34 protein-coding genes, 2 pseudogenes and 1 riboswitch (1 of these 37 cut by a window edge) are annotated in these 44361 nt (G+C 41.5%); of the genes and pseudogenes, 5 read left to right on the top strand and 31 right to left on the bottom strand.

Going from position 1 to position 44361, the window contains the following annotated elements; genetic code table 11:
• The 3 genes and pseudogenes from QZ995_RS17205 to QZ995_RS17195 all read right to left on the bottom strand — a co-directional run.
• Positions 1–3268: pseudogene (locus QZ995_RS17205) on the bottom strand (wall-associated protein); the annotation flags it as partial.
• A gap of 23 nt (positions 3269–3291) precedes the next feature.
• Positions 3292–4911: a fibronectin type III domain-containing protein gene (locus QZ995_RS17200; protein WP_301809205.1), complete on the bottom strand. Its 1620-nt coding sequence runs from the start codon at positions 4909–4911 to the stop codon at positions 3292–3294.
• 17 nt (positions 4912–4928) lie between these two features.
• Positions 4929–5360: a hypothetical protein gene (locus QZ995_RS17195; protein ID WP_301809204.1), complete on the bottom strand. Its 432-nt coding sequence runs from the start codon at positions 5358–5360 to the stop codon at positions 4929–4931.
• Positions 5361–5842: 482 nt separating this feature from the next.
• Here QZ995_RS17195 and QZ995_RS17190 point away from each other — a divergent pair, with 482 nt between their 5' ends.
• A complete protein-coding gene (locus QZ995_RS17190) occupies positions 5843–7291 on the top strand; it encodes a 4-hydroxyphenylacetate 3-hydroxylase family protein (protein ID WP_301809203.1) in 1449 nt (482 codons plus the stop codon).
• A 419-nt stretch (positions 7292–7710) separates the two neighbouring features.
• On the opposite strand, the gene QZ995_RS17185 is transcribed toward QZ995_RS17190, so the two are convergent.
• From QZ995_RS17185 to QZ995_RS17120, 14 genes are all read right to left on the bottom strand, one after another.
• A complete protein-coding gene (locus QZ995_RS17185; RefSeq protein WP_301809199.1) occupies positions 7711–8565 on the bottom strand; it encodes an ergot alkaloid biosynthesis protein in 855 nt (284 codons plus the stop codon).
• A gap of 72 nt (positions 8566–8637) precedes the next feature.
• On the bottom strand, positions 8638–9225 hold the full coding sequence (locus QZ995_RS17180; protein WP_301809197.1) for a TetR/AcrR family transcriptional regulator: 588 nt from the start codon (positions 9223–9225) through the stop codon (positions 8638–8640).
• A gap of 170 nt (positions 9226–9395) precedes the next feature.
• Positions 9396–10319, bottom strand: coding sequence for a hypothetical protein (locus QZ995_RS17175; protein WP_301809194.1), 924 nt, complete (start codon positions 10317–10319; stop codon positions 9396–9398).
• A gap of 751 nt (positions 10320–11070) precedes the next feature.
• Positions 11071–12054, bottom strand: a complete 984-nt coding sequence (locus QZ995_RS17170) for a glycerophosphodiester phosphodiesterase family protein (RefSeq protein ID WP_301809193.1) — start codon at positions 12052–12054, stop codon at positions 11071–11073.
• A gap of 242 nt (positions 12055–12296) precedes the next feature.
• Positions 12297–13256, bottom strand: a complete 960-nt coding sequence (gene arcC / locus QZ995_RS17165) for a carbamate kinase (protein ID WP_301809192.1) — start codon at positions 13254–13256, stop codon at positions 12297–12299.
• Positions 13238–14152 (bottom strand): DUF2877 domain-containing protein, encoded by a 915-nt coding sequence (locus QZ995_RS17160; RefSeq protein WP_301809191.1) that lies wholly within the window; start codon positions 14150–14152, stop codon positions 13238–13240. Before QZ995_RS17160 ends, arcC begins: the two co-directional genes overlap by 19 nt.
• Before the next feature lie 27 nt (positions 14153–14179).
• Positions 14180–15445: a DUF1116 domain-containing protein gene (locus QZ995_RS17155; protein ID WP_301809188.1), complete on the bottom strand. Its 1266-nt coding sequence runs from the start codon at positions 15443–15445 to the stop codon at positions 14180–14182.
• Between the two features lie 102 nt (positions 15446–15547).
• On the bottom strand, positions 15548–17290 hold the full coding sequence (gene fdrA, locus QZ995_RS17150) for an acyl-CoA synthetase FdrA (RefSeq protein ID WP_301809185.1): 1743 nt from the start codon (positions 17288–17290) through the stop codon (positions 15548–15550).
• Positions 17291–17411: 121 nt separating this feature from the next.
• A complete protein-coding gene (gene allD / locus QZ995_RS17145) occupies positions 17412–18461 on the bottom strand; it encodes an ureidoglycolate dehydrogenase (protein ID WP_301809183.1) in 1050 nt (349 codons plus the stop codon).
• Between the two features lie 38 nt (positions 18462–18499).
• Positions 18500–19549, bottom strand: coding sequence for an ureidoglycolate dehydrogenase (allD, locus tag QZ995_RS17140; protein ID WP_301809215.1), 1050 nt, complete (start codon positions 19547–19549; stop codon positions 18500–18502).
• Positions 19550–19669: 120 nt separating this feature from the next.
• Positions 19670–20434, bottom strand: a complete 765-nt coding sequence (gene allE / locus QZ995_RS17135; RefSeq protein WP_301809182.1) for a (S)-ureidoglycine aminohydrolase — start codon at positions 20432–20434, stop codon at positions 19670–19672.
• 62 nt (positions 20435–20496) lie between these two features.
• Entirely contained in the window at positions 20497–21780 is a 1284-nt protein-coding gene (locus QZ995_RS17130) for an MFS transporter (protein WP_301809178.1), read from the bottom strand.
• A gap of 55 nt (positions 21781–21835) precedes the next feature.
• Complete coding sequence (gene allC / locus QZ995_RS17125; RefSeq protein WP_301809175.1) at positions 21836–23068, bottom strand: allantoate deiminase; 1233 nt, start codon at positions 23066–23068, stop codon at positions 21836–21838.
• A 181-nt stretch (positions 23069–23249) separates the two neighbouring features.
• Positions 23250–24932, bottom strand: coding sequence for a PucR family transcriptional regulator (locus tag QZ995_RS17120; protein WP_301809172.1), 1683 nt, complete (start codon positions 24930–24932; stop codon positions 23250–23252).
• A 202-nt stretch (positions 24933–25134) separates the two neighbouring features.
• On the opposite strand from QZ995_RS17120, the gene QZ995_RS17115 reads away from it, so the two are divergent.
• The gene (locus QZ995_RS17115; RefSeq protein WP_301809170.1) at positions 25135–26001 is read left to right on the top strand and encodes an alpha/beta hydrolase; all 867 of its coding nucleotides are present in this window, start codon (positions 25135–25137) and stop codon (positions 25999–26001) included.
• Between the two features lie 558 nt (positions 26002–26559).
• Here QZ995_RS17115 and QZ995_RS17110 read toward each other — a convergent pair.
• The 5 genes and pseudogenes from QZ995_RS17110 to QZ995_RS17090 all read right to left on the bottom strand — a co-directional run bounded on the left by QZ995_RS17110 (position 26560) and on the right by QZ995_RS17090 (position 32729).
• A complete protein-coding gene (locus QZ995_RS17110) occupies positions 26560–27552 on the bottom strand; it encodes an ABC transporter substrate-binding protein (protein WP_301809168.1) in 993 nt (330 codons plus the stop codon).
• 95 nt (positions 27553–27647) lie between these two features.
• Positions 27648–28175, bottom strand: a pseudogene (locus tag QZ995_RS17105) (LLM class flavin-dependent oxidoreductase); the annotation flags it as partial.
• Positions 28176–28360: 185 nt separating this feature from the next.
• Complete coding sequence (locus QZ995_RS17100) at positions 28361–29182, bottom strand: AraC family transcriptional regulator (protein ID WP_301809166.1); 822 nt, start codon at positions 29180–29182, stop codon at positions 28361–28363.
• 648 nt (positions 29183–29830) lie between these two features.
• On the bottom strand, positions 29831–31594 hold the full coding sequence (gene dhaK / locus QZ995_RS17095; protein ID WP_301809163.1) for a dihydroxyacetone kinase subunit DhaK: 1764 nt from the start codon (positions 31592–31594) through the stop codon (positions 29831–29833).
• 1 nt (position 31595) lies between these two features.
• Positions 31596–32729 (bottom strand): glycerol dehydrogenase, encoded by a 1134-nt coding sequence (locus tag QZ995_RS17090; protein WP_301809160.1) that lies wholly within the window; start codon positions 32727–32729, stop codon positions 31596–31598.
• A gap of 197 nt (positions 32730–32926) precedes the next feature.
• On the opposite strand from QZ995_RS17090, the gene QZ995_RS17085 reads away from it, so the two are divergent.
• Together QZ995_RS17085 and QZ995_RS17080 are read left to right on the top strand one after the other, a co-directional pair.
• Positions 32927–33955, top strand: coding sequence for a PocR ligand-binding domain-containing protein (locus QZ995_RS17085; RefSeq protein WP_301809157.1), 1029 nt, complete (start codon positions 32927–32929; stop codon positions 33953–33955).
• Between the two features lie 196 nt (positions 33956–34151).
• Positions 34152–34922 carry an ANT(4')-I family aminoglycoside nucleotidyltransferase gene (locus QZ995_RS17080; RefSeq protein WP_301809154.1) on the top strand — a complete coding sequence of 257 codons (771 nt, stop codon included), beginning with the start codon at positions 34152–34154 and terminating at the stop codon, positions 34920–34922.
• Positions 34923–35178: 256 nt separating this feature from the next.
• Here the strand turns inward: QZ995_RS17080 and QZ995_RS17075 are convergent, their stop codons facing one another.
• The 4 genes from QZ995_RS17075 to QZ995_RS17060 form a co-directional block, all read right to left on the bottom strand.
• The gene (locus QZ995_RS17075; RefSeq protein WP_301809151.1) at positions 35179–36192 is read right to left on the bottom strand and encodes a hypothetical protein; all 1014 of its coding nucleotides are present in this window, start codon (positions 36190–36192) and stop codon (positions 35179–35181) included.
• Between the two features lie 419 nt (positions 36193–36611).
• Positions 36612–37862 (bottom strand): acyltransferase domain-containing protein, encoded by a 1251-nt coding sequence (locus tag QZ995_RS17070; protein ID WP_301809148.1) that lies wholly within the window; start codon positions 37860–37862, stop codon positions 36612–36614.
• Between the two features lie 33 nt (positions 37863–37895).
• Positions 37896–38561 carry an MBL fold metallo-hydrolase gene (locus tag QZ995_RS17065; RefSeq protein WP_301809144.1) on the bottom strand — a complete coding sequence of 222 codons (666 nt, stop codon included), beginning with the start codon at positions 38559–38561 and terminating at the stop codon, positions 37896–37898.
• A gap of 429 nt (positions 38562–38990) precedes the next feature.
• Positions 38991–39434 carry a transcription termination/antitermination NusG family protein gene (locus QZ995_RS17060; RefSeq protein WP_301809103.1) on the bottom strand — a complete coding sequence of 148 codons (444 nt, stop codon included), beginning with the start codon at positions 39432–39434 and terminating at the stop codon, positions 38991–38993.
• Between the two features lie 114 nt (positions 39435–39548).
• Between QZ995_RS17060 and QZ995_RS17055 the strand changes: the two genes are divergently transcribed.
• On the top strand, positions 39549–39686 hold the full coding sequence (locus QZ995_RS17055) for a hypothetical protein (RefSeq protein WP_301809100.1): 138 nt from the start codon (positions 39549–39551) through the stop codon (positions 39684–39686).
• Positions 39687–39994: 308 nt separating this feature from the next.
• Here QZ995_RS17055 and ribH read toward each other — a convergent pair whose 3' ends face one another.
• The 5 genes from ribH to QZ995_RS17030 form a co-directional block, all read right to left on the bottom strand.
• On the bottom strand, positions 39995–40468 hold the full coding sequence (ribH, locus tag QZ995_RS17050; RefSeq protein ID WP_301809097.1) for a 6,7-dimethyl-8-ribityllumazine synthase: 474 nt from the start codon (positions 40466–40468) through the stop codon (positions 39995–39997).
• Positions 40469–40487: 19 nt separating this feature from the next.
• Positions 40488–41684: a bifunctional 3,4-dihydroxy-2-butanone-4-phosphate synthase/GTP cyclohydrolase II gene (locus QZ995_RS17045; RefSeq protein WP_301809095.1), complete on the bottom strand. Its 1197-nt coding sequence runs from the start codon at positions 41682–41684 to the stop codon at positions 40488–40490.
• A 25-nt stretch (positions 41685–41709) separates the two neighbouring features.
• Complete coding sequence (locus QZ995_RS17040; RefSeq protein WP_301809094.1) at positions 41710–42384, bottom strand: riboflavin synthase; 675 nt, start codon at positions 42382–42384, stop codon at positions 41710–41712.
• Positions 42385–42399: 15 nt separating this feature from the next.
• The gene (gene ribD / locus QZ995_RS17035; RefSeq protein ID WP_301809091.1) at positions 42400–43554 is read right to left on the bottom strand and encodes a bifunctional diaminohydroxyphosphoribosylaminopyrimidine deaminase/5-amino-6-(5-phosphoribosylamino)uracil reductase RibD; all 1155 of its coding nucleotides are present in this window, start codon (positions 43552–43554) and stop codon (positions 42400–42402) included.
• 317 nt (positions 43555–43871) lie between these two features.
• A riboswitch (FMN riboswitch) is annotated at positions 43872–44012 on the bottom strand.
• A gap of 294 nt (positions 44013–44306) precedes the next feature.
• On the bottom strand, positions 44307–44361 hold the 3' portion of the coding sequence (locus QZ995_RS17030) for a VOC family protein (RefSeq protein WP_301809089.1). Its footprint extends 329 nt past the window's final position; 55 of the gene's 384 nt are visible here — the last part of the coding sequence; the start codon falls outside the window, past its right edge; it ends in the stop codon at positions 44307–44309.

The raw sequence follows: 44361 nt of genomic DNA, 5'->3' as shown, positions 1-44361 counted from the left end.
CATAGATAGGTTCTCCTCGCAGATCATATTTGTAGTCCCAGCTGCGTTTTTCTCCCTCTTCGTTTGTGATCTGCTTATGCGTTGGATTGCCAAAGCGGTCATACTGCATTTGAGTTTCCGTTGATAATGTGCCGTCTGCCGTATGAACCATACTGGTAATCATTTGTCCATAACGATCATAAAGCTCTGTGGTTTCTAATCCATTGGGAGCAATCGTTTTTTCTACTGGAGTTATCAAACTGCTATCCTGAGCCTGATTGGCGTATTGCATGGTGGTCGTGCGTTTCAGCGCGTCTGTGACAGTCTTTAGGGTTCCATCACTGTGATAGCTGTATGTGGTTCCTTTTTCCTTTTTCCCATACGGATATGTTGCTACTAATCGTTTTCCATCCTCTGCATAGCTATTTTCTACGAGAGTACGTCGATTGCCCTGACTATCCACCTCTACGGAGAACACGACTTCCCCAGCAGGTGTATATGAAGTGATCAGACCTGTTTTGTTGGGCAACGATTTCATCACTGTACGATCCCTGTTTGTATACGAATATTTTGTTTCCCGATTATCTCCATCTGAGGAAATAAACATTTCCTTTTGAATCCTTCCAAGTTCATCGTAGAAATACCCTACTATGCTCTCATCAGGAAATTGTTTGGTTGCTAAGAAATCTAAATCGTCATACCTATAAGTAAAGGAATACGTTCCTAAGGAGTTTTCCCCGTTATAGACGGTAATTTGTTCCGTAGAGACATGCAGATCATTCTGGTCATAGGTAAAGGACTTCGAGAAATGCGAGAATTCGTCACTTGCCCCAAATTGAACCTTTGTTAAGGAAATAGGCAGCTTTTTGTCCCCATACTTGTACGTACGAAGTAGCTTATCCTCATATTCCTGCCCTGGATATTTGGCTGTAAGGGTCTCTGTTTCCAGTAGATTGTCCCGATTGTAACCATACTCTTGCTTTTTGGAATGTCCGTCTCCAGCAACTTGTTCCACGAGAACAGGCAGTCGTAAGGTCCCTACTTCTTTGTAGCTGTAATGGGTTGTTAAACCATTCGGGTCCTTTTGCTCTGTTACATCTCCATTTTGGTCATACTCATAGATTGTCTCATTTGCTAAGGAGGAGAGGTTTTTGATCTTGTCGCGCTTATCAATCTGAGGTGCCAGTAAATACTGCTTAGCCTCTCCCTCTGGCAGGTTATCTACAAAATGATAGACATACGCTGGTTTTGTTTTAATCCCTTCGTAGGCGTAGCTGGTATAGCTCACCGGATTATATCGATAGTTTTTCCCCTCTGCTACTATCTGCTCGGATTGCTCTTTAGGACTTATCTTCTTCTCAAGAACCAGATTAAAATGTTCGTTCTCATTAACCCGATAGGTTCTTTCCGTCGATTGCGAGGAAAAACTATTAGTTTCTTCAATGGTCACAATGTCTCCCTGACGAAGAGGATGGTTACTCAAACGCGTAATGCCAGACTTAGGTGTCTTCCAAATCTCTTTTGTCGGTTTTCCTTGATTGGTGAATTTGTAGTAATAGATAAAGCTTTTTCTTTCGGAATTCCCAAACAAGGAAGAGGTTTGATCATAGCTAAATCGAACCGAAGTGACCGGATGATACGTATAGTAGGATATGGCTTGGTTATCCTGATAAAGCCTTATGACCCCGCGTTCAAACGGATTGGCAGGCTCGGGATTATAGGTGCTGTAGGTATAATCTACTGTTAATCCCTGTGTAGGATACTCTACTTTTTGCAGCAATAAGTATTCAATAAACTGCCGTTTTTGCTTGTCTTTTGCTAGATAGGCTTCCGATTCAAGCTGATCCGGCTTCACGGCAGCGTTATTTTCTTTTGGCAATTCGTATGACTTGATGTAATTGTATTCCGCAGTCGCTGTTTTATAGCTGTATCTAGCAATTGTAGTAGATTTTCCATCCTTTACTTCTTCTACACTCTCCAGCCGCTGTGTATTGTTCGGATCTCTATAATGGTATCTAAGCTCTTTGATCAGGTTATTTTTTTGGTTATACACCTTAAGGGAATCGATCATTCCTTCCTTCCCATACCCAATCTCCACTCTTCTTCCAACGGTATCCATAATTTCAATCGTACTTTTATAATCTGGAATCTTGTACGTAATTTTATCTCCATAGATATTTTGCTTTTCAACAATGTACGTACTTCCCTTTTCCCTATATTCAATGGAATATGAATAGCCATCTTTTGCAAAACCTAACTCTCTGTTTGTCATAAGAGAAGGCAATTTAATATTCTGATAGGGAAGCTTTTTACTGCTATCAATCGTACTCCAATCATCACCGGACATAATAAACTGAGAAACAGGGTGTTTCGTATTTTTCGCTTCATAAAACTGTTGATTACTATAATCATGAACGTTAATCCCTAATTCCTTTGTTATCTCATCAAAGGTTGGAAGATTAAAGCTCCAGCCCGTTCCAACCGTATGCGGCAAGGTACCGGATTCTTCTCTTACGATCGAGGTTCTATTCTCTTTTGCCGTTTCACTATATTCGAACCCCGGAGCCGTAATTTTACTAGATAGCGAGTTATATCGGCGCTGGATAACCAAATCCATTCCATGCTTTCCTTCAAGGGTCAAATCTGTTTCCAGCATGTTCGAGGTTAGATAGATATCATCTACGGGATTTTCCACATGATTGGTAAAATGACGAATAGGCTGTTCCTTTTCTGTAAAGTGCATGCTTGGACTTGGTGCAGGAGCCGATGCCATGCGCTTTACTCTAGCTTTTGGTTTGTCCTTGTCTCTCCAAACCTGTAAAGCCTGACTGACACTAGGGGCGTTTTGCTCTAACAGCTTTACTTTTTCCGCTGATAAGCTGGCAATCTGGCCCATGACCTGTTCGTCATTCCATGTGTACAAATGATTGATCTCTTCTTCTGTCAAAAGCTGATGCACATCGGTATAAAAATAAGCAACGATTTGTAAAAGTGCGCGATCCCCTTGCTCAAAAAGCTTTTGAACGGACGAAAGAGGAAGCTGTTCCCACTTCATTTGGGCTATTTGTTCTTTTGTTACATTCTCTTTCGTAGATGTAGGTTCTTTTTCCTGATGCTCTGCTTTTTTCTGTTCCTCTATGATCCAATCTTTCGTATCCTTTTCATTTGTCTTTCTTATTTCCTCGTTTTTCTCTGGCGCATCCGTTGCTCCCACAACATTTACGTTTGTAAACAACCCTGTCCAAAGAATGGCTACACATAAGAAAGAGGAAACCCATTTTCTAGACATAAATTCCTCCCAAACCCTTTCCTTTATTCCTTTACGGTTTTTTTCGTTAGTAGATTTCCATTTTCATCGTATAGATAACGAAGGATAACCGTTCCGTCCTTTTTTATAGCGATTAAATGATTCTGTTCATTGTATTCGTACTCATACAAGGCTGCGATATTGTTCTCTCGAAAAGCAATCGAGAAGGTATCGCTTTTTGCCTCAGCAGTTGCACCAACAATACAATTCTTCTCTATTTTCACCATCAGGTTGTCCACTGGCTTATCATGAATCTTGGCTTTTCCATTCAATTGAATGGTTATCTGATTGTCTGAATCACGTTTTGTCGATACGGTTAAACCTTCTGGCAAATTTTCAATCGTGATCCCGTTAGACAGATCCTTCTCAAAAACTCCCTGCTTGAGATAAACGCTTAAAGGCGCAGCTATGCTGCCATCGTTTTGACTTGACTCCTGAAGTACATTCGTAGATAGGATTAGCTGCGGATTCGTCACGGTACCTGGTATCTGGACCTTCAACTCATCGCTGAGTAGCGAGACGGTTAAGGACTCAAAAATAACGATGACCTGATAATGATATTGCATACCTGGCTGAACATTCTTATCGATATACTTATTCTGGCTTACATTTTTGGGATTCTCCCCATTCCGGATCACGGTATATGATAGAATCGGATCGTTTGGTTTTACGACAGGGTCCCATGTTAAGGTAACCTCGTTTTCGCTAACAGATGAGGCTATGAGATTAACCGGCTTCGTGGAAAGTTCATGTAAGCTTCGATAAACCTCACCCTTGAAAATCACATCGATATCAGCATACTTATCCTCATTTTTTCCGCCACAACCGATGAGAATATAACTGTCCTTCTTTACATACCCACTGTAATTATCCTTATCCTGATAGGTAATTCGGCTAGGTGCCTCTCTGAAAGCCGACTCCTGTCTAGTTAAACAGGAGGAATCATCATAAAACCGTTCTTTTTTATAGATTTGGACCGATTTTTTATAGGGAATGGGAACCGCGACATTACTTGGCTCGGAACGTCTACCTGCTATATCGATCGCTCGTACCACATAGCTGTAAACCAAGGGGTCTTGATCACTATCCGTAAACGTAGTCGTTTTTGTCATAGCAATGCGCTTTCCATTTCGATAGATTTCATAACCTGCTAAAGCAACATTGCTTTTCGAACCAGTCCAGTTGATGACCATTTTTTGATCATTCGTTTCAAACGCTTTCAAAAGACCGGGTCTTGTTGGCGGCTCTTCCTCTTCTAAAATCGATCTTTTCTTGCGAAGCGAGACCTTAGGTTGCTTGGTAGGTTGCTCGACTGCTAGTTCAAAATGCTCAAGGGTAAGCGGGGAACGCTCAATGTTCCCACTGTATTCAATGCTGAGAATCACTGTTTTTTGATCTTTTTGATCTTCTTTATCTAGTATAGTAGCGAAGTATTTTCCTTTAACCAGCTGACCCCTATATTGGTTGTCGTTATAAGTAATCTCTGGGGCAGCAGATTCATACATCGATTTCTCTGTTTCGATAAGTTTACTTGGATCAAGCTCTTCTTGTGGTAATGTTCGTTCAGATGTAAGAGAAATGGTAACAGCTTGTTTTGTCTCTTGTTCTTGCAGAATTTTTTCCACGGCCTCTTTTTCAAGCGTTACCTCATTTTCTTGAATAAGCTGAGAGGAAACGGAAGATTCATCTCCCGGTATAGAAATGAGTTCGGAGTTGTTTGAGGCTCTTGGGTCTGTTGTTTTTGCTGGTTGCTCTGATTTTCTTGTTTTTCTTGATCAGGTTCTATCCCAGATTCCTTCTCAGATTTTTGTTCAACGGTTGAATCCTTGTTTTCTGAGGGCTCTGTCGTTTCTGGCGTAGCTAGAGAGGAAGAATCAGAGCTGGGCGTTTTTTCCTTCCCAGGTTGTAAAATCCCCTCTGTTTCCCTCTGTTCCAGCCTCTGGCTTGTCGTTTGTTCTGACGGTATTGCTTGATCTGTTTGTTCTAATGCAATGACTTCACCTCTTGGCAAGATGCTGATACACAGCGTGATAATCAATATCCCTGCTGTCCACTTTCTAATCGTGTTGTACATACGAGATAGTTACCTCCTATTTCCAAATTGGCAAAACACAGCTATCTTATAATGAAAGCTGAATACTTACAAGGGTATTCTTTTAGTTAATTTATTCCATTATAAAACATTTTAACGACGTTCCCCTCCACCTCCCTTTAAAGCAATATTTTACCATGCTGTTCTACGATTTCCGTTTAATAGCTTTATTCGCAACGGCCATAAATTTTTCGACAAAAATAAACTGTTTTTGCCAATAAAAAAGAACGCTAAATCAGTAGCGTTCTGCAACGTGAAGATAAAAGAACAGGAGGTATGGGAGTCTGCAGGCTAAAACCTTATAACATAATAAATTCGACTTTTAATTCATATTGTGCAAGAGCTCCTGTTGATCATCACCTTTCATCCACGGTTGTATGAAGGCGTAAAAATCCATTCTTCTTAATAAGATATAATGTATGGTTGGCTATGCTTCTCATTTGTTCATTTTGAAAGGGGCTATTATGAATCAGTTTGAAAATCATTTCATACAAAGTTTACAAGATGGACGAAGTGTTTGGTTAAAAGGAAAACAAATTGATGTCACAAAAGATGACAGCTTTCAAGGTACGTTAGCCACTATTTCTAATTTATACGACTTGTTCAATGACCCTGCACATCAGCAATTGGTTGGCTACCTAAGTCCTAAAACCAATACATGGGTTCATACTGCTTTTTTAGTACCCAAGTCTTACGATGATATCTTGCAAAGAAGAACTGCTTTTGAAACATGGAGCCGCATTACAGATGGGATGATGAGCCGCTTGTCTGATTATGCTCGATCCCGATTAACAGGGTGGTATTCAGCATGTGAATCATATAAAATGTTTGATCCTCAATTTCCCTCTAAAATAACAAGTTACTATGAAGAAGCCAGAGATCAACACCGTTTCATAAGTGTTATTCAACGCGACCCGCAAATTAATCGATCCAGCCAGCATTCAGTAGATATAAATGAATTAGGGTTATTAAGAGTTACAAAAAAAACGGCTGATGGGATATTTTTAAGTGGTGCCAAGATGATCGGGACCGCATCACCCTACTCGCATGATCTACTGATTTATCCGTTGACAAGGCTAAAAAGCGAATTGAGTTCTTTAGCTCACTTTCTCGTAGTCGCAGCAAATTCTCCTGGTTTGCATATGATTTGCCGTGAGTCGTTTGCAACTGATCTCTCACAACAAGGTAATGCCCCAATTAGCTCAAAATACGACGAAATGGATGCACTATTAATTTTTGATGATGTATTTGTGCCTTGGGAACGTGTATTGCTTTATGACAATCCAGAGGCTCTATGGAAGTTAAAATCAGATGCAGCATCCAACAGCTTAGCTTATCATCAAGCAATTGTTCGATTATTGATAAAGTTGGAATTTATCACAGCGATTGCTTGTGAAATAGCTGAATCGATTGGTGCCGAATCCTATTTACATGTCCAAGAAAAGCTTGGAGAACTCATTATGCAGGTCCAAACCATCAGAGCTCTCCTAGTAGCTTCCGAAAGAGAAGGTGATTCTGATGAACATAAAACATATCTGCCTAATTTTAAATATATTGAAACAGCAAGAAATCTAGGAGCTAAGTATTACCCCCGCGCAATCGAAATCTTACAGCTCATTGGGGCCGGCGGATTCATACAAATTCCTTCCCGTATAGATGATCTTAAAAGTCCGATATCTAATTTGTTAAAAAAATATTTTAAAGGTACTAATATTACGGCTGAACAAAAAACAAAACTCTTTAAGTTGGCATGGGATATCATCGGGAGTCCGCTAGGGTCCCGGCATGAATTATATGAGCGTTTCTACGCTGGAGATCCGATACGGAATATAGCCAACCAATATATCAGCTATGACAAATGTAAGTTTAAAAACATGCTAAAAAAGTTTCTGAATGATGAAAATCAAAGCTAGATTAAAGTTGGAAATTTTACCAATGACACTCATCCAATCCATCTTTATTTCGTTCCTTTCCTACTTGTTAACCGCCACAAGCTCCGATCTGACGATTATTTAGCAGACTGGAAGAAACGAAATGAAGCGACACTGCAGCGAAGCCACCTTCTTATGTGAATGCTAAGGAACTGCCGATAAAACCCCATTTGCAAGATCTGCCTATTGACCCCTGCAGGCAAGAGAAAGGCTAGTAGGATGCCATACACATGAATTCTGGAGCAGTAACGCAATAAGGACTCGGTTTGCGTCACAGGATGGCAGTTCCTATCCATTTAATCCCAGCATTGGCCTCCTGCCTTAAGATCATCTGATTTCAGAAATGATGGATAAAAGCATATGATTTTGATTATTCAGCCCAAAGCAGTTAAAAAATATGCTTACTCTTGTATCCAATAACGGGTGTGTGCCGAGATAAAATCGGACATGGAACGTGGTTTTCTCCCTGTAACACGTTCGACAGTATCGGTTACAAGTTTTTCGGCACCATTGCCGATATTTTCATCTAAATCTGCCATGAAACGAGCATAATCCATTGATAATCCAGCTTTGGCCAACTTCTCCTGTAATGTGGACTTGTGAATATTTACATGCTTGATCGTGCGACCGATTACAGAACCGATCATAGCAGCTACCTCTGAATAACTTAGCGCCTGAGGCCCAGTAATAACATGGCTAGTGTTATGTGGAATTTCGTCAATTAGGGCACGTACTCCAACTTCTGCGATATCCTCTGCATCTATGAATCCTATCTTTCCATTTCCTGTGGCAGTTATAATCCTACTTTCATTTTTGATTGTAAGACCATGTTGAAGATTAATAAAATTTTGCATAAAATAAGAAGGTTTCAGTACTGCCCACTCCGGAGCTTGTTTGATTACTGCTTCATGCAACTTTCCAAACACGGGTCCATCATCGGGAATAATCAAAGCGCTGAGCATGACAATACGTTGCACTCCAGCTTTTAACGCCATATCTAGAAATGGCAATACGATAGGAGCTGGATCAAACACACCTGCTGGTGCCACGAGGTATAGCTTTTTCACATTTTCTAATGAACGTTCGTACGTTGCGCCATCATGCCAATCAAAATGTACGCGCTCGGTTCCAGCGATTTGTGATTTTGCTCGACTCGCTATACGGACATTGTGCCCTAATTCTGTAAGTTTTTTGGCAATACGGCTGCCCGTTGTACCAGTTCCACCTGTTATCAATATTTTATCCTTTTTTTCCATAAATACTGCTCCTTTCTGGATCGAACGGTCTAATATATACAAAAATATAATGAAGCGTCCAAAATCGCTCCATTATACATCAAGCGTTGATAATATGACGGCTGTAATATCGTCTAAAACCTCCGGATTCGAGCTTAATTTAGCAGTTTGTGTTAATGAGTATCGCGCGTGATTCAAATATCGTGCAAGGGATAGCAGGTTTTCTGGACAATTATCTAGTTCACCTTGTTCTTTGGCACGAACTAACGCTTGATAGAAAGCTTGTTCTAAACGTTCCATATCGCGTTTAAAAAAATCTGCAATTTCTGTATCATGAGGTACTTGATCAATGGCACTTAGCATAATGAAACATTCCTTGCGGCGCTTTTCATCCTTCAGAACAGCTACAATCTCATGAAAGATTTCCGCAATGATTTTCTTCACCGGACCTGAACGTTCCAAATAGGAAATGACGGTTGTAGTTTTTTCATTCGTGTAATGTTTCACTGCTGAAATAAAGAGATCTCTTTTTGTTCCATAGGTATCATACAGGCTTTGACGGGCTATTCCTAATCTATCCAGTAAATTTTGGAGGGAAGTGCCTTCATAACCATAGTGACCAAATACTTCCATCGCTTTATGTAATACAAGTGTTGTATCGAATTCCTTACTTCTTCCCATGCATAATACTCCCTTCTGAAGTTTATATTACCTATTCCGGACTGTTTGGTCAAATAAACGTTTCCCTTTTAACATAAAAAAGCCCCTGCCATTCTCATATCACGAGAGCAAGGGGAAGCTGGTCATTTGATAGTATGTAACTTTTCTTTCTTAGCTATTAGTTGATGAAACTAACAGCTAACTCTAATCGTATTTTGAAGCTTAGGATAGAAGGTTCGCAGAAAAGTAACACCATCTTCTGTTTTTATAGCTGTAATTAGTTTATATGTTTCATCATTAATAGTGATCAGTTGCTCTTCTTCTCCATTTATATAGCCTACAGTACCCATCGCTAATAATCCTTCTGGGCTCAATCCTACAAAGAATCCCCCTGTTCTTTTGAATAAAACTCGTCCATCCCTTTCAGGAGTATCTTCCACATATTTATAAGTAATAGTAATAACCTCTCCCAGACTACTTCTTTCTGATCGCTGCAACTCAAAATGTTTAAGGAAGTAAATGACATCTTCCTGGTGCGTGATTTCATAGGGACCATCTTTTAGATAGTAATGATACCAGAAATGATGACCGTCTAAGATTATTTCCCCATTCTTTAATCCTTCCTCGCCAAGAAAAATATGCTCAAAAGCAGAGGTAGTGCCTCTTCGCCGGGGCTCAAACCATATATCATACAATAATTTTATCCATTCAGCATCAGATGAAATAGTATGATTGCCGTTATGATTCATCACATACTCTCTTGCTATTTTCATAGGTTCTGTGCTGATCACGTATCGTAAAAATGTGTTGATTTCATCAAGTTCAATGGGATCGAATTGCTCTTCTTCCCCAAGCTTCATATTATAATTATCAGTCAGCTTTTCATATAATTCATAGGATTTCTTTTTATGGGGAGGAATAACAACATTAGTAAGAACATTAACTTCTCGATTCTCACTAGGCTCGTGATTAGGGTTATCGCATCCTAAACGGGGGTTTACATCTATAATCACGTATCCTTTAGAATCATCCTTTTGATCCTCACTTACATTTTTGATTAACGGTAATATGCCATTGTTAGCCATATCAGCTTGCCAGATATTATTCCACGGCATTCTATCGCCCCCTCCTTACCAGCTCATTTTTTTCATCAATAGATTCTCCTTCTTACTTTCTACTTATTCTTTTCTTTTTTTGAATAAACTCCCCTATTTATTTTAGAGACAAAGAATAGCGATTTATAAAGGGCTTAAGTAGGTGGATTATTGTTATTTTAGGTGACACAATTGTACCAGCATTATGGCAAATGACATAATTATACTGCCATAATGTACTTGTTTGAAGATGATAAAAGACCATACAACAAGTACCATTTATTGAAAGAGAAGTACCCTGCGCGGATCCTTAAAAATAAGATTCTATATGATTGAATAAAAAAATCCTAAGCCAAAATAATAAATGAAGTAAAAAAATATCATTAAAAAGAAACATATCATCAGATTCATTAATTATGTAAAGCCTTAATATGAAATAAAACAGATAAAGACTAAGATAAATGAGCTTCTATCTTTAGTCCTTATCTGTTTATAAAACGCTTTTTTCTTTTTTTCGTAAGTTGATAAATTTGTGTTCTGAAACATGTATAGTTTTTTTATGTCGTAAGCGTTGTAGTTTTATATCCCTGAACCCTACCAGATTGGATGCTAACCTAATAAAAAAGGAGTCATTTTGTTAACATAACAAACATTATGTGTATTAACTTCTATCGATTCATTCCTAATTTAATTGTAAGTCTTCTCTTATTACCTTTCTGCTCATTCTTTAGAAAAAGTCAGCATAAAAATTCATTTTCCCTAAAATGATTGTTTACTGTTTATATAAAGGAGCTATTTTATCAATCCGATTTGTCCATATCCCGCCGCTATAATTGTTTGGCAGGCGTTTTATATCCTCAGGAGAGTCAAATCCACTTGAAAATCCTTCTCCATCTCCACCTACAATAATGACTCGTGTGTCCATTTCATCCATCCGATTCAGAAAACGATTCGGCCATCCCCAAAGCCAAGGAGCAAGCTGATCAGGTATATGTAACTGGGCATGCTTTAGACTAGCGGGTACGTAGCCGGTCCACCCTATTGCCATATAAGAAAGAAGATCATTTTTCAATGAAGCCTTTGACATGGTTCTCAGGCTAGGAATTCGCTCCTTTATCTCAGCTACCGGTTTATCCCCGCCATACACAGTTAATTGGTCCAGACGGCTAGCTGGTAGTTTTTGCAGATAAGCCGCCATTTGAATTCCTTCATTGGGATCATTACTTTTGATATGAATCAGAAAGGAGCGATCAGGAAAATGGTTCAGCACCTCATCCAGAGTCGGCATTAGATTTATTCCTTTCCCTCGGAATGGAAAGGTTTTACCGCCATCTGCCGTATAGCCGTATCCAATATCAAGTGCTTGCAGCTCTTTGGTTGTATAATCTCTTGTAACACCCTTTCCATTTGTACGACACTCAAGAGTCCAATCATGGAAAACAACAAAATTGTTGTCTTTTGTCCATTGAACATCGAATTCTACTATATCCGCACCAGCTTTAAAAGCGGCATCCATGGAAGGGATGGTATTTTCTAAATAAGGATGCTCCGGCGTCATTATTCGCTCGGCTGTACAGGTATCATTCGTGATATTTTCCATGCTAAAGGTCTGAGCAAGTCCTCGATGAGCAAGCAATAGAGGGGATCCATCGGGTCGATTGGCAAACAAAGAACTGTTGTTACCATAGATAAATACAAAAAGAACAAGACATATCCAGACGATTTTTCGTTTTAATAGTTTCTTTATCATATTCATTGGTTTCTCCTGTTTCATCTCTTGTTGGTAATCCTTACGTTATGTTACATTCATACTTTTACCTACTATAACCGATCTGATTGATTTTACAATGATGCTGAGATGACATTTTACTCATATACAAATAACAAGGCGTAGTTGATTGTTGGTTAGAATGGTTTTCTTTACCATAAAACAGAATAGAGCAGTCCTATTGCCATTTACATGACGATAAAACTGCTCCTTCGAAATAAGCTCTTCTATTATTTATGATGCGCTGTTATAGATTGAGTGATCCGGGTACCTGCTTTCCCTGCCAAAGCTAAATCCGCCTGATCCAAGGAACAAATGATAGAAGCCCCACCTTTTTCAGCAAAGCCTATGGCTGATTCCATTTTAGGTCCCATGCTTCCGGCACTGAACTGTCCTTCATCAGCATACTGCTTGGCTTCTTCCAGCGATATTGTCTCTAGTGATTTTTGATTTGGTTTGCCATAGTTGACATACACATTCTCAACATCTGTCAAGATCATAAATATATCGGCATTCACATCTTGAGCAAGCTGGTAACCACTTCGATCCTTATCAATAACAGCTTCCACACCTATAAGAGTTCCGTCCGATTGGCGAGATACAGGTATACCTCCCCCACCCGCAGCAATTACAATGGTTCCTTGATCTGTCAAGGATTTGATTAAGTCAGCTCCGATAATAGCTTTTGGCATTGGAGATGGAACTACCCGACGCCAGCCTCTGCCTGCGTCCTCCTTAACAATCCAACCTTTTTCCTCTGCAAAACGCTTGGCTTCTTCTTCACTGTAGAAAACGCCTATCGGTTTTGTCGGATTTTGGAATGCTGGATCATCCTTTGATACTTCCGTCTGTGTCAGCATGCTTATTACTGAATTATTTAGTCCGAGCTTTTGCAGCTCATTTAGCAGGCATTGATTCATCATATACCCGATAAAGCCTTGGGATTCCGCACTGCACACATGAAGAGGGAACGGCGGAACAACTTCTTTTGCTTCGTCCTGTTGACGCAATATATTTCCGACCTGCGGACCGTTCCCATGTGTGATAATTACCTCATAGCCCTGCTTCACAATACGTGCGATTACCTCGCAGCTTTTCTGAATATTTTCCAGTTGATTTTCATAGGTAGCCTGCTGTTTGGATTGTAAAATAGCGTTGCCCCCAAGAGCAATTACAACTTTTTGTGACAATTTGAATTCCTCCTTATTATCAGCATACCGATCAATATGCCAAATGCTGTATCCAGACCTGAGCTATGACCTACGTGTAGTAAATCTCTAATCCTCTCATTCAAGCTGTCTGTATCCTTTTGTAGTAGAGAATGTAAAACATCTGTCACCACCGAGCTAAAGTCCCGCTTCAGTGCATACTTCAGGTATTCACGGCTGATATCTGTTGTCAGTGCTTCGTTCTCCACTAGCCTGGTTACGTGTAAGCGGAAGGAGTCCGTCAGCACTTCCGTTACTGCATCCACTGCAAGCAGTCCCACGAGCATGTCGTCTCCAGAAGGTGTGAGGCCTTTTCCGCGACCAATCCAGTACCTGAGAATTTCATCGATCTGTGACTGACTCTCCGCTGAAGCAGCATCCATCAGTTGTAATACCTTCCGTTCGCTTTCCGAACAAAACACAAAGGATTCCTTCATGAAGCAGTGGATAAAATTCTCTACGGAAATATCAGCTCCTGTAGGTCGATTATCCGCTGCTAGCTCAACTGCAAACGCCTTCAAATGCCGAAGCAATGATTCAGGCTGCTCCGTTATCGGTTCTACAAAGAGATGATAAGCATGCTTAGGGTTCAATTTTATATAAAACGTGGAAAAGAGAAGAGCCGACATGCCGCTGTCATAGCGAACGATTTCCCCTTGCTTGATTAAAGAAACCAGCTTTTGGGCCAGACTATCCTCCACATGGATGCCAAAAGGAAGCAGTCCGTTCTTTGTTCCCCCGATAAAAATAAGCCCATCTTCCATTCCGATATTAAATCCATTCTGAAAAACACTATGGATATAGCCGGGGTTGCCGGTGTGAAGGAGAGGGTGCACAGACTGGCTGTACATCCCGTTTATCCGGAGTAGCTCTTTCATGTCGCTCTCCCCCTTTTCTGCGTTTTGTTAAATTAATCCCAATTTTTGTGCATAAGCTTCTAGAGCTTTTTCAAAGCAAGCGAGAGGTGCACGAACCGTACCTGCGCCAATTTGACCTACACCAGGCTCCTTGTGGGCAATTCCAGTATTAATTACCGGTGTGATGCCTGTTTCTACTACTTTTCGTGCATCGATTCCAAGGCAGATACCCTGAAAGTTCCATGTTGGAATCGTGAAATTAGGGTTATGATCAATGCAAATTTCTGTCATCTCTTTGCTGGTTGCCAGCGCATCTTCAAATCCGCCCGCCCCTACGAAACGAGTAACACCTGGAGCTGCAACCATAGCCATACCGCCAACACCAAATGCTTCTGTAATAGCGCTATCACCGATGTCAGGATTCGCCATCTCCTGAGAATAGCCTGTAAAGAATAATCCCTGAGGCGTATTAACTGGGGCTGTAAACCATTCGTCTCCCATACCGCTGATACGTATTCCGAAGTTTTTTCCATTTCTGGACATAGCTGTTACCACTGTGCCGTGCTGAATTGTTCTTGCAGCATCTAACACCGCTTTCGAGGTTGCCATCGCAACGTTCAGGAAAAACTGGTCAGTATCTGCTAGGAATTTCACTACATCGAATTTGTCTTTTTCAGATGCATCGGTTTGCAGGATATAAGGACTGATTTCTTTTAAAAATACAAGAGAAGCTGCGATATTGCGTTGATGGAACTCGTCCCCCATCGTAATTGCCTTTGCCATCATGACGTTAATATTTAAGCCGTTCTCTGTTTGATACAAAGCCTTAGAGAGAGTAGGCCCCAAAACATCTCTCATCCATCTTAGACGCTGGATAACCTCCTCAGAATAGGCTCCGAATCGTAGTACTTTTCCGATTCCTTCATTCATCGTACAATAGGCACGATTTCCATCCGTCTGATTTTCCACAACCAATAGAGGCATGTTGGCTGATGTAATACCGCCCATAGGGCCTACAGCTTTGACATGATGGCAAGGAATGAATGTGATGTCCCCTTGTTTTAGCATGGTCATCGCTTCTTCTTCATTCGCCGCCCACCCTTCGAATAAGCATGCTCCGACGCAAGCCCCTTGCATTGGTCCTGTCATGTCGTCAAATTGAATAGGTGGACCTGCGTGGAGAAGCACCCGACCGTTTAATTCCTCTACTACGGATTTGGCAGGAACTACATCTACTAGAAAAGGAGCACCAGCTACAATTTTTTGAATAACTGCCTGATTTGCTTCATCGATTGTTTGATAAGGTCCGTACATGCTACATCCTCCTAATCGGATATTAGTTTATTTGTATGTTCTTATATATATGCTTTGTAAGCGTTTTAATAATAACGAATTGTTTAAGATCCAAATGACAGCTTACTTCAATAAGCTCAAAATCTTACGCATTCTTTCATTTCCTCCAGCTACCGGGCGCCAATCAAAATGTACAGCACTACCACCGTAGCTAGTGACTGCGTTTACAAATTTCTTGAGTCCCACATTAATCACTACCGGTTTTCCACTCAAAAGCTTACCAATGGATTCTGAAACCTTGCTGTCCTCTTGTTCATACTGCTTGCCGGCAATGAATGATTTTTCCTTGTCCTTAAGCTGGATTCCCAACATAATGAGAGCTGTCCGAACAGCCTGATTGTTGCTCTCTTTTACGATAACGCCAGCTTCCTCCAGCTTTTGCTTTTGCGCGTGGTAATCTTGAGGGTCTTTTTCAGTTCCGCACAACGTTGCTACGAAATACAAATTCTTGCCTTTTTCTCTGGCACTACGTTGAGCTTTCTCTATGACAGGCAACAATGCACCAGCCATATCATCATGAGCACCGTAACCTAAAACAACATCTAGTAAAATGATCGCTGTGGATTCATCCAAGGCTGCCTGCTCGATGTAATGGATTCTTGTCTCTGGATCAATCATCGGGTGAGGCTTGCCTTGTGTGTACTTGTCATCCCCTAAGTCGATTACCTCATGACCTTTTGCTTTTAGCATATAGCCCTCTTCGTGAATGAGTTGTCCCAATTCAAGACCTTTCGACATCAGGATAGCGGTTTCATAAGCAAGCGTACCACCCGAGTACAGACCTTTAATGGCTGTTTGCTCTGGTTTCAGCTCAACTTTCGGAGCTTCTGTACTCAGCTTATTGTAGTTCACTTTGATTTCTCTTCCTTTAGACAGATCCACGGCAATCATGGCAGTCTCTTCCAATGTATGGGCATAATGTACGCTACCTTCATGTGCTTGAGGGTCTTCACCTACAAAAATAGCAACTACTGGTTTTGATATGCGGTGTAAAAGCTGAACCACCTGGTTACGAACTTCTTTTGCAGGAGGTTTTGAAATAACAACGATTACCTCGGTAGCTTGATGTTTCTCAAGTCCAGAAATAGCATCTAACATTGTAATTGCTCCGATAGTTTCAGAAAGGTCGCGACCACCTGTTCCGATTGCATGGCTTACACCTCCACCCAAACGGTCAATAAGAGTGGTAACCTCCTGAATACCAGTACCTGAAGCTCCCACGACACCAATGTTGCCTTCTTTTACCACGTTAGCGAAAGCTACCGGAATGCCGGATAAAATCCCAGTTCCGCAGTCAGGCCCCATGAGCAGTAACCCTTTTTCATGGGCTTTTTGTTTTAGCCGTAGTTCATCCTCAATTGTAACGTTATCACTAAAAATAAAGGCATGTAGCCCGCGATCAAGTGCTTTTTCTGCTTCTTCGGCTGCATATTGACCAGGTACAGAGATCAGAGCAAGATTGGCATTAGGCAGAACCTGCATCGCTTTATCCCAAGTTCGGACGGATTCGAATTCTTGTTTGCTACTGCTGATAGCTTGGTTTTTCAGCTCCTCTTCAATGGTGGTCAGCACCTGAGCTACCTTGTCTTCATCGTCTGTATCAATCACGATGCACATATCGTTAGGCCCTGCTTTTTCTAGCTCATCGGTAAACATACCCGTATTTTGGAAAATCTCTTTATTCGCAGGTGTTCCCATCATTATGGAGGCTTGTTTGACTCCATCCATCGTGGAAATCTTGTTTGTCAGGAGCATGAGATTAACCGAATCTTGATAGGAATTTTCTTTAATGATGGAATATAGCATTAGTACGCGCACCTCTTCCGTCAGATAAGTTAATTTATTCATTAAAGCATTACAGCGTCAATTTGGTAAAGAACAAGGATGCTGCTATAGAAGGAATTCTCTTTATAGGCTAGCTATGAATTTACTTTGCAAAAGGATCTTTCTTGTCGTATTGGTTTTTATGAACATCGTCCGACACTAAATAGTCATACACATCATCCACGATTTCGATCCCGTTGCTCTCGCTGTCTTCCTCGCGAATTTTGCTACGCTGTCCCGGATAAGATACTTCTTTAAAACCGGGAGCTGGTTTAATCTGATTCAAATCCTGCATTGTATTCGTAATGTTTTGTAAAAATCCAGACAGGCTTGTAAAATAAGCTGGATTAATTACGATATGAAGCTGTCCCAGATTCCGATATTCTGTCAGGTCATGGTACATCGATGACACTTTATTTCCAAACGGCAGTCCGAGTAAAATACCGGAAAGTACATCTACCATCATCATTAATCCGTATCCTTTAGGTCCAGCGATTGGTACCAAAGCGTTTACTTGGAATGGATCTGTGGTCGGATGACCCTCTTTGTCTACCGCCCATGTATCTGGAATTGTTTCATTTTTTGATCTCGCATGTAAGATTTTTCCCCAAGCCTGTACGGTTGTCGCCATATCGAATGTAATCATGTCGTCACCTTGCCCAGGAGCAGCAAAGGCGATTGGATTTGTTCCATAATACGGCTCTGAGCCGCCAAATGGTACGACCATCGGATCAGATTGGCACACAGAGATTCCAATCATATTCTCTTTTGCTGCCTGCTGAACAAAGTAAGAGAGAGCTCCACTATGGCCAATTCTGCGAACACCTACAACTGCAAGGCCGGTCTCTTTGGCCATTGCGATAGCTTCATCCATTGCTACCTTAGCCGCTACATGCCCTGCCCCATTGTCCCCATCAAAAATAGCAGTGCAAGGCCCCGTCTTTTCGAATGTAAACGTAGGATACGCATTGGTACCACCCTTAGCAATTCGTTCGGCGTAGTATTCTACACGCATAGCACCATGAGAATGAACACCCCTTGCATCCGCATGGACCAGAACGTCAGCCACTCCTTCTGCATGCTCCTCTGTCAATCCGGCTATATGGAGTTTGCGAGTGATTAACTCCTTTAGCTCTTGTTTGCTTACTCTCATTTTTATGCCACCTTCCTTTCACACCACAACCGCCTATTTTATTTAGCAAAGGGGTCTTTATGATCATAGGCATTCCGATGAACGATATCCGAAACCAGATATTCATAGACATCATCCACAATTTCAATGCCATTTTTTTCGTATTCTTCCTGAATCATGTCGTTGTTTTGACCTGGGAAAAGCACCTGTTTAAAACCGGGCGCCGGCTTAATTTGATTCAGGTCGTCCATCGTAGCAGAAATATGCTGTTTAAACATATCTGCATCAGTAAAGAAAGCTGGATTAATAACAAGATGAAGCTGACCAAGATTCCTATATTCAGTCAAATCATGGTACATGGAGGAAACTTTATTCCCAAATGGAAGATTTAGCAGAATACCTGAAAGCACGTCCACCATCATCATCAAGCCATAGCCCTTTGGACCCGCGATCGGAAGCAGAGCATTTACCTTGAAAGGATCTGTTGTTGGATGACCTTCTTTATCCACTGCCCAAGTATCCGGGATGGATTCCTGTTTAGATCTAGCATGAAGAATTTTTCCCCAAGCCTGTACGGTTGTCGCCATGTCCAGCGTCATGATGCGCTTGTCATTGCTAGGGGCAGCAAAAGCAATTGGATTGGTACCGTAGTACGGCTCAGAACCCCCGAACGGAACGACCATTGGATCAGATTGACACATAGAAATACCAATCATCCCTGATTTTGCAGCCTGACGTACAAAATAAGAAAGAGCTCCACTATGTCCAATTCTTCTGACGCCAACAACAGCTACCCCGTTTTCCTTGGCCATCTTGATAGCTTCGTCCATCGCCTGCTTAGCGGCTACATGACCTACTCCATTGTCCCCGTCAAATACCGCTGTGCAAGGGCCAGTTTTTTCAAATGTAAAGGCAGGATCAGTATGTAAACCGCCTTTTGCAATCCGTTCTGCATAGTATTCTACACGCATGGCCCCATGGGAATGAATGCCTCTAATGTCGGCATGGACCAGAACCTCCGCCACACCTTCCGCATGCTCTTGGGTCAAACCAGCTTTGTGCAGTTTATGGGTAATCAGCTCTTTTAACTCTTGTCTGGATACTCTCAATTCCGACACCTCTATTACATTGGATTTCAGCAATACAGTGATTGCTCCTTAGCAATAACAAGGAGAATGGTAAAAAGCAGTCACCTTTTACCATCTTCCTCGTCTGCTGAGGCACTTCTCTTAGAGATCCGCGTCTCGGTTGCAGTCTTTCGAGTAAACATAAGCAAGCTTTTCTCGACCGACAGCGTAGCAAGCCTGTTGCACGTATGGACCCATGAAGATATAATCGCCTTTTTTCACAGGAATCCACTCGTTATCGAGGTTGTACACTCCTTCGCCAGAGAGTAAGTATGCTCCATGCTCCTGAACATGCGTTTCAATAAACGGATGGCATGCACCCGGATCAAAGGTCAAAATGTGGAAATTCATATCAAAAGCTATTTCTTTCGGTAGAAGATCCTGAATTCGCATATCAGTCATGCCATCATAATTTTCTTCAGGGATGTCATTTGAATTACCGGAAACAACCCATGGTTTCAAGTCTTTTAACGGTTTATGTTTCTGCTTGTACAAGAATAGCTTGCTGTCGCCATCCTTGAGATTTTCCAGATACATTGTCGTTCCTGGTGGGCAGTATAGGTATCCGCCGCTTGTCAATGTGTATGCCTGATCACCAGCAGATGCCTTTACTTCACCTTCAAGAACATATACGAAGGTTTCGACAAGGTCTTGTCCACCAAAGCCCTCTGTATTTTTGCCACCCTTATGCATCGTAACCACATAATCGACAAAGCTAGCTCCAAGCTTCGGAGTTGCCAAAATAGAAATCGAGCAGTTTTCAAAACCCGGAACTACGTTATTGACCAAGCCCTCCGGAGCAATCAAAGCATATTTGCCATGTTTGATGATGGAACGGCTGGATAGTAAGTCAGTTGGATAACCCATTGTCATTTCTCTCCCATTCGCTATTTTTTGTGCAAGGATTCCGTCAGGACGAGACTGCGAAATCATTTGCTAAATTTGAATTCTTGTTCATTGGCTTCTACCTTTTTACTGCGTGAGGTACTTTGTAGATTCGCAATGAACAGGAATGCGGTACATACAATAATAATACCGATTGCAAGGTAAAAGCCCAAGATTTTGCTTCCTGTAGCGTCTGAAATTAAACCGGTTACAAACGGAGCAACTACAGATGACATCATTCCAAAAAAGTTAAACACACCAAACGTTGTGCTATATCCTTGTTTCGGAGCAATATCTGCCACGTAAGAGATCATAATCGGATCTACGGCTAGTTTACCGAAGAATCCATACATGATTAGGAACAAAATCAATAAGTCATTGTTTTGCACCGCTACCGTCAGATACAGGGTAACTGCGGCTATAATTTGTAACAAAATAACAACCATTATCTTTTTATGCTTGAACTTATCAGACAAACGGCTGAACAATAGAGCCCCTGGAACAGAAGCAAAGGCAACCAGAGCAGAGGCAAAGCCGATAGCAGCACCTTGAAATCCTCTCTCCATTTGCAGGTAACTAGGAAGCCAGGTTACAATCATGTAATACCCGTAGCACACGGAAAAGTAAATAACATAAGCAGAAATCATGCGAATATCGCCAAAAAGCGTTTTCATTGTTGCTTTATCATTCGGATCTTTTTCCTTTGTTCCTTCAACAGCATTTTCTGCCGGTTTTTCCTTAATTACTTTAGCAAAGGCAATAACGATAATAACTATTAAAGCACCTGTGACATAAATGAGAGGTCTCCAGTCCCAGCCGAGTCCCTTTACCATGTAAGAGGAACCGATGTATCCAAGGGCCATTCCGAGCGCCGAGCCGCTGTTGATAATGGCAGTGGAAAAGCCTCGCTTTTCATTTGGGATTGCGGAGGATGAGATTGAATAAGCTGGTCCATAATAAGTACCTTGTCCAAGTCCTGCCAAGAAGCTTCCCACTAACAGGAAAGCCAAAGACGGTGCAATCCCTACCGTAAAGGCTCCAAAAGCAAAGATCAGGAAGCCCGGGATCAGCATTATTTTTCTTCCAAATTTATCAGCGAGAAAGCCGGATGGAATCTGCATAGAGGTATACGCCAGAAAAAACATACTGGAGATTAGACCCATGCTAGCATCTGATTCAACACCAAGCTGCACTTTAATTTCTGGTAAAATCGGGTTCAGTACAGTTCTGTAAATCCAGATGACAGTCCAACCAAGACAAAACAGAATGACGACCTTTTTCCAATACGCAAGACCACCTTGTTTAGCTGCTGGTGTATGTTCGTTCATCTCTTTTCTGCTCCTTACGATGAGGTTATAGGCAAACGATACGCCAAGATGTCATCTATTCTTTATAGGCTAGCTCATAAAGTGTACCGATCAGAGCTTTCACGCCCTCGGCTAAATCATGAGGCTCAGTATACTCCGCCGGGTTGTGGCTAATTCCCTTTCTACTTGGTACAAAAATCATTGCTGATGGAACAAACGGCGCCAGGATTTGGGCATCATGTCCTGCTCCGCTGTGCATTAGCTTATAATTCAAGCCTTTTTCCATACACTGTTTTTCGATTATTTCGACTACACGTTTATCCATAGGAACTGGGTCAACATCCATCCACATATCGACCTTCAAGCCTACGCCCATTTCTTCTGCAATGGCATTCATAGAAGCCATAATTTCTTCGGTAAATTGAACAAGCGCTTCTTTCTCAGTATGGCGAATGTCCATCGTAAATAGGGTATAGCCGGGAACCACGTTAACCACGTTTGGTTTCACTTCAATTTTGCCTACTGTCGCTACTAATGGATCTCCGTGCTTTTTCGATCTGCTCATCACGTCACAGATCATGGTACTAGCGGCATGAACCGTATCCTTGCGATAACCCATCGGGGTCGTACCAGCATGGTTGGCTTCCCCTGTCACTTCTACGGTAAACCTGCGTTGGCCAACAATACTATGGACTACGCCTACAGATTTTTTCTCGTTTTCCAGAACACTGCCTTGCTCGATATGGATTTCTACAAATGTTTTCAGATCTTTGCGAAGCTCAGTGGATTCTTTGCGAAAATCAAAGCCGCATTCTCTCATCGCATCCACAAAGGCTATTCCATCAAAGTCTGCAATGTTTTCTACTTCTTCGCGCTTTGCTGTGCAGACGATATTTTTAGAACCCCAGAATGCATAAGGGAAACGACTACCTTCTTCCTCAGCCATGGATACCACTTGTAAATTACGCAGCGGATTTCCGTATTTCTCCTTTAGAGATTTAATCGCAAGCAATCCTGCGATAATACCGTATTGACCATCGTACAATCCACCATTGCCTACCGTATCCACATGAGAACCGGTTAAAATAGTTTCACCCTGATACTTTGTTCCACGTAGCCCTCCAAATAAATTACCTACCTCATCAAAATGGAAGTCAAAGCCTTCTTTATTCATCCAATCTTCTAAAGCTTTTTGAGCTTCTAACCACTCTTTCGAGTAGAGAAATCGGGAAATGCCCCCTTCAGGTTCTTTTCCAAAATGACCCAGCCACTCTAAATGCTGTACGATCTCTTTACTTAACTCTCCCATACTCACTGTTCCTTTCTCTGAAGATGAATTGATCGTAAGACGTTTTCCTAACTTGCACTCTCATTGTAAGCGCTTACTATTATAGAGTCATTAACAGGAGTGGATAAAAGTCTTGCTAGGTATTTATCCATCTTGGGTAAAAAAAAGACGGGCACAGGCCCGTCTATCTTCCATTTTCGGTTTATTTTTCAATTTTTACCAGATTTAGAATCTTAAGGCCTACTCGAACTCCTAACATCTCTTCTGAGTCCTCAAAATCCATGCTCGTTATTTCTCTGATCCGTTCAAGTCTGTACATGACCGTTTTGTAATGTACAAATAAATCATGGGCTGCTTTTGCAGCATTTTGGTTATGCTCTAAAAATACCTCCAGTGTATGTAGCAGATCATTTTTAATAGCACTTTTACTTTCCACCAATCTACTTAAAGAAGGAGGGATGAAAGAGGTTAGGACAGCAGGGTCTGGAAATTGGCAAAGCAGCCGGAAAAGTCCAAGCTCGGCAAAGGCGGTAATCGATTCTTTCCCATAGAGCTTCTCTCCTAAATCCAATGCATCCTGCGCCTCCTGGTAACTCCTCGAAATATCCATTACCGTTTCTGCTACATTACCGATGCCTACCTGTACAACAATGTCTTTGGCTTTAGCACGAATGTTCTCTTGAATCTCACGTGCTCTCTCCTTGACAGCAGATAGCCAGCTTTTCGCTTTTCCTTCCTGCTCGTTAACTGGTAAAAGCAGGGTAATTGTATCTCCACGTCTTCGCAAAATGCCATTCACAAAATGAGAGCGTACAGCTTCATGTAAATCGCTGAAGGTTTTTGTTTGCAAGCTCCGTGAACTTCGCAGCTTATCCATTTCATTTTGGCTCAATGTCGTAAACTCTTCTTTTACATGAAATAAAAGCACAGCATATGAACGATCTAAATCCCAACCGATCAAATTAGCTCGATGATAAACTGTCTCCAGCATTTGGCTTTTGCCCGCTAAAAGATCGTCAATAATATCATTTTTAAATTCTCGCTCCACTTCTGCTACGGCAAATTGCTTGACTAGCTCAAGAGAAAGGGCAGTAGCAGCATTTTCAATCGCAATAAAATCTAGCTCTTCCAGCCGCTTATGGGCCTCCGTGATGACCAGATGCACTTTGATATGATTGATCGTCCGAATGGGTACGACTACCTGCTCGACAAATTGAGGCTCCGATTCACCTTCTGAAACCTGCGCCGTCAACCAATAATAAGGGAATTTGGTTTCGACTTCTTTCTCACGTTCCACTACGCTATCCCGCTGTTCTATCGGCATGGTGTATGAGGAAGTAGCCGTCATGCAAACAAAATTCCGGTCATAAATGGCGACAGGGTTTCCAATCAATTCACCTAATGTAGTAATAATGGATTCCAGACCGGCATCCGTTAGGGAAAGCGTTGTGAAGCGATCATGTACCTCGATAAAGTATTTAAGCTTCATCACCTGATTATTAAACAGCTCTTCCATAACTGGATAAAGCACGTCCACATAAGGAATGTCTTGAGGAATCTGGATAATGGGCAAAGCTGCTTGTTCACCCGCCTCCACGATCGCATCCGGGATTTTTTGGACGAATCGGTGGTTTTTGATCATCAAAGCGCTGACTTTCTTTTCAGCAAGGCGTAAGACAAATTCCCGCTGTTCGGCTTCTGTATAATTACGGATCGGATATAAGCTAGTCAGTAGCATCTCTCCACCCTTCAGCCAATCTGCAATATCGGGAGCTTCCATGATGGTGATCCCTTTAATCACATTGGAAAGCCCCTTCTTTCCACCCAATACCTCCGCATCCTGTAATCTCTGCATTCTCAGTATATGCTCTACCCTAAACTCCATATCCTTCACTCCAACCCCTTCATTCGAAATAATCTTAGCTGTCTTTTATATAGAGAAAAGGCTCCATTTTTCTTATGTGTTCCCATACCGCTATTGAGTCTTGTGACAGAAGACAGTACTATAAGCATACCAATACTATCACTAGAAGTCTTCGTTAAGATACATCGTAACAGAAAAACCAGACTCAAAAAGGAGAAATAAAGTGAGAACAATTTGTTATAAAACGGTTAACGGGGTTAATCTGCTCGGAGATTTTTACAGCACTGGCAAAATAAATGCCCCTATTATTGTCTATATCCATGGGGGCGGATTTATTTTTGGATCGAGAAAAGATATTTTGCCACAGCATATCACTCAATATAATCAGGCTGGATTTCATGTTTTCTCTATCGATTATCGATTGGCTCCCGAAACCAAGCTGCCTGCTATAGCAGAAGATGTGCAAGATGCTCTGCGATGGGTCCGCGACCAAGCCCCGGCCATGCTTGGCATCGAGCCATCAGCGATTGCTGTAATAGGCTCTTCTGCAGGCGGTTATCTGGCTTTACTTGCAGGCTCTAAAGAGTCGTATGTAAAAGCAGTCGTCTCCTTTTACGGGTATGGGGATATTCGAGGAAATTGGGCTTCAGAGCCGAGTCCCTTTTACTTACAGAAAACGCTTGTCCCCAAGAAGTTAGCCGATCAATTACTCACGAAAGAAATACTTACTGAAAGCTCCATTCAGCAAAGATTCGGTCTTTATTTATATTATCGTCAGCAAGGTAGCTGGATCTGGAAAACGACGGGACTGGACCCAATACGAAATGAGGAAGAGCTAAGACTACTTTGTCCGATTGAGTATGTGAATCACTCGCTCCCTCCTATTATGCTCTTACATGGGGAAACCGATCATGATGTTCCTTGCGAGGAATCGATATCTATGGCCGAACGGTTAAAAAGCGCTGGAATCGAGCATAGACTCCTTACCCTCCCTGGGGAAGACCACTTGTTTGATCGACAACTGGATAAAGAAAACGTCCAGCGAGCGTTTGCTCAAGTGCTTGACTTTCTGTATTGTTATTTGACTTAAAACTATAAAAAACTTATTTTTTTGTAATGGTAGCCGGTTTCTGACCATTTGTGCTACTAATGAGCATGACTATCTACTTATTAATCTTATTTTTCCAAAATAAATAAAACCAGTAATAAACACAAAATAGAGTGGTTTTATAGTCCTTCAGTACAAATACTATAAACTACATGTAAATCGCATATGTATCAAAATGAAAGAGGCAGTCAAGAACAAAAAAACGCTTTTCTGACTGCCTCTTTTTATTTAACTATCGAACGCGTTAGTTCAACAATTTTTCCGTTACTTGTGATACGGTTCATCGTACTGTATTTAAATGCAGTTTAACCACCACAACATACACATCAGTATCTAAAGACACAATCCCTCTGACAATGAAGTGCTTTCTTTAAATAGAAACACCTCTTTTTTAATCTTTGATGAAGTATGTATACCAGCTATGCCTCTTTGATCGATGTCCACGAGAGACAACAAAAGCAAACACCATCCAACAATCGAAAATGAAATCGTCCATTTCATGAGCATCGGATCCATTTAGTGCAATCTTTCACACTTCCATTATCTATCTAGATGCTTTTGCACACCTTCTAGAAACCTGATTCGACTATAAGCGGGACCTCCTTCCATAAGCGGATCAACCACGTTAACATATACGTGATCTTGTTTAAAGGCATTCAGGTTTTGTATTACGGGATTCTTTTTCAAGTCCTCAAATGCATGCTTCGCTTCTTGCGTTTCACTCGTAGAGAATTGCACAAATAAATAATCCGGATTCATTTCCGCCAGCTGCTCGATAGAGATTGCTTCTTGTGTTTTCGCCATGCTTATCTGTTGCGGAACCTCCAAACCAATTTCGTCGTATAAGACAGGGTTAAAGTAAACATCTCTCGGGTAAACGAAGGCTTGTGACCCACGAATGCGAACAGCGGCTACTTTATTGCCGTGAAGCTTTTCTTTCAACAATGCTTTTACTGCCTGTGTATCTGTTTCATATTGAGCTAGAATCTTGTCTGCCTCTGTTTGCTTGCCTGTTAATTCTGCCATTAGCTTCAAATTAGATTTCCAGTCTGTAGCAATATGCGATACCAAAATAGTGGGAGCGATTTTTTGCAATTTCTCCACTGCTTCTTTTTGAAACTTGGATGAACCTAAAATAACGTCTGGCTTTAATAGCAATATTTTCTCAAAGTTGGGTTCCTGTTTTTCACCAATTGATTCCGACTTGCCCGTTACCGAAGCAAACATTTTTGGAAACTTTACCCCAATCGATATTGCCCCTACTGGATGAACGTCAAGCACGACTGCATCCTCCATCGCTTCCACAGCCCCAGTAATCACCATTTTTTCTACCTTTTGTGGAACGGTATACTTTTCACCGAGATACTCAATCGGTCTTGTTTCGCTCGTTCCTGCATTGTCCACTTCGGCTCGTGCTGTTTCTTTGTTGTTGCTAGAGATTGAACTTGCTTCATTATGTTTTTCTTCTCCACATGCAGCCAAAACCAGCATGAATAATGCTATCAATCCAACCAGCATAAGCTTTTTATTCATTTTTCAGCAGAACCCCTTTTAAAAAAATTTCGAAATAGAAATTTTGATGATCTACGTCTGGTTCCATTCTTGAATTCCTGTCTAAAAGCGACAGCTTATGTAATCCCCAAATGCTTACGCAAGGTGACACCCGTATATTGGCTTCTGAACAAGCCTCGTTCAACCAACTGCGGCATCAGTTTTTCAAAAAATATTTCCATTGATTTTTCTGAACCGCCCGGAAGAGCTATAAATCCGTCAATCGCTCCAGCCTCAAGCCGCTCAATAATATCGCTTACCACGTCATCAACCGTTCCAACGGAAACCCAGTGAGCAGATCCGACAACCTCCGGCCTTGCCAACACCTCTTCGACTGTAGGCTGATGGTTAGTAATATATCGGCGTAACAGCTCAGCATGGGTTCGGCTACGGACTGGCTGATTCGGATCAGGCAACATATCGGCAGTTACGCGCTGATCCAAAGAAAAGCTGCTTAAATCAAGACCGAGCACTGATTTAAGCGATTCATGCCTGCGCTCCAGACTCAAATGTGCATGTGCAGCCTTATGTAATTCATTCGCTTCCTCGCGAGTATCGGCCAAGAAAAAATACAATCCAGGCAAAACTTTGATGGCGTCCGGATTGCAGGATAGGGCAACAAACGATACAGGAAGAAAATACTGAGGTAAACAGGAAGCAGCCTGCCATCCAGATTCATCACCAGCCTTGCAGTGTGATGACACACTCGCTCGTTCGTTCAAGGCTCGCTCGAATACAGCATAGCCAAGATTTGCGCTTGTTTTCTTCAATGGAATCAAGTTTTAAAAACTCAATATATATGATTATCCACTTGATAGGTGTATGCCGAGGGAGACACACCGAATTTCTTTTTGAAGACTCTACTGAAATATAGGGGATTGGCATACCCCACACTGACCGCAATGTCGCGGATGGGAAAATTGCCAACCTTCAGTAATTCAATCGCTCTTTCCATACGATAATAAATGACATAATCGATCGGACGGAACCCAGTATATTTGTGAAAATAGTAGGAGAAGCGTTTGGAACTCATCCCATGCAACTCAGCCAATTCGTCGAGTGTCAGCGGATTCATATAATGTCTGTTTATGTATGCAATGGCTTCCTCTATCACCCTTTTACTCGGAGAACAGCCACTCTCTCGATGCCTGCAACCTGCCAAAACTTGATGCATGATACTTAAGAATAATTCTTTGACACGAAGTTTTCCCATCCCTCCAAGTGTACATGCATTCTGATGCATCATGATCAGCAATTCTAATACTCTCGGATTGGCTCCCGGTTCCAGCTTGAAATGAGAGTCGCATACATGACCGCTATTTTCATCACCTAGCTTGCCCCATCTATAAAAAAGCAAATAGTACTCGTACTCAGTTTGGCCTAAAACCTGCGAGTCAAGTTGCATGCCTGGAGCCGCATATAATACTGTTCCTGGATGTAATTCGTAGGCAGTTCCATTTACGCACAATCTAGCTTCTCCACGAATGGTAAAAAGAAACCCATGCCTTTCGGTCCTAAATTCGCGCAATATACTTTTCGGCTGGATCACTAACCGGTAGGTACCTTCTACATCATAGGTACCACTGGCAAATAACTCGGCTAATTTATACACCTATCATGGTTAATCTCATCTCCTATTTCAATCATGAGCCGACATCTATAGATTTGCTGTTTTCATTAAATAATAAAGCTTCACCTAACCTCGCAGCCCCCGCATTCGTGTAAAGGAGCTTACAATTTACCACTGCATCCACTCTCCACTTTACCACTATTTGTGATAAGGTCTACTGCAAATAATCTTGAACGATCCTGCATGTTGGTAACTATGAAATGTTATTGGAACAAAGAGATCGGAAGCACTCTCCGTCGCATGAAGAGAAACATCAGTCATTGATAATCTCCGCCTGACAGAAAGACAAACAGGGCAATCGAGGAACCACTGAATATTGGCCCAAATTACAAGCAAAAAATTGCGATATATTTAGGGTGAGCCTTATAAATAAATGGAAGATGAATGCTGGTCTTAGTGGGTTGGAATTAGAGGCGGATAAACACGCGGAAGAGTATTTAGGTATTGAATTATTAATTACATTACGTAATGCAATCAGAAGGAATTTGAATGATTCTGTTTCTAAAGAACGAAAAAGGGGAGCCTAAGAGTTACATGAATAAGAATAACAATAATAGGGCTGTCTTTCGTCATCTTTTATGACCTCGAGAACAGCCCCATTTTACATATAGGAAGAATGCTATAATCCGTTTATTCTATAGCTTGGGCTAGCTGTGTGAAAATAACTCCCAATGCAAAAGCTCCTGCGTCCGGATATCCGAGACTTCTTTCACCGACTGTTCCCGCTCGGCCCATTCTAGCAACGATGGACTCGGTTTTCTTAGCCCCTAGTACTGCAGCTTCTGCCGCTTTGGTAGCTGCTGTCTTGATCTCATCGCCCTCTTTGGCGCTTTGCTCCCAGGAATCGGAAAAAGGTGCAAGTGCATCAATCAAAGTCTTATCGCCGACCACTGCTCCTCTTCCAAAGGACCTTTCTCCCGTATCCTGAATGCCTTTGACAACAGCCTTCATCATGCCAGCGAACTCTGAAACGGACAATTCGTTCTTGTCTTTGGCAAATTTACTTGCGGCTCGGAAGGCTGATCCCCAAATTGGACCAGAAGCTCCGCCGCAATGCTCCATAATAACCAAGGAGCAGGCATTTAGAAAATCTCCTATATTTGCTACATGATGTTCAGTAATTTCCTGCCACTCATTTTTCAATTGCTTGAAGCCTTTTGCCACGCTCATGCCGAAGTCACCATCGCCTGCATGAGAATCTAGCTCGCAGAAAGCAACTTCATTTTCGATAATGACCTCACTCATTTTGTCAATCAAATATATCAGGTTGTGTAGCGAGAATACGTTGTTCTCAATCTTTGCATATTGCTTATCCGTCTCGCATTGATAAGAAACGGTTTGATTCACTTGTTGGGATTCCAATACTACTTTGTCTGCACGCAACGGGCTAAACGGTTGGTTAATTTGCAATGCAGGGGTATCGCAACTTGCCTCTAAATAACGCTTAAGTTGATCGTCTAGTGAGATGATCGACACCGAAGCTCCTGCCATATCTATGCTCGTCATGTAGTTGCCAACGAATACCTTATAGATGGATACGTTGCTCTTGTTGATTTCACGAATCACTGCATTCGCCAGCAAATACAATTCCTGTAATGGTGATCCGCCGAATCCATTAATCAATACGCCGATTTCTTGTTGTGAATCGCCTTTGATGTTCATATCGCGGAATAAATCAGCTACCATTTTCTTTGCTAATTCGTTGGCAGATACAAGCTTTTCTCTGCGGATTCCGGGCTCCCCGTGGATTCCTACACCGTATTCGATCTCATCCTCACTTAATTCGAAGGTAGGTGTCCCTTTAGCAGGAACTGTGCAAGATGTAAGTGCAAAGCCAATGCTTCTTGTACGATCAATGGCCTTTTGAGCAATTTCCTTTACTTCACTTAAATCCTTTCCTTTTTCTGCTGCCGCCCCGGCAATTTTATGAACCAATACAGTTCCGGCAACGCCCCTTCTTCCAACAGTGTACAGACTGTCTTCCACGGCGATATCATCATCAACTTTGACATAATCGACAAGCAACCCGTCTTCGCTTGCAAGATGTGCCGCATTTTTAAAATTCATGATATCTCCGCTGTAATTTTTAATGATCAGCAAGGTACCTTTCTTACTGGCAGAGGCTTTGATCGCTTGATAAACCTGAATCTGAGAAGGCGAAGCAAATACATCTCCGCAGACAGCAACATCTAACATTCCGCTCCCAACAAATCCTGCATGTGCAGGCTCGTGCCCGCTGCCTCCACCGCTAATAAGCGAAACCTTATCTGGGTTGATTTCTCTTTTCTTCATTATCTTATATTTGCTTATAAATTCTAAATCCGGATGCGCAAGTACCATTCCACTACACATTTCTCTTACCAGTGTTTCCGGCTTGTTCATGATTTTCTTCACATTACTCACCCTTTTTCTTAAATTCCTGCCCGATTTGATCGGCTACCATAATGGCGGCTACTACATCTTCTTCACTCACAGGAAAAGGCATGGAATGAATAGACTCTTCTAGTATACAAGCTTTCTTTGCGACATTCATCAGCTCGGCTCTGGTGACACTCGTTACACCGATATCAGAAAGACACACCGGAAGTCCTACACTTACGCAGAAATTCAATACCTCGTTTATTTCTTTTCTGTCTGCATTTTCAAGCACCAATTGAACTAGCGTTGAAAATGCGACCTTTTCACCATGAAAATACGAATGGGTTCCTTCCAATGCGGTTAACCCATTATGAATGGCATGCGCCGCTGCCAGACCTCCGCTTTCGAACCCTAGACCCGACAAAAGAATGTTGGTTTCAATAATGTTTTCAAGCGCTGGAGTGACGATATTAGAATCACAGGAGATTTTAGCTTTAAGTCCGTCTTCAAGCAGCGTTTCATAGCAGAGCTTTGCAAGTGCAAGGGCAGCCTTTGTTCCTTTGGCCGGCTTACCCACTCCGGATATTGCTCCACAAGGAATTCCCGCATTCACATTGGAATAAGAGCTAGCAGTTGCTCTAGCTTCAAAATAAGTAGAAAGCGCATCCCCCATGCCAGAGACAAGAAAACGCGTAGGAGCATTGGCAATTACGGTCGTATCTATCAGCACTACACTTGGACTTTGTTTAAAGTAGGCATAGTCATCAAATTCTCCTTCTGGTGTATAAAGAACAGCAGAATGGCTTGTTGGAGCGTCCGTCGCGGCAATGGTCGGCACGATAATTAACGCCTCGCCCTCTGCTACGCATTTCGCGGTATCGATCGCTTTTCCTCCACCCAATCCAATCGTGCAGGAACAAGCGTGTTCCTTCGCAAGTTGTTGTAATCTGTGAACTTCATTTCGAGAACACTCTCCGTTGAAACCGCTCTCAATTATAGTTACGCCAAATTGTGCCATGGTATGTTCAAGCTTATCTTTTACACGATTGATGTCATCCTGATGAGCAATAAGAAGAGCAGAATCACCAAATGTCTTGATGAAATACCCTAGATTGACTAATTCATTTTCACCTTGAACATACTTAGTTGGGCTAATAAATGCTTTTCTCATTTGAATAATCCTCCTCTGTGCGATTGTATCCCCATTATAGAGCCACCTTGTACAAAGATCATTGAACGATTCACTCCAAATAAAGCGCTTTTTCATCGTATTATCTTATCCTGCATGTCCCAAAATGGTATTATCTTGTCCTGCCATCAGACTATTATGCTATAATAATGCGAAGGTACGAAAGGAGAGTACATCTCATGACCTTGCATGTTAAATTGGACAAAATTATAGATCTAAAAAAGTGGCAGAAACTGCAGGACTCACTCTCTCTCGTCACTAAAATGGCGATTATCACAACAGATTATAAGGGTGTACCCGTGACGCAGCACAGCCAATGCCAGAGCTTCTGTCAGGCGATACGAAAAGACACCGTATTGTCCGAATACTGCCAAAAATGCGATGCAAGAGGCGGATTGGAGGCTGTGCGATTGAATCGTCCCTATATCTATCTTTGTCATTTTCACATCATTGATATTGCCATCCCTATTATTGTCAACAATCAGTATATTGGAGCTATTATGGCAGGGCAGGTAAAATTGCGTGATAATCCAATGGAACTGGAACAAATAGTAACCCGTCCAACCAATGCCGACACCCATAAAAAGCTCCTTGGCTTGGAACAAGACTATGCCTCTCTTCCCGTCTTGTCCTATGATGAAATAACAACCATTTCTGAAATGCTGTATCATTTATGCAATTACATTGTGGAAGAAGCGATCACGAAAAATTCAACCATTGATATGTACCGTCATGCGTTAAGAACGGACAAACCTGTTATTGATGCTATTGCCGATCACTCGTACCGTAATATCCAAACCATGAAAAAAGAGCTGGAAAATACGCTTATTGATAGTCAGATCTTAAATATGTCTACCCATAAAAAGATTTCCACCAGCACCATTCTTCAACCGGCCTTTGACTATATTTATACTCATAAAAATGAAAACTTTACATTAGCGGATATGGCTGATATCTGCCATGTTAGCCCAAGCTATTTCAGCCGTTTGTTTACCAAGGAAACCGGGGAGAATTTTTCTGTGTTTATTCCACGCTTGAGGATAGAGTGGGCTAAACAAATTTTAGAGACAACCGATCTCTCCATTTCTCAAATCAGCAATGAATTAGGATTCAGTGAGCCTAGCTATTTTATTAAGACATTCAAGAAGTTCGAGAGGATAACGCCTTCTGTCTATCGTAGTGTATATAGTAATAGAGATGATACCTAGGGATTCATCGAATAAGAAAAAGGTTTTCTTTTTTAATGGTTCCATGTAGGAAAATGAGTCCGATTGGGTATGTTCCCAATAATGTATTGGAGGAGTTCTCATGCATCCAAAAAATGTCCCCCGTTAATCCCGAGGTCCTCCATTCATGTATTCGTACCAACCTTACCCCAAAAATTACAAAGGGAGATGTATGAGAATGAACATGAATGGACCTGTAAAAATTTCTCGAAATGAAAGACTTCAAAACTGCCAAGAAATTGCTGCGAGATTACATGACGTATACAAAGAAACAGTTCTGGCCATAGGAATCTACGGATCTGTTTCCCGAGGTACAGACGGTCCTTTTTCGGATATTGAGATGTTTTGTGTACTTAATGAATCCAGCGAAGACGTAGAATTTAGTTATGAATGGTCTGCGGGACCCTGGAAAGCTGAAGTGAATGTATGCAGTGCAAATGTCCTTCTGAACACAGCTGCTACTGTGGAAGGAGATTGGCCACTTACACACGGTCCCTTCTTTGCCCCGCTTAGTCTGTATGATCCTAAGGGCTTTTTTCCAACGTTAAAAAAAGCGGCAGAATCACCAACAAAGGAAGATTTCACACAGGCAGTCAATGAAGTTCTTGTAGGTGAAATGTATGAATGTATCGGGAAGCTTAGAAATGCAAGTCTAAACGGCCCTCTTAGCTACCTGCCCTATTTGGCCATGCAGTTTGCTCAATACGGTGCCATGGTAATCGGGTTGCACAATCAAAAACTCTACTCGACTGGAGCCATGGTTTTACCCGAATCATTGGAGCTTGCGAATCGTCCGGCAGGGTTTGACGAGGTAGTCAGACTGGTGATGTCTGGAGATTTAGCAGAGCCGTCCAAAATAATTGCCGCCTGCGAAGATTTCTGGAATGGCCTCATAGCTTGGGCAGCGGAACATCATTATGTGATTCATTCAGAACGAATTCCTTTTTAATCCAGGATGAGACGATTCCTTGCAAGAGAAGTCTTAGATTGTTGAGAAAAGCCCCGCCTTTTAGCGGGGCTTTCTTTTTGGCTTTGATTCAGACGTTTCGTTTCCTTTTATAGATAAGCGGTTACGTAATGGAATTATGGTATAGGGATGTCGATCTCCGCCAGACAATTACATGTCGGGCTATATCGGGCTATATACTGAATCCTTTTCTCCAACAGGAATAACCCTGTATGTGAAAAGACAATTTATCATCCATTTAGTTCATCAAACCTTGTTCCGGTTTAATGGAAAAATTCCAGAAGGCTCCTTTCTTATTAATGCTAGCCTTGATTGTTGGCATCCCTTTTTTAGTAAAAGTATACTCATTATAATGAACGGAAACATCATAGCCTTTGAGGTCTAGTTGAAACCACTTTTTTACTATTGGACTGGCAGCGAGTATCGCTTTTTCTTTGGTATAGAAAGGTTTTGCAAATACCTTTTGACGTTCCTCCTCGGAAACATAATCAACCTCTTTGCTTGAGGATACTGACACCAATTTACCTGTTTTAGCACCTACATATACGGAGTAACCGTGCTGTTTGTCCCCAAAAGACCACACTTTATCGATGCTTTCTTTCGGACTTGTATAGATTGTGGCAGTTGGCAGAAGTTGAACCGATTGATTATTGCTCAGCACTTTTATCGCTTTCTCGGCGGTTTTTACTTTACTTGGATCAATTTGTTCAGTCTTATACGAAGCCCCAGCAGAAATTACCTGTTCTGTCAGTGCGTCAAGCAAGACAGAAGCTGAGAGATTATCTGATCGAAACAACCAGACATTCTCCTTCTCCCATCTCGTTCTTTCTACGCTTGTAATCTTAAAAGTTTGTTTTCCATCCAGCCCCTTTAATGTTCTCATAACGGATTCCTGTAAGCTGGGCTTCACTTCTTCAAATGAAAATCTGACATTCACATGCTTTACCTCGCCCGTTTTTTTATCGACAAGGATGTTGCCTCGATTGTTTTTTGCTTTAACGACCCAGGAGCTCGGATTTTGCCCGACGATTTCGTCTAATTCAATTTCAACACCTTCTGCTAAAGATTGCATAGCCTTCTTCATTGTTTCAATCACATTCTTGTCCAGTTCTGTAAGGGATGGCAGTTTCATTTGTGTAGCCGGTAATGCATTCTCAGCTGCATACACGGATGATATCATTCCAGGGAAAGATGGTACGGTCTGTACTAGTAGAGTAAGTGTGCATACTGCTAAAAGCGCTTGTTTTTTCATCACATGGCATCCTTTCTGTTTGTAAAATCACTTATTTGATCCAGCAAAACAGATATCGTTACACCATTGATAAAAAAGATCTCCGTGAAGACGCGATTTTTTTTCGAAAAGAGATGGCGTTCCTCTCCTCCCTCTATGCTAGTCCTCTTCTACTTGTTTGGCATAATAAATCTTGTAAACCCGCCACATAAAATCTGAAAAAAAAAGAGACCCGCCATGAATGGACAGGTCTCTGATACTATATTATAGATGAGACTTTTCAAAATCGAGTGTTTTACGGCTGATTTATTGTAAAAACGATTGTAAACATTAGAATTACTTGTTATCTGTAGTGTACAGCTTTTCACATAAAGCAATTATTGCTTGCAGGGATTGTGGTTCTGCCAAGAGGAACATATGGTTAGGTGAATCCACATCTGCTAGATTGGGTTAGGCAATTGCCCCATCCACCCCTGCCAATATGGTCGATGATCCAATGAAATGGAATCTTCCTCTGTTACAAAATAAGGCTCTAATTCCCCTAAAAACAGTTCACTTTTATTTCGGAAATAATAGCAAGTAACTCCATGTGGATCTAATAACGGAGATACCGCGTAATGTTTTAGATCGAAAGCCTTTTGAATCCTGAGATTTTGCTGAATTTGTGCCTTTAGTTGATCCTTTGGAACGGTAATTCCTCTTTCTTGAGCAAGACCGATAAGCTGATTCAGAAATGTCTCATCATCAGCACGACAATTCAATTCATTCCTGTGAATGAGGGAATGCATCGGATTAGCCTGTTCAGCAGATTTTGCCGCTACCAAAGCAATGTTAATGGTTTGTAGATTCTTCGACTTCGTTGAGATTTCAGCCGATTGTTCCAGATAGACATAATCGCTTTCTTGCTCCATAGCCTGCAAAGCTTCGAAAAAACAGATCGGTTGTCGTACAACATCCCAAAAATAATTACTGTCTATTTCACTTATCAACCTTCCTTTTACCCCTGAAACAAAGGAAATAGTTGGATGCTTTAGTCTTTGCGTTAAGAGAAAGGCTTTGTAATTCCGTTCAGCAGGGTCAATCAGTGACGAATGAAACGCAAAAGAGACTGGAATTTGCTGGGAAATAATATTTTGCTCCCTTAAAAATCTCTCAGCCGCTTGTATCTGAGCCATACCCCCAGATATAACAAAATGGGAATGATAATTCACTCCCACAAGCTCTGTTTCGTTCTTTAGAATACTATTTTCATAAACGGCAGGGTCTGCTAAAACTGCTAGCATACCTCCAGGACCGCAAGTAGATTCAAACACCTCTGCCTGTTTAAGTACGGCCGTAAGAGCTTGCTCTGCATCTAAAATCCCAGCAACAGCGGCGGCGGCAAATTCACCAAGACTGCTCCCAAGCACATAGGCAGGACGAATACCACTTTCGATCAAGGTCTTGGCCAATGCATATTCCAGCATAAAAATGGCCGGGTGTGTATGTTTCGTCTGATTAAATCTATCTCCTTTGGCTTTTGTTGGATCGTATAAAATCTCAAGTACGGACTGCCCTGTAATGGAAGATGAGATCCGATCCAGCTGCAGCATCCATCTTCTGAAGCTCGGATTCTGGTCAAATAATTCTTTTCCCATTTGAAAATACTGTGAGCCTTGTCCTGAAAACATAAACACAATCGGTTTTTCCATCCACGCTCCTCCGTTCTCATACAGCCAGTACCCTTATTTAAAATCAAATACATTTTTCTGATTTTTACGCATCCGAAACTTGATGAATTCCTCTTTATTTTCAATTTGGAAATAAATATTGTTTTTCAAAAGATAGCCCAGAGGATATCCTGGCTCTTTCCCATATGAGTGTCCCGGATATATGCGAACATTTGAATCGACCCTATTTCGAATTTTTTGTACGCTTTCATACATTTGATCTGGACATCCTCCAGGCGTATCGCACATTCCACAGCCTTCCACGAAGATGGTGTCCCCTGTTAACAATGCAGCAGATAAGAGAAAACAGGAACCTCCTGCCGTATGTCCCGGTGTTAGAAGACAAATGATTTTTGTCTCTCCCAGCATAAGCTCATCTTCATCGGCAAAGGAGTGCAAATTAGGAGAATGATACTGATAATAGTCGATTTCTTCGGAAGACATGTATACTTTTGGCTGATACCGATTCACTAATGGTTCTACCAAATGAACATGATCGTAATGTGAATGAGTAAGCAGTATCATCGTTACCTCTGCACCGAGGTCTGTGAGCATGGTTGTAATGCGTTCCAACTCCCATGCAGGGTCCACAATGGCTGCCTTCCCCGTAGCTTGATCCATGATGATATAACTGTAATTGAAACCAACTTTGAGTTTGTATAAACGATACGTATCATTCATATGATCCGCATATCTCCTTTCAAAGTTGTTTATATAAAAACAAAAAAGAGGAATTACCCCCCCCTCTTACATTTTTTATGTATTAACTTGCGCCGATTGCGGTCACATTTTGCAGTTTATGTAAGCTTGCAGACACACCTTCTCCATGTCGTCTACAAGTATGCACACTACTTATCATTTCATGTATGTACCCTAATTTCCCCTAACGTGCCGAAACAACGATTAGTTTCCACTAGAGAATGAATTGCTGCTGCAGTGAAAATGTTTTGCATATACGACCCAAGAAAAATTCTTAATTTTATAATTAGTAGTATTATACAAATAATACTGCGCAATGTCGATAATTGTCAATTTGTTATTTTATGCATTAGAATTGAATAATAATTTATGGTTATTAATTAACAAAAGCTTGAAAAAATTATGGTTGATTTACTTTTCAACTATCCTATAATTATATTTAACATACATAAAAACCCTTACATAACTCCCAGACATTTGACTAATGAAAGAACGTAAAAAAACTTTTTGAAAGGAATAATCAATAGCTGAAAAATTCGTGATTGAAATATCCTTCTTAGCATAATTGCTGCTTGTTAATTTTGAATATATGGGACCTATATTAACAAATTTGTATAAGTTAGGTATTTCTTTGATTTTGTAAAAAATACTTGAAGTCATATCTGTTTTAATTAAAACATAGCCAGGAAATAAAATTTTAATATTGCGAAAAATAACTCCGTTCTTTTTCTCAGGAATTTTTCTCTTAGGTATGAGAGCATACAAAGTTTGTTCATCAAAATGATAGTTCAAATGATCCTTAACTATTTCTTCCCCGCCTGATCTTACGTACAGAGCATACCATTTCAAAGTCATGATGAAGAAATATCCCCACTCTTACGATTATTAGGCAATACAGACATCATTACGTATTCCAAAATTCACTTAGAAAATTCAGAGGTTTATGTCAATTCTGGCCCCTTGAAAGGAATGGAAGGACAGATTAAAAAAGTAGATCGGCACAAAAAACGCGCTAAAGTACTCATAAAATTTATGGGCTCAGAGAAATTGGTCGATCTTGGTGTTGAAATACTTTCCAGCTTAAAAAATCAAAATATTAGCAACTAAAGAACTATTGTTCATTTTTTTGCCATTACCAGATGATGCTTCCACTAATCTGCCTATAACTGTGATCATTCCTTAAAAGTGATACTCATCAAGCATTTTTGGATTGTAAGCTGCTTGGCTTAGTTACTATCTCAATAACATTTATGGATTTCCTTAAGAAAGCCTCAGTCTGCCCGTAAATAGATTTAAAATTATTACTATTTAAAACATCTGTTTGCTTTATTCGTATTCTTTCATTAACAATTTCAATGATCTATTTGCATAAAAGGAGCTACCGAATCTATCGGTAGCTCACATTTTAATAACATTTAGCAAGTTTGTTCAAAGCTACGTGCCAAATTAGCCATTTCAATAGCGGAAGTGGCCGCTTCACATCCTTTATTTCCAGCTTTTGTCCCAGCACGTTCGATAGCTTGTTCAATATTATCAGTCGTCAGGACACCAAAAATAATAGGTACTCCAGTGCTCATAGAAAGAGCTGCTACTCCTTTTGCACATTCATTGCAAACATAATCAAAATGAGGAGTCGATCCGCGAATTACTGCTCCTAATGTAATAACCGCATCAAAACGCGCTGTTTCGGCCATTTTTTTCGCCATAAGCGGAATTTCGAATGCCCCCGGAACCCATGCAATTTCAATTTGGGCTTCTTCCACACCATGACGTTTTAGTGTATCTAAAGCCCCACTTACTAGCTTACTGACAATTAATTCGTTAAAACGACCCGCAACAACTCCTATACGTAATCCTGAACCGACGAGATTGCCTTCCCAGATTTTCATACTCATCCTCATTTCTTCATTATAATATAGTTAGCATATGACCTAGTTTCTGTTGCTTGGTATGCAGGTAATTGTGATTATGCTTATGACTTTTCATTTGAAGCGGTACTCGTTCTGCTACTTTTAGACCATATCCATTGAGCGCCACGATTTTTCTAGGATTATTGGTTAAAAGGCGCAATTTCTTGACCCCCAGATCACGCAATATTTGTGCACCAATTCCATATTGACGTAAATCAGCGGGGAAGCCTAGCCGTTCATTGGCCTCAACAGTGTCTAAGCCTTCTTCCTGTAGCTGATATGCTTTTAATTTGTTAATTAAGCCAATTCCGCGCCCTTCCTGTCTCATATATAGAAGAATTCCGGCTCCTGCCTCGTCGATTTGTTGTAAGGCAGCATGCAATTGTGGTCCGCAATCGCAACGAAGAGAACCAAATATATCTCCTGTTAAACATTCAGAATGTACACGCACTAAAACAGGCTGATCAGGGGAAATATCTCCCTTAACAAGAGCCACATGTTCTTTTCCATCCAACGTATTCGAGTAGGCAAAAATGCGAAAATCTCCGTATTCTGTAGGCAGAATGGTTTCCGCCTCCTTCTTCACCAGCGATTCGCTTTGCATGCGATAATGAATCAGTTGTTCGATCGAAACAATCTTTACATTCAAACGCTTCGCTATTTCTAGAAGAGCAGGTAAACGGGCCATGCTTCCGTCCTCTTGCATGATTTCGCAAATCACCCCAGCGGGATAACCGCCTGCAAGCCTGGCTAGATCTACTGCCGCTTCTGTATGTCCTGCCCTCTTTAATACTCCGCCCTCCTTGGCGACTAATGGAAAAATATGTCCAGGGCGACGGAAACGATCAGCTTCTGCTTGCGGGTCGAGCATCGCCATGATCGTTCGTGAACGCTCATGTGCCGATATCCCAGTATGCGTGTCCCTTTCATCAATGGAAACGGTAAAAGCTGTTCCGTGATGATCCGTATTATTTTCCACCATCTGTCTTAACTGTAGCTCACGAGCTCTTTTGTCCTCAATCGAAACGCAAACCAACCCTCTTCCATGGGTAATCATGAAATTAATCATCTCGGGTGTTGCCTTCTCCGCCATGCATAAAAAATCCCCTTCATTTTCCCGATTCTCGTCATCGACCACAATAATGGGCTTTCCCTGACGCAATTCCTCTAGCGCCTCTTCTATTGTGTGAAACATGTAGATTCCCTCCTAGCCATTGGTATTAGACAAACCCATTGTCACGTAAAAAGCTTTCTGTTACAGAATGTTGCTTGTTGCGAGCTGAATGCAGTGAATGGATTACATTTCCTTGAGAAGCTAGTAGCCGTTCCACATATTTACCAATTACATCATTTTCAAGATTTACGAAGTCCCCCACCTGTTTCTTTTCGAGCGTAGTAACTGCTGCTGTATGCGGAATGATCGATATGGAAAAGGAGTTGGCTTTGATGTCAACCACTGTTAAGCTTATTCCATCTACTGTAATAGAGCCTTGGGGAATGAGATAACGCTGGATATCTGCTCCTGCTTCTATTTCAAAGAGAATGGCAGTTTCATTTTGCCTTTTTGATAAGATTCTTCCTTTGCCATCAACATGCCCTGATACCAGATGGCCACCTAATCTGTCGCTTAGAGACATCGCCCGTTCCAAATTTACCAGCTCGCCATTACGGAGCTCACCCAGATTCGTTCTTTTCAGCGTCTCTGGCATAACATCAACTGCAAAGCCGTTGGCGGTGAACTCGGTAACCGTTAAACAAACTCCGTTTACTGCAATGGAATCACCTATTTTACTTCCCGCTACAACCAGACTGGCTTTTATATGCAGACTGCCAGCCTTTTGACTGGCTAAAAATCCAGTGATCGTACCTACTTCCTCAATTATCCCCGTGAACATGATCGTCCTCACTCCTTATGAATTGCTATGATCTGTCCAAAGTGGGTAACCCGTTATCCTTACTTCCTGTTCACTCACCTTTTCTACTGCTACATCTCTGAGTCGAATCGCATCTTTCATCAAAAGAATGCCATTTCCTCCGTAGGCGACTGGAGACTCCACGCCACCCACAAGTGTAAAAGCGACATAGGCTATTACCTTTTGGATCGCTTGTGCCTCTAAAAACGTCCCGCTTATCTTGCTGCCACCTTCTACAAGTACCGAAACAATTTCTGCCTCTCCCAAGGTTTGAAGGACAAATGGTATCGTTATTTGATCCTCTTGCTGCACCGTAATCCGAATTCCTTTTGCGCGCAGGAAATCTACTTTTTGCTGCGAAGCTCTTCTTGTGGTAAAAATCCAGACTGGCGATGCAGTATCCCTGAGAATCGCAGCTGTTTTTGGAATACGAAGAGTTTGATCAAGAACGACTCGTATCGGTTGCCTTCCATTTTCATACAACCGGGCTGTTAGTAAGGGATCATCTTTTATCACCGTGTTTATGCCCACTAAAATTGCGTCAGACTTAGCCCGTTCCTCATGAACTTCCCTGCGTGCCAATTCACTCGTTATCCATTTGCTATCCCCGGTTGCTGTAGCCAGCTTTCCATCCAATGTACTGGCTGTCTTTAACGTAACAAACGGCCTTTTCGTATGAATATAATGAAAAAACGACTCATTGCATTCTCGTGCTTCCTTTTCTAATACACCGACCTGTACATCGATACCCGCATTTTTTAAAGCTGCTAAACCTTTACCAGCCACCAGCGGATTGGGATCTTCTGTAGCAATGACAACCCGTTCCACTCCTGCATCTAGTAGCGCTTTTACGCAGGGTGGTGTTTTCCCATAATGACTGCATGGCTCCAAGGTTACGTATACAGTCGCCCCCGCTGCCTTTTCCCCAGCCATCCGTAAGGCATGAATTTCAGCGTGAGGCTCGCCTGCTCGCAGATGGGCTCCTAGACCAACAATGCTCCCATTTTTCACAATCACAGCACCCACTGTAGGATTCGGAGATGTCTGATGCCTCACTCCTTCTGCCAATTGGATCGCTATCTTCATAAAAGCTTTATCCAACTGGGCTTGATTCTCATATTCGCTCCTCTTCCTTTCGTGAGGCTCGTTCATAAGCGTTCCTCCTTTCTGCATTTTTCCGTTCTGTGTATATTGCTTTTACTCTTGCAAACGCACCTTGGTTATTTTCATAACCGATTTTTTACAATAAAAAATGCCCTTTTTCAGAAAAAGGGCATAGAGAAATACAGCCTACCGTCGTATTTTTCAAAAAACGGATACACAAAGAGTTACACCACCGCAAATAGATCATGCCTTGAAAGACATAATTGAATATATCTAAATAAACCGTCTTTTCATGTATAAAAAAACAGTCTGCGATGGCCACCACAATCGAAGTCTTGTATCCTCGTTGAAAAATGTGATAAGCCTTGTACCTTCTCCCATCCGGACTATACCGTCGGCCTTGGATTTTCACCAAGTCAGTCGCAAAAAACGGTTTGCGAGTCGCGGGCTCAGACATAATCGTCATTACCGCCGGTCGGGAATTTCACCCTGCCCTGAAGGTGGTTATGCAATTGCCTGTAGTATATCACAAGTATCTACGCATGGGAACGGATACTTTTCTGACTTCTTGTCGATACCCTTGGATTTTGTTGCATGCTAAACCTGCAGCTTGGTCTTCTTAGTAACGCCAAAAATGTTGTGTTTTACGCTAAAAACCTACGTCCTTCTATCTGATAGTCACTACTTTTCCAACGTCTGATACCGGCAGTCCTCAATATGGGGAATACGTTTAATTATGCTGTCGGATAAGGAACACTAGTAATATATCTTCCAAACCGATTTTACTTAGTATTTGTATGTCATCCCTGAAAAAGTTGGATAAGATTGCCGCATGTATCATGAAACACAGCAATA

The organism is Brevibacillus laterosporus, assembly GCF_030489605.1.
GTDB classification, from domain to species: Bacteria; Bacillota; Bacilli; order Brevibacillales; family Brevibacillaceae; genus Brevibacillus_B; species Brevibacillus_B laterosporus_E.
Note: the sequence above shows the minus strand (reverse complement) of the source record. Positions and strands in the feature narration are given on the sequence as shown.

Excerpts from the sequence above, each read along its gene's own strand:
- QZ995_RS17195 (WP_301809204.1), bottom strand. The coding sequence starts at position 5,360 with ATGTACAACACGATTAGAAAGTGGACAGCAGGGATATTGATTATCACG.
- QZ995_RS17190 (WP_301809203.1), top strand. The coding sequence starts at position 5,843 with ATGAATCAGTTTGAAAATCATTTCATACAAAGTTTACAAGATGGACGA.
- QZ995_RS17185 (WP_301809199.1), bottom strand. The coding sequence starts at position 8,565 with ATGGAAAAAAAGGATAAAATATTGATAACAGGTGGAACTGGTACAACG.
- QZ995_RS17180 (WP_301809197.1), bottom strand. The coding sequence starts at position 9,225 with ATGGGAAGAAGTAAGGAATTCGATACAACACTTGTATTACATAAAGCG.
- QZ995_RS17175 (WP_301809194.1), bottom strand. The coding sequence starts at position 10,319 with ATGCCGTGGAATAATATCTGGCAAGCTGATATGGCTAACAATGGCATA.
- QZ995_RS17170 (WP_301809193.1), bottom strand. The coding sequence starts at position 12,054 with ATGAATATGATAAAGAAACTATTAAAACGAAAAATCGTCTGGATATGT.
- QZ995_RS17160 (WP_301809191.1), bottom strand. The coding sequence starts at position 14,152 with ATGAAAGAGCTACTCCGGATAAACGGGATGTACAGCCAGTCTGTGCAC.
- QZ995_RS17155 (WP_301809188.1), bottom strand. The coding sequence starts at position 15,445 with ATGTACGGACCTTATCAAACAATCGATGAAGCAAATCAGGCAGTTATT.
- fdrA (WP_301809185.1), bottom strand. The coding sequence starts at position 17,290 with ATGCTATATTCCATCATTAAAGAAAATTCCTATCAAGATTCGGTTAAT.
- allD (WP_301809183.1), bottom strand. The coding sequence starts at position 18,461 with ATGAGAGTAAGCAAACAAGAGCTAAAGGAGTTAATCACTCGCAAACTC.
- allE (WP_301809182.1), bottom strand. The coding sequence starts at position 20,434 with ATGGGTTATCCAACTGACTTACTATCCAGCCGTTCCATCATCAAACAT.
- QZ995_RS17130 (WP_301809178.1), bottom strand. The coding sequence starts at position 21,780 with ATGAACGAACATACACCAGCAGCTAAACAAGGTGGTCTTGCGTATTGG.
- allC (WP_301809175.1), bottom strand. The coding sequence starts at position 23,068 with ATGGGAGAGTTAAGTAAAGAGATCGTACAGCATTTAGAGTGGCTGGGT.
- QZ995_RS17120 (WP_301809172.1), bottom strand. The coding sequence starts at position 24,932 with ATGGAGTTTAGGGTAGAGCATATACTGAGAATGCAGAGATTACAGGAT.
- QZ995_RS17110 (WP_301809168.1), bottom strand. The coding sequence starts at position 27,552 with ATGAATAAAAAGCTTATGCTGGTTGGATTGATAGCATTATTCATGCTG.
- QZ995_RS17090 (WP_301809160.1), bottom strand. The coding sequence starts at position 32,729 with ATGAGAAAAGCATTTATTAGCCCAACTAAGTATGTTCAAGGTGAAAAT.
- QZ995_RS17085 (WP_301809157.1), top strand. The coding sequence starts at position 32,927 with ATGACCTTGCATGTTAAATTGGACAAAATTATAGATCTAAAAAAGTGG.
- QZ995_RS17080 (WP_301809154.1), top strand. The coding sequence starts at position 34,152 with ATGAACATGAATGGACCTGTAAAAATTTCTCGAAATGAAAGACTTCAA.
- QZ995_RS17075 (WP_301809151.1), bottom strand. The coding sequence starts at position 36,192 with ATGAAAAAACAAGCGCTTTTAGCAGTATGCACACTTACTCTACTAGTA.
- QZ995_RS17070 (WP_301809148.1), bottom strand. The coding sequence starts at position 37,862 with ATGGAAAAACCGATTGTGTTTATGTTTTCAGGACAAGGCTCACAGTAT.
- QZ995_RS17065 (WP_301809144.1), bottom strand. The coding sequence starts at position 38,561 with ATGAATGATACGTATCGTTTATACAAACTCAAAGTTGGTTTCAATTAC.
- QZ995_RS17060 (WP_301809103.1), bottom strand. The coding sequence starts at position 39,434 with ATGACTTTGAAATGGTATGCTCTGTACGTAAGATCAGGCGGGGAAGAA.
- QZ995_RS17055 (WP_301809100.1), top strand. The coding sequence starts at position 39,549 with ATGGAAGGACAGATTAAAAAAGTAGATCGGCACAAAAAACGCGCTAAA.
- ribH (WP_301809097.1), bottom strand. The coding sequence starts at position 40,468 with ATGAAAATCTGGGAAGGCAATCTCGTCGGTTCAGGATTACGTATAGGA.
- QZ995_RS17045 (WP_301809095.1), bottom strand. The coding sequence starts at position 41,684 with ATGTTTCACACAATAGAAGAGGCGCTAGAGGAATTGCGTCAGGGAAAG.
- QZ995_RS17040 (WP_301809094.1), bottom strand. The coding sequence starts at position 42,384 with ATGTTCACGGGGATAATTGAGGAAGTAGGTACGATCACTGGATTTTTA.
- ribD (WP_301809091.1), bottom strand. The coding sequence starts at position 43,554 with ATGAACGAGCCTCACGAAAGGAAGAGGAGCGAATATGAGAATCAAGCC.